Source organism: Sphaerisporangium rufum, from assembly GCF_016863395.1.
GTDB classification, from domain to species: Bacteria; Actinomycetota; Actinomycetes; order Streptosporangiales; family Streptosporangiaceae; genus Sphaerisporangium; species Sphaerisporangium rufum.
The window spans coordinates 115,115-168,259 of record NZ_BOOU01000003.1; the positions used below are offsets into that span (position 1 = coordinate 115,115).

44 protein-coding genes (1 of these 44 running past the window's edge) are annotated in these 53,145 nt (G+C 74.3%); 24 read left to right on the forward strand and 20 right to left on the reverse strand.

The annotated features are described in order from the left end of the window. The 3 genes in view from Sru01_RS01400 to Sru01_RS01410 are tightly spaced (each overlapping or abutting the next) and all read left to right on the forward strand, a layout consistent with a single transcriptional unit that may run on beyond the window. Nucleotides 1–30, forward strand: the final stretch of a protein-coding gene (locus Sru01_RS01400; protein ID WP_203981955.1) for an ATP-binding cassette domain-containing protein. Its footprint begins 663 nt before the window's first position; only the last 30 of its 693 coding nucleotides appear in the window; its start codon lies off the left edge, out of view; the stop codon is at nucleotides 28–30. After that, a complete protein-coding gene (locus Sru01_RS01405; RefSeq protein ID WP_203981956.1) occupies nucleotides 27–2,282 on the forward strand; it encodes a YhgE/Pip domain-containing protein in 2,256 nt (751 codons plus the stop codon). The genes Sru01_RS01400 and Sru01_RS01405 overlap by 4 nt, the downstream gene beginning before the upstream one ends. After that, nucleotides 2,279–2,872 carry a TetR/AcrR family transcriptional regulator gene (locus Sru01_RS01410; protein WP_239136716.1) on the forward strand — a complete coding sequence of 198 codons (594 nt, stop codon included), beginning with the start codon at nucleotides 2,279–2,281 and terminating at the stop codon, nucleotides 2,870–2,872. The genes Sru01_RS01405 and Sru01_RS01410 overlap by 4 nt, the downstream gene beginning before the upstream one ends. A gap of 143 nt (nucleotides 2,873–3,015) precedes the next feature. On the opposite strand, the gene Sru01_RS01415 is transcribed toward Sru01_RS01410, so the two are convergent. Beyond that, nucleotides 3,016–3,987: a threonine ammonia-lyase gene (locus Sru01_RS01415; RefSeq protein ID WP_239136718.1), complete on the reverse strand. Its 972-nt coding sequence runs from the start codon at nucleotides 3,985–3,987 to the stop codon at nucleotides 3,016–3,018. Between the two features lie 75 nt (nucleotides 3,988–4,062). Between Sru01_RS01415 and Sru01_RS35255 the strand changes: the two genes are divergently transcribed. Next, nucleotides 4,063–5,109, forward strand: coding sequence for a LysR family transcriptional regulator (locus tag Sru01_RS35255; RefSeq protein ID WP_239136720.1), 1,047 nt, complete (start codon nucleotides 4,063–4,065; stop codon nucleotides 5,107–5,109). A 60-nt stretch (nucleotides 5,110–5,169) separates the two neighbouring features. Continuing rightward, entirely contained in the window at nucleotides 5,170–5,808 is a 639-nt protein-coding gene (locus tag Sru01_RS01425) for a LysE family translocator (RefSeq protein WP_203981957.1), read from the forward strand. Between the two features lie 27 nt (nucleotides 5,809–5,835). On the opposite strand, the gene Sru01_RS01430 is transcribed toward Sru01_RS01425, so the two are convergent. The 6 genes from Sru01_RS01430 to Sru01_RS01455 form a co-directional block, all read right to left on the reverse strand. Beyond that, on the reverse strand, nucleotides 5,836–7,104 hold the full coding sequence (locus Sru01_RS01430; protein ID WP_203981958.1) for an ATP-binding protein: 1,269 nt from the start codon (nucleotides 7,102–7,104) through the stop codon (nucleotides 5,836–5,838). 255 nt (nucleotides 7,105–7,359) lie between these two features. Continuing rightward, nucleotides 7,360–8,946: an acyl-CoA synthetase gene (locus Sru01_RS01435; protein ID WP_203981959.1), complete on the reverse strand. Its 1,587-nt coding sequence runs from the start codon at nucleotides 8,944–8,946 to the stop codon at nucleotides 7,360–7,362. Nucleotides 8,947–8,964: 18 nt separating this feature from the next. After that, complete coding sequence (locus tag Sru01_RS01440) at nucleotides 8,965–10,113, reverse strand: thiolase family protein (protein ID WP_203981960.1); 1,149 nt, start codon at nucleotides 10,111–10,113, stop codon at nucleotides 8,965–8,967. Nucleotides 10,114–10,115: 2 nt separating this feature from the next. Then, on the reverse strand, nucleotides 10,116–11,135 hold the full coding sequence (locus tag Sru01_RS01445; RefSeq protein ID WP_203981961.1) for a thiolase family protein: 1,020 nt from the start codon (nucleotides 11,133–11,135) through the stop codon (nucleotides 10,116–10,118). 42 nt (nucleotides 11,136–11,177) lie between these two features. Beyond that, nucleotides 11,178–12,098 carry a Zn-ribbon domain-containing OB-fold protein gene (locus Sru01_RS01450; protein ID WP_203981962.1) on the reverse strand — a complete coding sequence of 307 codons (921 nt, stop codon included), beginning with the start codon at nucleotides 12,096–12,098 and terminating at the stop codon, nucleotides 11,178–11,180. Further along, a complete protein-coding gene (locus tag Sru01_RS01455; protein WP_203981963.1) occupies nucleotides 12,088–13,632 on the reverse strand; it encodes an acyl-CoA synthetase in 1,545 nt (514 codons plus the stop codon). Before Sru01_RS01455 ends, Sru01_RS01450 begins: the two co-directional genes overlap by 11 nt. 219 nt (nucleotides 13,633–13,851) lie before the next feature. On the opposite strand from Sru01_RS01455, the gene Sru01_RS01460 reads away from it, so the two are divergent. After that, nucleotides 13,852–14,667 carry a crotonase/enoyl-CoA hydratase family protein gene (locus tag Sru01_RS01460; protein WP_203981964.1) on the forward strand — a complete coding sequence of 272 codons (816 nt, stop codon included), beginning with the start codon at nucleotides 13,852–13,854 and terminating at the stop codon, nucleotides 14,665–14,667. 210 nt (nucleotides 14,668–14,877) lie between these two features. On the opposite strand, the gene Sru01_RS01465 is transcribed toward Sru01_RS01460, so the two are convergent. Beyond that, nucleotides 14,878–15,993 (reverse strand): NAD(P)H-dependent flavin oxidoreductase, encoded by a 1,116-nt coding sequence (locus Sru01_RS01465; protein ID WP_203981965.1) that lies wholly within the window; start codon nucleotides 15,991–15,993, stop codon nucleotides 14,878–14,880. Between the two features lie 246 nt (nucleotides 15,994–16,239). On the opposite strand from Sru01_RS01465, the gene Sru01_RS01470 reads away from it, so the two are divergent. From Sru01_RS01470 to Sru01_RS01495, 6 genes are all read left to right on the forward strand, one after another. Continuing rightward, a complete protein-coding gene (locus Sru01_RS01470) occupies nucleotides 16,240–17,199 on the forward strand; it encodes a LysR family transcriptional regulator (protein ID WP_203981966.1) in 960 nt (319 codons plus the stop codon). 513 nt (nucleotides 17,200–17,712) lie between these two features. Beyond that, nucleotides 17,713–18,855, forward strand: a complete 1,143-nt coding sequence (locus Sru01_RS01475; RefSeq protein ID WP_203981967.1) for a S1 family peptidase — start codon at nucleotides 17,713–17,715, stop codon at nucleotides 18,853–18,855. A 244-nt stretch (nucleotides 18,856–19,099) separates the two neighbouring features. Next, nucleotides 19,100–20,116 (forward strand): Clp protease N-terminal domain-containing protein, encoded by a 1,017-nt coding sequence (locus Sru01_RS01480; RefSeq protein WP_239136722.1) that lies wholly within the window; start codon nucleotides 19,100–19,102, stop codon nucleotides 20,114–20,116. A 342-nt stretch (nucleotides 20,117–20,458) separates the two neighbouring features. Next, nucleotides 20,459–20,773 carry a hypothetical protein gene (locus tag Sru01_RS01485; RefSeq protein ID WP_203981968.1) on the forward strand — a complete coding sequence of 105 codons (315 nt, stop codon included), beginning with the start codon at nucleotides 20,459–20,461 and terminating at the stop codon, nucleotides 20,771–20,773. Then, nucleotides 20,703–21,116: a PIN domain nuclease gene (locus Sru01_RS01490; protein ID WP_203981969.1), complete on the forward strand. Its 414-nt coding sequence runs from the start codon at nucleotides 20,703–20,705 to the stop codon at nucleotides 21,114–21,116. The genes Sru01_RS01485 and Sru01_RS01490 overlap by 71 nt, the downstream gene beginning before the upstream one ends. Before the next feature lie 89 nt (nucleotides 21,117–21,205). After that, the gene (locus Sru01_RS01495) at nucleotides 21,206–21,694 is read left to right on the forward strand and encodes a DnaJ family domain-containing protein (protein WP_203981970.1); all 489 of its coding nucleotides are present in this window, start codon (nucleotides 21,206–21,208) and stop codon (nucleotides 21,692–21,694) included. 144 nt (nucleotides 21,695–21,838) lie between these two features. Here the strand turns inward: Sru01_RS01495 and Sru01_RS01500 are convergent, their stop codons facing one another. Continuing rightward, the gene (locus tag Sru01_RS01500) at nucleotides 21,839–22,174 is read right to left on the reverse strand and encodes a hypothetical protein (RefSeq protein WP_203981971.1); all 336 of its coding nucleotides are present in this window, start codon (nucleotides 22,172–22,174) and stop codon (nucleotides 21,839–21,841) included. 132 nt (nucleotides 22,175–22,306) lie between these two features. Between Sru01_RS01500 and Sru01_RS01505 the strand changes: the two genes are divergently transcribed. The 3 genes from Sru01_RS01505 (at nucleotide 22,307) to Sru01_RS01515 (ending at nucleotide 23,470) form a co-directional block, all read left to right on the forward strand. Further along, a complete protein-coding gene (locus Sru01_RS01505; protein WP_203981972.1) occupies nucleotides 22,307–22,675 on the forward strand; it encodes a hypothetical protein in 369 nt (122 codons plus the stop codon). Nucleotides 22,676–22,811: 136 nt separating this feature from the next. Beyond that, nucleotides 22,812–23,051, forward strand: coding sequence for a FitA-like ribbon-helix-helix domain-containing protein (locus Sru01_RS01510; protein ID WP_203981973.1), 240 nt, complete (start codon nucleotides 22,812–22,814; stop codon nucleotides 23,049–23,051). Next, nucleotides 23,048–23,470 carry a type II toxin-antitoxin system VapC family toxin gene (locus Sru01_RS01515; protein WP_203981974.1) on the forward strand — a complete coding sequence of 141 codons (423 nt, stop codon included), beginning with the start codon at nucleotides 23,048–23,050 and terminating at the stop codon, nucleotides 23,468–23,470. The genes Sru01_RS01510 and Sru01_RS01515 overlap by 4 nt, the downstream gene beginning before the upstream one ends. An 80-nt stretch (nucleotides 23,471–23,550) precedes the next feature. Here the strand turns inward: Sru01_RS01515 and dprE2 are convergent, their stop codons facing one another. The 4 genes from dprE2 to pgfA (Sru01_RS01535) form a co-directional block, all read right to left on the reverse strand. Further along, complete coding sequence (gene dprE2 / locus Sru01_RS01520) at nucleotides 23,551–24,315, reverse strand: decaprenylphospho-beta-D-erythro-pentofuranosid-2-ulose 2-reductase (RefSeq protein ID WP_203981975.1); 765 nt, start codon at nucleotides 24,313–24,315, stop codon at nucleotides 23,551–23,553. Between the two features lie 31 nt (nucleotides 24,316–24,346). Then, nucleotides 24,347–25,672 carry an FAD-binding oxidoreductase gene (gene dprE1, locus Sru01_RS01525; protein WP_203981976.1) on the reverse strand — a complete coding sequence of 442 codons (1,326 nt, stop codon included), beginning with the start codon at nucleotides 25,670–25,672 and terminating at the stop codon, nucleotides 24,347–24,349. A gap of 133 nt (nucleotides 25,673–25,805) precedes the next feature. Next, complete coding sequence (locus Sru01_RS01530; protein WP_203981977.1) at nucleotides 25,806–26,696, reverse strand: decaprenyl-phosphate phosphoribosyltransferase; 891 nt, start codon at nucleotides 26,694–26,696, stop codon at nucleotides 25,806–25,808. Between the two features lie 125 nt (nucleotides 26,697–26,821). Next, nucleotides 26,822–27,763 (reverse strand): cell envelope lipid trafficking protein PgfA, encoded by a 942-nt coding sequence (gene pgfA / locus Sru01_RS01535; protein ID WP_203981978.1) that lies wholly within the window; start codon nucleotides 27,761–27,763, stop codon nucleotides 26,822–26,824. A 175-nt stretch (nucleotides 27,764–27,938) separates the two neighbouring features. Here pgfA (Sru01_RS01535) and Sru01_RS01540 point away from each other — a divergent pair, with 175 nt between their 5' ends. Further along, nucleotides 27,939–29,357 carry an acyltransferase family protein gene (locus tag Sru01_RS01540; RefSeq protein WP_239136723.1) on the forward strand — a complete coding sequence of 473 codons (1,419 nt, stop codon included), beginning with the start codon at nucleotides 27,939–27,941 and terminating at the stop codon, nucleotides 29,355–29,357. A 1,986-nt stretch (nucleotides 29,358–31,343) separates the two neighbouring features. Further along, nucleotides 31,344–32,132 carry a class I SAM-dependent methyltransferase gene (locus Sru01_RS01545; protein WP_203981980.1) on the forward strand — a complete coding sequence of 263 codons (789 nt, stop codon included), beginning with the start codon at nucleotides 31,344–31,346 and terminating at the stop codon, nucleotides 32,130–32,132. Here the strand turns inward: Sru01_RS01545 and pgfA (Sru01_RS01550) are convergent. From pgfA (Sru01_RS01550) to Sru01_RS01565, 5 genes are all read right to left on the reverse strand, one after another. Then, complete coding sequence (gene pgfA, locus Sru01_RS01550; protein WP_203981981.1) at nucleotides 32,073–33,053, reverse strand: cell envelope lipid trafficking protein PgfA; 981 nt, start codon at nucleotides 33,051–33,053, stop codon at nucleotides 32,073–32,075. The two genes, Sru01_RS01545 and pgfA (Sru01_RS01550), sit on opposite strands and share 60 nt — an antisense overlap. Further along, nucleotides 33,050–37,411, reverse strand: a complete 4,362-nt coding sequence (locus Sru01_RS01555; protein WP_203981982.1) for an alpha-(1->3)-arabinofuranosyltransferase domain-containing protein — start codon at nucleotides 37,409–37,411, stop codon at nucleotides 33,050–33,052. Before Sru01_RS01555 ends, pgfA (Sru01_RS01550) begins: the two co-directional genes overlap by 4 nt. An 18-nt stretch (nucleotides 37,412–37,429) precedes the next feature. Further along, the gene (locus Sru01_RS01560) at nucleotides 37,430–38,719 is read right to left on the reverse strand and encodes a glycosyltransferase family 4 protein (protein ID WP_203981983.1); all 1,290 of its coding nucleotides are present in this window, start codon (nucleotides 38,717–38,719) and stop codon (nucleotides 37,430–37,432) included. A gap of 143 nt (nucleotides 38,720–38,862) precedes the next feature. After that, nucleotides 38,863–38,994 carry a hypothetical protein gene (locus Sru01_RS36110; protein ID WP_275412128.1) on the reverse strand — a complete coding sequence of 44 codons (132 nt, stop codon included), beginning with the start codon at nucleotides 38,992–38,994 and terminating at the stop codon, nucleotides 38,863–38,865. Nucleotides 38,995–39,128: 134 nt separating this feature from the next. Next, entirely contained in the window at nucleotides 39,129–40,922 is a 1,794-nt protein-coding gene (locus Sru01_RS01565; protein WP_203981984.1) for a hypothetical protein, read from the reverse strand. 230 nt (nucleotides 40,923–41,152) lie between these two features. Here Sru01_RS01565 and Sru01_RS01570 point away from each other — a divergent pair, with 230 nt between their 5' ends. From Sru01_RS01570 to Sru01_RS01595, 6 genes are read left to right on the forward strand one after another with little or no spacing between them, the layout of a single operon-like run. Beyond that, complete coding sequence (locus tag Sru01_RS01570) at nucleotides 41,153–41,965, forward strand: GntR family transcriptional regulator (protein ID WP_203981985.1); 813 nt, start codon at nucleotides 41,153–41,155, stop codon at nucleotides 41,963–41,965. After that, complete coding sequence (locus Sru01_RS01575) at nucleotides 41,962–42,189, forward strand: 4Fe-4S dicluster domain-containing protein (RefSeq protein ID WP_203981986.1); 228 nt, start codon at nucleotides 41,962–41,964, stop codon at nucleotides 42,187–42,189. The genes Sru01_RS01570 and Sru01_RS01575 overlap by 4 nt, the downstream gene beginning before the upstream one ends. An 11-nt stretch (nucleotides 42,190–42,200) precedes the next feature. Continuing rightward, nucleotides 42,201–43,628 carry an ABC transporter substrate-binding protein gene (locus Sru01_RS01580; RefSeq protein WP_239136727.1) on the forward strand — a complete coding sequence of 476 codons (1,428 nt, stop codon included), beginning with the start codon at nucleotides 42,201–42,203 and terminating at the stop codon, nucleotides 43,626–43,628. A gap of 5 nt (nucleotides 43,629–43,633) precedes the next feature. After that, nucleotides 43,634–44,527 (forward strand): ABC transporter permease, encoded by an 894-nt coding sequence (locus Sru01_RS01585; protein WP_203982009.1) that lies wholly within the window; start codon nucleotides 43,634–43,636, stop codon nucleotides 44,525–44,527. Further along, nucleotides 44,524–45,321: an ABC transporter ATP-binding protein gene (locus Sru01_RS01590; RefSeq protein ID WP_239136729.1), complete on the forward strand. Its 798-nt coding sequence runs from the start codon at nucleotides 44,524–44,526 to the stop codon at nucleotides 45,319–45,321. The genes Sru01_RS01585 and Sru01_RS01590 overlap by 4 nt, the downstream gene beginning before the upstream one ends. After that, nucleotides 45,321–48,179, forward strand: coding sequence for a fumarate reductase/succinate dehydrogenase flavoprotein subunit (locus Sru01_RS01595; RefSeq protein ID WP_203981988.1), 2,859 nt, complete (start codon nucleotides 45,321–45,323; stop codon nucleotides 48,177–48,179). The genes Sru01_RS01590 and Sru01_RS01595 overlap by 1 nt, the downstream gene beginning before the upstream one ends. 148 nt (nucleotides 48,180–48,327) lie before the next feature. Here Sru01_RS01595 and Sru01_RS01600 read toward each other — a convergent pair whose 3' ends face one another. Together Sru01_RS01600 and Sru01_RS01605 are read right to left on the reverse strand one after the other, a co-directional pair. Beyond that, nucleotides 48,328–50,526, reverse strand: a complete 2,199-nt coding sequence (locus Sru01_RS01600) for an acyl-CoA dehydrogenase family protein (RefSeq protein ID WP_203981989.1) — start codon at nucleotides 50,524–50,526, stop codon at nucleotides 48,328–48,330. An 82-nt stretch (nucleotides 50,527–50,608) separates the two neighbouring features. Continuing rightward, nucleotides 50,609–52,057, reverse strand: coding sequence for a hypothetical protein (locus Sru01_RS01605; RefSeq protein ID WP_203981990.1), 1,449 nt, complete (start codon nucleotides 52,055–52,057; stop codon nucleotides 50,609–50,611). Nucleotides 52,058–52,418: 361 nt separating this feature from the next. Here Sru01_RS01605 and Sru01_RS01610 point away from each other — a divergent pair. Then, nucleotides 52,419–53,145: S1C family serine protease (locus tag Sru01_RS01610; protein WP_239136731.1), on the forward strand; the 727-nt coding region annotated here is incomplete at its 3' end.

A 53,145-nucleotide genomic window follows, 5' to 3' on the forward strand; every position in this document is an offset into this window, starting at 1 on the left:
CTCCGCCGTCCCGCGGAGGAGGAGTCATGAGCAGACCACATCCGTTGCGGCTCGGCCGGCTGGAGCTACGCCGCTTCACCCGGTCCCGGCTGACCCGCGCCGCGCTGGCCGCCGTCGTGCTGCTGCCGCTGCTGTACGCCGGCCTCTACCTATGGTCCTTCTGGGACCCGCAGAACCGGCTGGACCGCATCCCGGTCGCGCTGGTCGTGGCGGACCGCCCGGTCACCGTGGACGGGCGGCCCCTGCACGCGGGCGCCGACCTGGCCGGCGAGCTGCGTGACCGCGAGGTCTTCGCCTGGCACCAGGTGGACGCCGCCCAGGCCGACCGCGGGGTCCGCGACGGCACCTACTACCTGTCGCTCACCATCCCGGCGGACTTCAGCGCCGACCTCGCCTCCCCCGATCGGGCCGGGAAACCGGTGCCGGCCGAGCTGGGCGTGCGGGTCGACACCGGCCGCAGCTACATCATGCGGTCCATCTCCGACGCGGTCTTCGCCGAGGTCCGCGACTCGGCCGCCCGCGGCGCGGTCCGCGGTTACCTCGACAAGATCTTCCTGTCCTTCGGCGACCTGCACGACGCCACCGCCGAGGCGGCCGGCGGCGCGGACCGGCTGAGCGACGGTGCCGCCGCCGCCGGCGAGGGCGCCGCGACGCTGGACGACGGGCTCGGCACCGCCCGGCAGGGCAGCCGGCGGCTGGCCGCCGGAGCGCACACCGCGCACCAGGGCACCGCGAGCCTGGCCGGCGGCCTGGCCACCGCCCGGCAGGGCACCGAGACGCTGCGCCGCGGCCTCGCCACGCTGGACAAAGGCGCCGCCGACCTGGCCGCCGGCAACGCCAAGGCCTACCAGGAGGTGCACGCCCACTCCGGGAAGATCAACGACGCGGCGGACCGGTACGTCCCGGTGCTGAACCGCGACGGCGAGCGGATCCGGCAGGGCGCCCTGGCCGTCGCCCGCGGCGCCGACCAGGTCGCCGACGGCCTCGGCACGCTGCCCGCCCAGGTCACCGCGGACGCGGGCCGGACCCGGCGCGACCTCGGCGCCGTCGAGTCGTGGCTGGACGCCCACCCCGACGCCGATCCCGAGCTGCGGACCCTGGTGCGCCGGGCCGCCGGATCCGGCCAGGACCTCGCCACCGGCGCCGGCCGGCTGCAGGACCGGCTCCAGGCCCGCGACGCCGCGCTGGACGAGCTGCGGCGGTCGGCCCGCACCGTCGCCGACTCGGCGCGCGAGCTCGCCGCGGCCGCGCCGAAGCTCGGCGACCGGCTGGAGGCCGCCCGCGACGCCTACAACCGGCTGGACGACGGCCTGGCCCGGCTCGCCAAGGGCTCGGCCGAGCTGAGCGAGGGCACCGGCACCGCCTCCGCCGCCGCCGGGCGGCTCGGCACCGGCCTGACCACGCTGGCCGGCGGCGCGGACCGGCTGGACAGCGGGCTCGCCGCGCTCGACCAGGGAGCCGGGCGGCTGGACAGCGGCCTCGGCACGCTGCAGGATGGCGCGGGCCGGCTGGACCGCGGCCTGGTGAAGCTCGCCGACGGCTCCAAGGAGCTGGCCGACCGGCTGGACGACGGCGCCGGCCGCATCCCGGACTACTCGGCCGCCGGCCGCGACGCGCGCACCGGCATGATGAGCGACCCGGTGCGGCTGCACGACGAGGTGGACAACGAGGTGCCGAACTACGGCACCGGCTTCGCCCCCTTCTTCGTCCCGCTGGCCCTGTGGGTCGGCGCCATGGTCGTCTACATGGTGCTTCGCCCGCTCAACCCCCGGCTGCTGGCCGGTTCGGCACCCGCCTGGCGGATCGCGCTGGCCGGCTGGCTGCCCGGCGTCGCGCTCGGCCTGCTCCAGGTCGCCGTACTGCTCGGCGTCACCGGGCTCGGCCTCGGGCTGCACGCGGTGAACTGGGCGGGCATGGCCGGGCTGCTGGCACTCACCGTCACCGCGTTCCTGGCCATCGTCCAGGCCGTCAACGCGCTGGCCGGGCCACCCGGCCGGGTGCTGGTGCTGGCGCTGCTGATGCTGCAGCTCACCTCAGCCGGCGGCACCTACCCGATCGAGACCTCGCCGGGGTTCTTCCAGGCCATCTCGCCGTGGCTGCCGATGAGCTGGGTCGTCCGGGCGCTGCGCCGGCTGATCAGCGGCGGCGACGCGGCCGTGGTGTGGCAGGCTTGCGGCGTGCTCACCGCCTTCACCGCCCTCGGCCTCGCGCTCACCGTGCTCGCCGCCCGGCGCGGGCGCACCTGGACCATGCGGCGCCTGCACCCGGAGCTGTCGCTGTGAGCCGCCGGGAGGCCACCCGGCTGCGGCTGTACGCGGCGGCGATGGAGCTGATGGCCGAGCAGGGCTACACCGCGACCACGGTGGACGCCATCGCCGAGCGGGCCGGGGTGGCCAAGGGCACGGTGTTCTACAACTTCGGCAGCAAGGAAGGGCTGTTCGCCGCGCTGCTGGAGCACGGCGTCGAGCTGCTGGCCACCGCCCTGGACCGGGCGCGGGCCGAGCCCGGCACGGCGCTGTCGCGGCTGGACGCGGTCATCTGGGCCCAGTTGCGCTTCTTCCAGGAGTACGGCGCGTTCGCCCGCGTCCTGCTGGCCGAGATGTGGCGCACCACCTGGCAGGACACGGTGGCCCGGCTGCGCACCCGCGCCCTCGGGGTGTACGCGGACCTACTGCGCGAGGCGGCCGGTGCAGGGCTGCTGCGCGCCGACCTGGACGCGGACACCGCGGCCACCGCGCTGTTCGGCATGGTGCTCACCGTCTCCATCGAGCAGCGGGCGCTGCACCCCGGCCGGCCGCTCGCCGACGTGCACGCCACCCTCACCGCCCTCGTCCATGGCCGCCTCACCCCCGCCCCGCCGGCCACGGCCTGACCTGTGACCGCCCCCGCGGCGTCACAGATCGGCCGGCCGGCCGCCGAACCCGGCAGCCGGTGACCGGGCGGCCGGCGATCGCCCGGACGGGTGGTCGGTGGTCGGGTGACCAGGCCGCCGGGCCGATCGCGGTCGCCGGCGGGTCAGTCCTCCGGCAGCAGGCGGGCCAGCTCGGCGGGGGCGGCGTTGCCGCCGGTGCAGATCACGGCCACCCGGGCGCCGGCGAACTCCTCACGGCGGGCGGCCAGCGCGGCGAGCGGGGCCGCCCCGGCCATCTCGGCCAGGGTGTGCCCCTCGGCCAGCAGCAGGCGCTGCGCCCGGTAGATGTCGTCGTCGCCGACCAGCATGAAATCGTGCAGCCCGCGCATGATCCGCTGGGGCAGCGCGAACGGCGCGCCGGTGGCCAGCCCGTCGGCCGCGGTGCGCACCGGCCGGCGGACCGGCTCGCCGGTCCGCCAGGTCTCGTACGCGGCCGGCGCCAGCTCCGACTGCACGGCGATCACCCGGCAGCGCGGCGCCACCGCCGCCGCCACCAGGCACGCCGCCGCCGCGCCGGTCCCGGAGCCGACCGGCACGAAGACCGCGTCCAGCTCGGGATGGCGGGCGAACAGCTCCAGGTACAGGGTGCCCACTCCGGCGATGATCTCCGGGTCCTCGGCCGGGCTGACCAGCCGGGGGCCTTCCTCGTCCCCGTGGGCGGCGAGTTGCGCGGCGTACTCGCCGGCCTCGCCGACGGTGCCGCCCTTGATCTCCACGGTGGCGCCGAGCGCCCGCACCGCGGCGACCTTCGCCGGATTCGGGTTCTCCGGCATCACCACCGTGCACGGCGCGCCGAACATCCGGGCGGCGTAGGCGATGGACTGGGCGTGGTTGCCGGTCGAGTAGGTGACCACACCGGCCGCCCGCCGGTCCGCCGGCAGCCCGGCCAGCAGGTTGATGCCGCCGCGCACCTTGAAGGCGCCGGTGGGCTGGACGTTCTCGTGCTTGACGATCGTCTCGGCGCCGAGCCGCGCGTCCAGCACCGGGTACGACCAGGACGGGGTGGGCGGCAGGTGCGGGGCGATCTGCCGCGCGGCGCGCAGCACGTCGGTCATCGAAGGCGGGTTCGCTGTCACGCCCCCCACGTTCCGCCATCACCATCCATAGGTCCAATGCGCATTGCCATGGTGACTCATAGATATGGTCTATACATGCTCGACTTCCTGCGGCTTCGCGTGCTGGACGCCGTCGCCCGGCATGGATCGGTGACGGCCGCCGCCCGCGAGCTGCACTACTCCCAGCCCTCGGTCAGCCACCACCTGGCCCGGCTGGAGGCGGAGACCGGCGCCCGCCTGGTGCAGCGCACCGGGCGCGGCATCCGGCTGACCGAGGCGGGCCGGCTGCTCGCCGACCGGGCCGCCGAGATCCTCGGCCGGGTGGAGGCCGCGGCCGGCGAGCTGGCCGCGCACACCGGGCTGCGCGCCGGCCGGGTCCGGCTGGCGGCCTTCCCCTCGGCGCTCGGCTCGTTCGTCCCGGCGGCCGCCGCCCGGCTGGCCCGCGACCACCCCGGCGTGGAGGTGCGGCTGGTGGACGCCGAGCCGCCGGAGGCGCTGGCCATGCTCCGGGCCGGGCAGGTGGACGTCGCGGTCACCTTCCGGCACACCGTGCTGCCCGCCACCGACGAGGGCGTCCGCCTCACCCCGCTGCTCGCCGACCCCGGCCACCTGGTCGTCCCCGCCCCCGGCACTCCGGCCCAGGGATCCTCGACCGGGCGGCGAACCGGGAACGCGCGACACGTCGGCGCGGCCCCCGAGGCCCCGGCCGTCCAGAAGACCCGTACGGCGGCCCCCATCACCCAGAAGTCCCAGACCGCCGGCGGGACCCCGGGCACCCGCGCCGGTGATGGCGCGTACGACGGGCCGCCGGGCGGGCTGGCCGCCTACCGGGAGTCGCGGTGGATCGTCGGCTGCGAGCGGTGCCGGGCGCAGGCGTTCGCGCTGTGCGCGGAGGCCGGGTTCACCCCGTCGGTCGCCTTCATCACCGACGACTACGTGGCGGTGCAGGCCATGGTCGCGGCCGGCCTCGGGGTGGCGCTGCTCCCCGAACTGGCGCTGACCGCGCACCGCCGGCCGGACGTCGCGACCTACCGGATCCCCGGCGCCACCCGCGCCATCTTCGCCGCCACCTACGGCGAACCCCCCGACCCGCCCGCCACCACCGCCCTCCTCGCCGCCCTCACCACCGCCACCACCCGGTGATCGGCGAGTGGCCGCGAAATTCGCTGGCCGGACAATGCGGTCATTCCTAAAATGAGCGGCATGCCGCCCCTACCGGTGCTCGCGGTGTTCGCCGCCGCGTCGCTCGCCCTCATGATCGTCCCTGGCCCCGCCGTCTTCTACATCATCACGCGCAGCGTGGCGCAGGGAAGGGCCGCCGGGTTCCTGTCGGTGCTCGGCGTGCACGCCGGTTCGGCGGTGCACACGGTCGCCGCCGCGCTCGGGGTGAGCGCGCTGCTCGCCGCCTCGGCGACGGCGTTCACCGTGGTCAAGTACCTGGGCGCCGCCTACCTGCTCTGGCTCGGCGTGCGCAAGCTCTTCGGCGGATCCAAGGAGACCGCCGATCAGATCGCGCCGGTCTCCCGGTCCCGCCTGTTCGGGGAGGGCTTCGTGGTCAACGTGCTCAACCCCAAGACCGCGATCTTCTTCCTGGCCTTCCTGCCGCAGTTCGTCGACCCGGCCCGCGGCCCGGTCGCGCCGCAGATCCTGCTGCTCGGCCTGGTGTGGATCGTCCTCGGCATGGCCAGCGACGGAAGTTACGCCCTGCTGGCCGCCGCGCTGGCCGGCCGGCTGCGCCGCTCCCGCCGCGCGGCCCGCCGGCTGGACATCGCGAGCGGCCTCGTCTACCTCGGCCTCGGCGCCACCGCCGCCCTCACCGGCGACGCCCCACAGAAAACCTGATCAGGGTTCGGCCCGGCGCAGCGAAGATCAGCTCGACGGATCGGCCTCCCACAGCGCGGCCAACGGCAGGGCTCGCATTCGTTCCCCGAAGGGGAGGATCTGCCGCCCCGCATAGAGGACGAACCCGGCTATGAGCCGGTCGCCCAGCCGCCGGGCCAGATGTTGGAGGCCGCGGAAATCCTCGGCCCGAACGGTCTCCGCGGCTTTCACCTCGATCCCGACGATCTCCCCCGAGGCCCGTTCGAGTATGCCGTCGACCTCCATTCCGTCGCGGTCTCGATAGTGGTACAGCCGGGCCGGCTCCTCGGCCCAGGTGAGCTGCCTTTCGATCTCCCCCAGGGCGAAGTTCTCCACCAGAGGGCCGACCGGTGCGGTGACATCGGCCACTCGTCCAGGGGTGAGGCCGGCAAGATGCGCTCCCAGGCCGGAGTCCACCATGATGAGCTTCGGTGTGGCGACGGCCCGCGTGGTCGCGTTGGATGACCAGGCAGGGATCCGGTGAATTACATAAATCAGCTCAAGTAGATCGAGGTATCTTTTTATAGTGCTCCGGGCGATACCGAGATCGCTGCTGAGATTGTCGATTACCGCAAGGCCGCCCATCCGGCCGGCGAGGACGTTGAGCAGCCGGCGGATATCCGCCGGGCGCTCGATATCGGATACCTGTCGCACATCGCGGTGGACCAGGTCGGAAATGTACGATTCGAAGAATCGGGCACGCCTGCGGAACGTCGACCGGTGGACGGCTTCGGGATAGCCACCACGGATGGCCCGCTCGATGTAGTTCGCTCGGCGCAACGTAGACTGCGGGACCTTGAGGTCAGGACCATGCCGGAATACCGAGTCCACGAACCCGTCGGGCCGGCGATCGATCTCGCCTTGCGACAACGGCCACAACTCGATCGTCTCGGAGCGGCCGGGAAGAGAATCGGGAATGTCCCGCAGCCCGAGCAGCCGAGCGGAACCGGTGAGCAGATAGCGACCTGGACGCGGGTCCAGGTCGACCTCACGCTTGATGGACAGCAGCAGCTCGGGAACACGCTGGATCTCATCGATGAGCAGCAGCCCTTCGTGATGGACCACGCCGTCCGGATCCAGCCGGGCGGCCGCCCGTACCGCCGCCTCATCGAGGTACAACTCGCGAGCACCGGGCGTGGCGGTCGCGATCTCGTGCGCCAATGTGCTCTTCCCGACCTGGCGGGCGCCGTTGACGACCACGACCCGCGTGTCGGCCAGCGCTTCGCGAGTCATCTCCCGTGCCCGGCGCGGGTAGAGGGCGAGTTCGTCAACGTCCATAAGCTGGGATTCTACGGCCGCACGAACTGATCCGTGGTGGATCTGCCGGACGGGTCGTGGTGGATCTGCCGCAGGGGTCGTGGTGGATCTGCCGGACGCTTGGTGGTGGATCTGCCGGAGTGTTCATGGTGGATCTGCCGCAGCGGCTACGCGAATCCGCAGATATCACGATGACCCGCCGTGCGCTCCGATCACCCGATGAACCGGGTCCTCGACCGGCGGGCACCGGACGAGATGAAATATGGGTCCCCGCCCTCACTCGATGGTGGTGGCGGTGTGGCGGGCCCAGCGGTAGTCGGCCTTGCCGGCCGGCGTGCGGACCATCCGGTCGACGAAGGCATAGCTACGCGGCACCTTGTAGCCGGACAGGCGTTCCCGGCAGTGCGCGTCGAGTTCCTCGGCGGTGGGCCGGGTGCCGGGGCGGGGTTCGACGACGGCGGCGACCCGCTCGCCCCACCGCTCGTCGGGGACGCCGGTGACCACCGCGTCGAACACCGCCGGGTGCCCCTTGAGCACCGCCTCGACCTCCTCGGGGAAGACCTTCTCGCCGCCGGTGTTGACGCACTGCGAGCCGCGGCCGAACACCCGGATCGTCCCGTCCGCCTCCACCTGCGCGAGGTCGCCGGTGAGCAGCCACCGGGTGCCGCGCGCGTCGGTGACGAAGGTGGCGGCGGTCTTGTCCGGGTCGTTGTAGTACCCGAAGGCGATGTCGCCGCTCTTGGCGATGGTCCCCATCACCCCCGAGCCGGGGACGACCGGCTCCAGCGCGTCGTCCAGCACCGCGAGGGTCGCGGTGGCGTTGGGCTGGTACTTCAGCCCGGACTCCGGGGACGATCCGGCCACGGCGGAGGCGGTGTAGCCGGACTCGGTGGAGCCGAAGCTGTCCATGATCATCACATTGGGCAGCAGCTCCTGTAAGCGCTCGCGGACCGCGCCGCTCAGGATGGCCCCGGTCGAGCTGAGCACCATCAGCGACGACAGGTCGTAGCCGCCGGCGGCGATCTCCTCGGCGAGCGGCCGGGCCATCGCGTCACCGGTGAGGTTGACGCTGAGCACCTTCTCCCGCTCGACGGTGCGCAGCACGTCGGCGGGGTCGAACCTGCGGGTGTAGGCGACGGTGCCGCCCAGCCACCAGGTGATGAAGGTGCCCATCTGCGCGGCGCCGTGCATCAGCGGCGCGGCGGGCATCATGACGAACGGGCCGCCGGCCGCCGCCGTCTCGACGACCTGCCGCGGCTCCTTGTGCGGCTCGCCGTAGGGGTTGCCGCCGCCGAACGCCATGAACAGGTCCCGAGTGCGCCACATGACGCCCTTGGGCATGCCGGTGGTGCCGCCGGTGTAGATGATGTAGAGATCGTCGCCGGACCGCTCCGGCAGGCCGTCCCGCCCGGACGGCCGCCCGGCCACCGCCTGGTCGTACGGCACCGCGCCGGTCACCTTGGACGTGCCGCCGGTCACCACCAGGGTGGTCAGCTTCGGGCACTCCGGCGCGGTGGCGGCCACCCGCTCGTCGAACTCGGTGTCGTACAGCAGGGCCACGATGCCGGAGTCGGTGTACAGGTAGCGCAGCTCGGCGGCGACGTACCGGTAGTTCACGTTGACCGGCACCGCCCTGATCTTGAGGGTGGCGAGCAGCGCGGCCACGTACTCGACGCCGTTGTACAGCTGCATGCCGACGTGCTCGCCCGGCCGCACGCCGCGCTCGGTGAGGAAGTGCGCGAGCCGGTTGGCCTCGGCGTCCAGCTCGGCGTAGGTCAGCCGCCGGTCGCCGCACACCACCGCGGTCCGGTCGCCGATCGCGTCGGCCACGCCCTCGAACAGGTCGGCGTGGTTGAACTCCATCGGGCCCTCCTGGGGGAGCTACGGCCGGTCGCTGCCGACCATCCACATCGCGAAGAACTGCGCGCCACCGCCGTAAGCGTGGCCGAGGGCGCGCCGCGCGCCGTCCACCTGGTGCTCGCCGGCCAGCCCGCGCACCTGCTGCGCCGCCTCGGCGAACCGGATGAGCCCGGACGCGCCGATCGGGTTGGCGCTGAGCACGCCGCCGGAGGCGTTCCACGGGATGTCGCCGTCCAGCGCGGTGGCGCCGGCCTCGGTGAGCTTCCACCCCTCGCCGGCGCCGGCGAAACCCAGGTTCTCCAGCCACATCGGCTCGTACCAGGAGAACGGGACGTACACCTCGGCGACGTCGATCTCGCGGCGCGGGTCGGTGACGCCGGCCTGGCGGTAGACGTCGGCGGCGCAGTCCCGGCCGCCCCGCGGGTCCACCATGTCGCGGCCGGCCCGGAAGATCGGTTCCGAGCGCATCGCGGCGCCGTGCACCCAGGCGGGGGTGCCGGTCACCTTGTGCTCGGCGGCCAGCACCATCGCGCAGGCACCGTCGGAGGACGGGCAGGTCTCCAGGTAGCGGATCGGCTCCCACAGCATCGGCGTCGCCTCGACCAGCTCGCGGGTGATGCCGGGGATGCGCAGGTGCGCGTACGGGTTCTTCAGCGCGTTGCGCCGGTCCTTGACCGCCACCAGGGTGCCGATGTGATCAGGTGCGCCGGAGCGGCGGATGTACTCGCGGATGTGCGGGGCGAAGTAGCCGCCGGCCCCGACGACCAGCGAGGCGGTGAACGGCAGGTGGGTGGACAGCGCCCAGGTGGCGTTGGACTCCGACTGCTTCTCGAAGGCGACCACCAGCACCCGCTCGTGCACCCCGGACTGGATCAGTGAGGCGCCGACCAGCGCGGTGGAGCCGCCCACGCTGCCCGCGGTGTGCACCCGGGTCACCGGCTTGCCGGCCGCGCCGAGCGCGTCGGCCAGGTAGGCCTCGGGCATCATGACGCCCTCGAACAGGTCGGGGGCCTTGCCGAGCACCACCGCGTCGATGTCGCCGAACGTCAGCCCGGCGTCGTCCAGGGCGCGCAGCGCGGCCTCACGGACCAGGCCGGCGATCGACACGTCCCGGCGCCGGGTCTGGTACCTGGTCTGGCCGACCCCGATGACGGCGCAGCGTTCGCCCATGGTCAGGCCTCCATCACGGCGACGAGGTTCTGCTGGAGGCACGGCCCGGCGGCGGCGTGCCCGAGGACGCGGGTCGCGGTGCCGTCCATGACGCGCCGGGCGGCCTCGCCGATGCGGATCAGCCCGGTGGCCATCACGGGATTGGCGGCGAGCGGCCCGCCGGAGGGGTTGACCACCGTGTCCGGCGACAGGCCGAGGGCGTCGGCGAGGATGATCTCCTCGTGGCTGAACTGCGCGTGCAGCTCGGCCACGTCGAGGTGACCCTTGCCGGCCCCCGCCGCTCGTGCGGCGTCGGCGGCGGAGGCCGACCGGGCAAGATCTCGCATACCCAGGTAGTGCGGCTCTATGCGGTGCGCGATGCCCGAGATCCACGCGGGGCGTTCGGCCAGCTCCCGGGCCAGGTCACCGGCGGCCAGCACCACCGCCGCGGCGCCGTCGGTGATCGGCGCGATGTCGGACGGGCGCAGCGGCGCCACCTCGTACTCCTCCTCGCCCGGGTCGGGCAGGTCCAGCGCGCAGGGGTTGGCCCGGCCGGCGGCGCGGCTGCGGCGGACGATCTCGCGCAGCCGGGCCTCGTCCGCGCCGAGCGCGCTCGCCTGCAGCGCGGCGAACGACACCTGGTCCAGGCCGAGCGGCGCCAGGTAGTACGGGTCGAGCTGCAGGGTCATGATCTCCCGCAGGTCGCCCAGGCTGGACTTGCCGAAGCCGTACACCAGCGCGGTGTCCACGTCGCCGTGCTGCAGCCGCACCCACGCCTCATGCAGCGCCCACGCGGCGTCCATCTCCACGTGGCTCTCGGAGATGGGCGGCCAGGCGCCGACGGCGTCCAGCGCGGAGACGAACGAGAACGGCGCCCCGGCCAGGTAGTCGCAGCTGCCCGAGCAGGTGAACCCGAAGCGGGCCAGCCCGGTGCGCTCCTTGACCTCGCCGAGCACCGGCAGGAGCATCTCCGGCTCGCTCAGCCCTTCGTCGTGGCCGGTGTGCCGGGTCTGGGCGAAGGCGACCACCGCTACCTCACGCACGTGCGCTCCTCCCCATCACGACTCCGCGTCCACCGCTCGGCATCACAGCTCGGCGTCCGGCTCGCCGGTGGGCGCGAACCATCGGACGGCGGTCATCGACAGGGTGCGCTCCTCCGGCGGCAGCCAGACGGCCCGCACCCGCATGCCCTGGCGCACCTCGTGCGCCGGGACGTCGCCCAGCAGCGCGATCATCGGCACGTCCGCGCCGTCGAGCATGATGTAGGCCGACACGAACGGCACCTGCGGGGCGCGCGGGTCGGGCAGGTTGTTGATGGCGAACGTGGTGACGGTGCCGGTGTCCGGCAGCGTCACCTCCTCCTCGATGACCGAGCCGCACGCCGGGCAGGACGTGCGGTACGGCACGTACACCTTGTCGCACTCCGGGCAGCGCCCGCCGAGGAAGACGCCGTCGCGGACGCCTTCCAGGAAGCGGGCCAGCGACCGGCCGGGCCGCACCCGGTAGGCGGCGCGCACCGGCGCCGCCATGGTGGTGACCTCGGGGACGAAGCAGGCGATGTCGGTGACGTGCCCGGTGCGCTCGCCGTCCGGGCGCCACCGGGGCCGCACCCGCAGGCCCGGGCGCATCGCCTTCACCGTGCCGGCGTCCACGGCGTGTACCAGCGCGGTGTCGGCGCCGTCCAGCCGGACCAGCGCCCAGGCGAACGGCCGGTCCAGCGGGTGGCCGGGGCGCGGCGCGCTCACCCAGGCCCAGCTCTGCACGGTGCCGGCCGGCCCGACCTCGGGGAACTCCCCGGTGACCGGCTCGCCGGTGTCCGGGTCGTACTCCAGCGGCGGCACCAGCACCCGGCCGGACGCGGTGCGCACCCCGACGATCCGCCGGTCGCGCAGCTCGGTGAGGAAGCGCCCGATGACCGGCCCGGTGGTGCGGGTGTAGCCGCCGGGGAACTCCAGCACGTGCTCGGCGACCAGCGCGGCGGCGTCCGGCGAGGGATCAGATGGCACGGTCGTGGCCCTCCCAGTAGGGGTCGCGCAGCCGGCGTTTCAGCAGCTTGCCGTTAGGCTCGCGGGGCATCTCGTCGATGAAGTCGACCGTGCGCGGCCACTTCATCCGGGCCAGCCGCCCCTCCAGCGAGGCCAGCAGCTCGGCGGCCAGCTCCGGGCAGGGCGCGCAGCCGGCCGCGGGCTGCACGACGGCCTTTATCTGCTCGCCCCATTCCTCGTCGGGGACGCCGAAGACGGCGACGTCCGCCACCTTCGGGTGGACCATCAGCTCGTTCTCGATCTCGGCCGGGTAGATGTTCGTCCCGCCGGAGATGATCATATCGGCCTTGCGGTCGCAGAGGTAGAGAAAACCTTCCTCATCCAGGTAGCCGATGTCGCCGACGGTGAAGTGGTCGCGCAGCCGGCCGGCCGCGGTCTTGGCCGGGTCGCCCTTGTACTCGAACCGCTGGCCGGCCATCTTCATGTAGACGGTGCCCGGGGTGCCGGGCGGCACCGGTTCGCCGTCGTCGTCCACGACCAGCACCTCGCTGATCGGCCACGGGCGGCCGACCGTGCCGGGGTGCGCGCGCCAGTCCTGCGGGGTGGCGATGGTGCCGCCGCCCTCGGTGGCCGCGTAGTACTCGTAGACGCAGTCGCCCCACCAGTCGAGCATGGCCCGCTTGACCGGCACCGGGCAGGGCGCCGCCGCGTGGATCATCCAGCGCAGCGACGACAGGTCGTACTTGTGCCGCGTCTCCTCCGGCAGCGACAGCAGCCGCTTGAAGTGGGTGGGCACCAGGTGCGAGTTGGTGACGCGGTGCTCGGCGCACAGCCGCAGCATGTCCTCGGCGTCCCACCGGTCCATGTAGACCAGGGTGTGGCCCATCTGCAGGGCGGTGCCGCCGAACTGGGTGACCGCGGTGTGGTAGCTCGGCGAGGTGACCAGGTGGACGTTCGGCCGGCCGGGGGTGACGCCGAAGATGGCGAGCAGGAACGTCATGAGCTCGGCGGCGTCGTCGGGGTCCAGGCCGCTGAGCGGGCGGCGCACCCCCTTGGGCCGGCCGGTGGTGCCCGAGGTGTAGTGCATGGTGGCGCCGGCCGTCCGCCCGTCCGGCGGGCCGTCCGGCATGCCCTCGGTCAGCTCGGCCACCGGGCGGAACCCGGGCACCGCGCCGAACGCGAACCGCCGGTCGGGCGGCACCGCGTCCGCCGCCCGGGCCGCCTCGGCCGCGTATCGCTCGTGCGCGAAGAACGCCCGCGCCTCGCTGTCGGCCAGGATGTAGGCGATCTCCGGGCCGGTGAGGTGCCAGTTGACCGGGGTGTAGTACCAGCCGGCCTGCAGGGCGGCCAGGTAGAGCACCAGGCCGTCGGTGCCGTTCGGCACCAGCCCGCACAGCCCGTCGCCGGGCCGCAGGCCGAGGGCGCGCAGGCCGTGCACCACCCGGTTCGCCCGGGCGAGCAGCGCCCCGGCGGTATGCCGGGTGCCGTCCGGGTCGACGGCGGCGACCCAGCCGGGATCCGCCTGCGCGAGCCTCCAGAAACCGAGCGAGCCCATGCCGGAACTCCCTTGTCCGTCCCCGCCGTCGTGCCGACACGTCACCCCGGAACCCACCATGAAGGTAGAGCACGTTCTCGGTGCTCCGGCAAGGTCTGGCGGGATCGGGCGTGACGAACAAGAATCTGTTCTAGTTTCTTGCCGCAGACTAACCCGGCGCGCGTCCGGCGGACAAGCATGTGATCCGCGGGGCGCGCCCGCGCGAGGAAGGCCCGCCGGATGGATCTCCTGCCGATCAGCACCCCGCACTGCCGGGTGGAGCGGGACGGCCACATCGTGGTCGTCACGATGGACCGCCCGGAGGCGCGCAACGCGCTGTCCACCGACATGCTGGTCGGGCTGGCCGACGCCTGGGCGTACATATCCGCCGAGCCGGAGGTGCGGGTCGGCGTGCTGACCGGCGCCGGCGGGACGTTTTGCGCCGGCGCCGACCTGAAGGCGATGGGCGCGCCGTCGGCGGACCCGCGGGTGCGGGAGCGGGCGGCGGCGATCACCGACTACCACTGGAAGGGCCTGCTGCGCGACGTGGACGCGCTGCCCGCCAAGCCCATCGTCTGCGCGGTCGAGGGGTACGCGGTGGCCGGTGGCACCGAGCTGCTGGTCGGCACCGACCTGCGGGTGGCCGCCGAGTCGGCCACACTCGGCCTGTTCGAGGCGCGCCGCGCGCTGTTCCCCATGGGCGGCAGCGCGATCCGGCTGCCCCGGCAGATCCCGTACGCGTTCGCCATGGACGTGCTGCTCACCGGGCGGCCGATCACCGCCGCCGAGGCCCTGGCCATGGGCATGGTCAACCGGGTGGTCCCGGACGGGCAGGCGCTGGCCGCCGCGCTGGAGCTGGCCGGGCAGGTCGCGGCGTGCGGGCCGCTGGCCGTCCAGGCGATCCTGCGCGCCTACCGCGAGACCATCGGGCTGCCGGAGGCGGAGGCGCTCAAGGTCGCCGACGCGATCGGCTGGCCGGTGATCGGCTCGCAGGACGCCAAGGAGGGCGCCCGCGCCTTCCGCGACAAGCGCCCGCCCGTCTACCGCGGCGAATGACCAAGATCTGCAACCTTCCCAACAGGGTTCATGCGTTCTTCTCAAGATCTTGATGGCGGAATTGTCAACAGAAGGGCTGCGGAATTCACATCAGGACGGAACACGCTGGTGGACGAGGTACCCCGCAGGCTCCGGGCGCGCGTCGACCATGCCGTGAACACCTTCCCGGTGGTCGTGGCGACCGGGCCGCGCCAGGCGGGCTGAGCGCGGTCAGTCGCCGGTGAGGCGGTCCAGGCGCTCCACGGCTTCGACGTACTCCTGGACCAGGTCGAAGACGACGTCGCGTACCGACTTGACCTGGTTCATCGCCCCGATGATCTGGCCGGCGGGGAACGTCGCCAGCTCGCTCGCGTCCGAGCGGCCGATCCGGCGCAGCGCGTCGGAGATCAGCATGAACTGCAGCGGCATCGGCAGCGTGCCGGGCGAGTCGGCCGCCTCCCACGCCTCGGTCCACTCGTTGCGCAGCAGCCGGGCGGGCTTGCCGGTCCACGATCGGGAGCGGACGGTGTCCCGGGAGGTGGCGGCGAGGATCTTCTGCCGGGCGAGCTCGGGGGTGTCGGCCTCCTCGACGGTGAGCCACAGCGAGCCGGTCCACACGCCTTCGGCGCCCAGCGCCATGCCGGCGGCCATCTGCCGGCCCGAGCCGATGCCGCCGGCGGCCAGCACCGGCACGTCCACCGCGTCCACCACCTGCGGGATCAGCACCATGGTGGAGATGTCGCCGGTGTGCCCGCCCGCCTCGGTGCCCTGGGCCACCACCACGTCCACCCCGACCTCGACCTGCTTGACCGCGTGCCGCGGGGTGGAGGCGAGCGCCGCGACCTTGACGCCCTTGGCGTGCGCCAGCTCGACGACGTCGGCGGGCGGCGGGCCGAGCGCGTTGGCCAGCAGCGCGATGGGGTGCTTCAGCGCCGTCTCGACCTGGGGGCGGGCGGTGGCGTCGGTCCAGCCGAGCAGCACCCGGCCGGCGTCCGCGTCGCCGGACAGCGGCGGCACCCCATGCTCGGCGAGCAGGTTCTCCACGAACCGGCGGTGCCCGTCGGGGATCATGCCCTGCAGCCGGGCGACGAGGTCCTCGGGGGTGTCCACCCCGAGGTCGGCACCGGCGTAGGAGGCGGGCATGACCACGTCCACGCCGTACGGGCGGCCGTCGACGTGCTCGTCGATCCACCTCAGCTCGGTCTCGAGCTCGTCGGGGGTGAAATAGAGGGCGCCGAGGACGCCCATGCCCCCGGCGCGGCTCACCGCGGCGACGACGTCGCGGCAGTGGCTGAAGGCGAAAATGGGCAGCTCGATCCCGAACATGTCGGTGACACGTGTCCGCATGGCCTGAATCTACGATCAGCTCCGGGCTAACTGCAACGTGTTCTAGTAACGAGTTCTGGCAACCTACCAGCCGGTAACCGCAGCCGATGTCCGAAACCCGGCACGAAAGAACACGTTCCAGTCATCCGCCCAGCTCACCGGTACGGATGGCGGGGGCCCGGCGTTCAACATGATCCAACAAAGAACTGTAAACTTTCATGACATAACGGCATTGCGGGCATAACACAGGAGCCGTACCTTCCCGGTATGGATCTGGAGCTCCGTCACCTCAAGATCGTGCGCGCGGTCGCCGAGGCCGGGAGCGTCACCAAGGCGGCCACCCAGCTCGGGCTGGCCCAGCCATCGCTGACCGCGCAGCTCAAAAGGATCGAACGAACGCTCGGAGGCACCCTCTTCGAGCGGGACCGCAACGGCGCTCGCCCCACCCCCTTAGGCGAGCTCGTCCTCACCCGGGCGCTCGTGCTCCTGCCCGCCGTCCGGGAACTGCAGGAGGACGCCGTCCGGTTCGCCAACACCGATGAAGGGATCCCCGGATTCCGGATCGGCGCCACCCACGGCCCCATCCTCGGCGGGCTGGTCGCCCGGCTCACCGCCACCCGCCCCGGCACCCCGGTGAGCACCCGCACCTCCTGGTCGGCCCGTGAACTCACCACGATGGTGAGCGCCGGACGGCTGGACTTCACCCTGGTGGGCACCTGCGGGGACAGCCCGCCACCGGCCGCCGAGGCGATGACCTGGACCACCGTCGGCACCGACCCGGTGTTCGTCCTGCTGGCCCAGAGCCATCCGCTGGCCGGCGAGAAGGAACTGGACCTGGCCGCCCTGGCCACCGAGAGCTGGGCGGTCGCCCCCGGCGACGGCTGCTTCGCCGACTGCTTCGCCGGCGCCTGCGCGCGGGCGGGGTTCGTCCCCAAGTCCATCTTCGAGAGCGACGTCGGCACCGGCATGCACCTGGTGAAGGCCGGTCAGGCGGTCGCGCTCTGCCAGGCCACGTTCGAGCTGTCCGCGGACCTGGTGATGATGCCGATCGCCGGCGCGCCGCTGCGCTGGCGGCACGTACTCGGCTGGCACACCGACTCGCCCGCCGCCCGCACCGCGGGCCCGATCATCGACCTCGCCAGGCAGGCGCACGCCGACGCGGTGCGCCGCAGTTCCCGCTACGCCGACTGGCTGGCCGCCAACCCGCACTTCGGCCGGCTGCTCTGACGGTTCCGCGCGGCCTCCGTGAGCCCCGAGGCCACCCCCGACTCTCCGGCACGGCCCTTCCATAATCCGGCGATAGGGAGAAAACAGTAGCTCCGCGACCGGCGGTCGCCCGGCTACGGTGATCGCAACTCCCGGCGGACGGGAGGAAACGACCGCTCCACGGTGGCCACTCCGGGCCGCCGATCATGTCCACCACCGCTCAGGCGCGTCCGGGCCACCCTCCCCCCTTGGCCCGCGGCGAGCCGACGGACCCGAACGGGCGGCCCGCCACACACCCCCCGGCCGCCCGGCTCCGCCGCGCGGCGCCGCCGTCCCCCCGGACGGCGGCGCCGCCGTGCGTTGCCGCTCGATCACCGGCCGGCCAGGTGGCCCCATGCCGTCACGCGCCGTGCCGCCGGCGGTTCCCTTCAGGTCCGGACGACTTCCATAACGCCGCGATAGGGGCGAAACGATAGCTCCGCGCCTGACGTGAACGCGGTTACGGTGACGGCACCCCCCACACAAGGAGAGCCAATGCTCCGCAGACGCACGGTTACCGCCGGCTGCGCCCTGGTCATCACCGCCCTCACCGCCACCGCCGCCCCCGCGCTCGCCGACCGGGACGCGGCGGCGCCCGCCGCGGACCGGCCGGCCCCCGCGATGATCGACGCGATGAGCCGCGACCTCGGGATCACCAAGGAGCAGGCCGAGAGCCGGCTGCTCAACGAGGCCCGGCTGTCCGGTGTCGAGACCAAGGTGCGCGACAGCCTGGGCGACGCCTACGCGGGCTCCTGGCTCAGCGGGCCCACCTCCGCCACGCTGACCGTCGCGACCACCGACGCGGCCGCCGCCTCCTCGGTCAGCTCCCCCGGCGTGCAGACCAAGGTCGTCGGGCACAGCCTGGCCGCGCTGGAGTCCGCGAAGGCCGCGCTGGACGGGGCCAAGGCGCCCGCCTCCACCCCGGTCTGGTTCGTCGACGTGCGCACCAACAGCGTCGTCCTGCAGAGCTCGCAGCCGGCCGAGGCCGAGGCCTTCGCCGCCGCCGCCGGGGTGGACAAGTCCATGGTCCGGGTCGAGCAGACCAGCGAGCGGCCGCAGACGTTCTACGACCTGCGCGGCGGCGACGCCTACTACATCAACAACTCGGCCCGCTGCTCCATCGGCTTCTCGGTACGGCGCGGCTCCACCCCGGGCTTCGTCAGCGCCGGCCACTGCGGCCGGGCCGGCAGCACCACCACCGGCTACAACCGGGTGGCGCAGGGCACCTTCCAGGGCTCGTCGTTCCCGACCAACGACTACTCGTGGGTCGCGGTCAACAGCAGCTGGACCCCCCAGCCGTGGGTGCGCTCCGGCAGTAGCAACGTGATCGTGCGCGGCTCGTCGGTGGCCGGCGTCGGCTCCTCCATCTGCCGCTCCGGCTCCACCACCGGCTGGCACTGCGGTACCGTCCAGCAGCTGAACACCAGCGTCACCTACTCGCAGGGCACGGTCTACCAGGTGACCCGCACCAACGTCTGCGCCGAGCCCGGCGACTCCGGCGGCTCCTACATCTCCGGCAACCAGGCGCAGGGCGTCACCTCCGGCGGCTCCGGCAACTGCACCTACGGCGGCACCACCTTCTTCCAGCCGGTCAACGAGATCCTCTCGACCTACGGCCTGACCCTGGTCACCGGCTGACCCTCCCGGGCCGGCCCTGACCGGCTTCCATCGGCCGACCTCTCTCGGCCCGGCGCCGCCGTCCCACACTGGGACGGCGGCGCCTTTCGTCGTGCCCGCCTCCGGCACCACCGCCCTGGCCGCCCCGCGCCATCTCGAAGGTGTCCGTGTAACCCCGATTCACGGTGGACAGCTAACCCCGATGGGGTCATACTTCTGATGTAACCCGTAGCTAACCCCATCCACTCGAACGAGGTGCGGCGTGATGCCGAAGATCAACGTCTACCTGCCGGACGAGCTGGCCGAGGCGGTCAAGGAGGCCGGCGTGCCGGTGTCGGCCGTCTGCCAGCGAGCGCTGGAACTCGCCGTCCGCCGGGTCACCGCCATCCGGGAGACCACCCTCGGCGACCTGGCGGCCGACGACCCCACGGCCCGCCTCACCCACTTCACCGCCCGGGCGCGCGACGTCATCAAGCTGGCCGTCGACCAGGCCCGGACGGCCGGCGCCGGCCACGTCGGCACCGAGCACCTGCTGGGCGGCATGCTCGCCGAGGGCGGCAACCTGGCTCTCCAGGTGCTGCAGGCCCTGGAGATCGACCCCGCCCAGGTGACCCGCGGCCTGACCCGCACCCCGGCCCCCCAGCCCGCCGGCACCGTACCCCACGCCGGACCTGCCGGCCCTGCCGGCGCCTCTTCCCCGGAACCTGCCACCAAGCCCGCCACCGGACCCGGCGCCCCGGAATCCGCCACCCCCGGCGCCTCCGGAGCCCCCGGCCCTGGCGATGACACCGCGGGCGGCCGCCCTGGCGACTCTCCGGCCGCCGAGGAGACATCAGGCGCGACCGCGGGTGCGGAATCCGGGACGGCCCGGCACTTCGACGGCCCGGCCGCCGCCGCGCTGGAGCTGGCCGTCACCGAGGCCACCGCGCTCGGACACAACTACGTGGGCTGCGAGCACCTGCTGCTCGGCCTGGTCGCCGAGCCGGACGGCCGGGCCGGCCACGTGCTGCGCGCGCTCGGCGCCGAGCCGCGCCTCACCCGGCGGGCGGTGGCCGCCGCGCTGGCCGGCTACGTCCACCTCCGCGCCCAGACCGCGGCCGCCACGCCGCCCGTCCCGCCCCCGGCCGACCCCGGCACGCCCATGGGCGACGTCACCGGCGCCGCCCGGCCCGGCGGCGACCCCATGCGACTGCTCACCGCCGCGATCGACCGGCAGCTCAGGCCGCTGGTCGAGCGGATCGACCGGCTGGAGGCCCGCCTCACCCCGCCGTCCGAGAACTGACCGTGCGCACCACCCGGGGCGGCCGGCAGGCCGGCCGCCCCCTCCCCCTTCTCGTCGCCACCGCCTTCCTCACCACCTGGCTCTGGACCGCCGCCCCCACCACCACCGCCGCCCCCGCGTGCCCACCCCCGTCGAGCACCGGGATCCCTTGAGCATCGATCGAAGCGGCGGCGGCTGGAGTCATCAGGACCATCATCTCGCCGATCGCCCTGACCGTTTGCCGAAATGTGACTGCTACATTACGCTGCGCGACCATGACGATAGTCGCTTCGAAGCGTGACTACTCAGGCACGCTTCGGATGGATACACTTGCGAACAGGTCGCCCATCCTGGAGGCATGGAGTGACGGAGATCAACGTGAACATCGATCGCGAGGCACTTGCGGCGGCCGCAGACGTGCTGGGCACCGCCTCGGCACGAGAGACTGTGGACGCGGCACTGCTCGCCGTCGCCGAGCGGCAGCCGGGGGCCTCACCATCGCCATCGGACGCGGCTTTCGAGCACGCTTGGAATCGCCTGGCCGAGATCGCCGAGTCGGGAATCTGGGACTGGATGTCCGACAAGAGCGCGTACCGCGGCGGCCGCCGTGTTCCTGATCGACACGAGTGCGCTGTGGCGAATGATGCGCACACCGGCGGTTCGGAAGAGCTGGCATGATCAGGCGAAAGCCAAGATCATCCATCTCTGCCCGATCGTCGAGCTTGAGATGATTTTCGGTGTGAGATCCAGCCGCGAGTACCAGGAACTATCCCGGCTCTTCGACGAGATGTTCTGTTGGACCTTCATCCCCGATCGCGTCTACGATCGCGCAGCGCAGATACAGCAGTTATTGCTCGGTTCGGGCCGGCACCGCTGCGCGAGTCCGGTCGACCTGCTGGTCGCCGCGACCGCGGAGCTGAGAAACCTGACCGTCTCGCACTATGACCGCGACGTCGCCACCATCGCCGCAGTGACCGGGCAACCCGCCCAGTGGCTTGCGGCACCAGGTTCGTTGAACTGATCCCTGGCCCGGTCCTCGGCACCTTGATCGCCGCCATGTGTGGTTATCCTCGAAGACGAGCTTGGCTTCGATCTCGGGGGTGAGGCAGGGTGACGGAGCGCAAGCCGGCCGGGGTCGGCTTCGAGACGTGGATCGACCGGCAGATCCGCGAGGCCACCGAACGCGGCGAGTTCGACGACCTGCCCGGCGCCGGCAAGCCCCTTCCCGACCAGGGCAAGCCGCATGACGAGATGTGGTGGATCAAGCAGAAGCTCGACGCGGAGAACCTCTCGTTCCCGCTGCCGGGAACGCTCGCGCTGCGCAAGGCCGCCGAGGAGTCGCGGGCGGCGGCGCTCGACGCGCGGACGGAGTCCGAGGCGCGCCGGATCATCGAGAGCCTCAACGAGGAGATCCGGCAGAGCCACCGCAGGCCGCTGTCCGGCCCTCCGCTGTTCCAGCCGATCATCGACGTGGACGAGATCATCAGCGCGTGGCGGGCCCGGCATCCGCCGCTGGACGCCGCCGCGCGAGAGTCCGCCCCCGAACCGCCGCGCGGCGGTCGTTCCCTGTTCCAGCGGCTCCGGCGCAAGGACCGTTGACGGGCGCGGTCCACTCCTGATCGGCCGTCGCCGGATCGGGCCGGCCCTCGACTCCGGCAGGGCCGCCGGTCTCCATCGCCACCGGCGACCCGATGCGGGGGCCGGGAGACCACCCACTATCGGGGCCGACGACCGGAATGCGCATTATGTCGGATTCTCCGGGCGGCCGGCGGCTTCATAGGGGTGGCCGATTTCGGAGACGAAATAGAGGTTCAGGGTGACGGGCGGCTCTTCGCGCCGGTAGACGGGCCAGGGCACGCCGGCGACGGTCGCACCGAAGGCCTCCGCGCCGGTCCACCCAGAGAAGATCGACTTGGCCGCCGGAAGACCCTGGACGGCGGCACCGCGATCGTCGTGATCGGTGAGACGCGCAGGCAGCGGCCGGATCCAGCGGGCCGCACCGCGCCCTGCGCACCGATCTCCCGCCGAGGGCGCCAGCCGCCATCGCGCACGTGCCGCCAATTCCTCACTTTCGGTCATCTTTTACAGCGAATATTGACAAGAGTCACCCTTCCGGCACCCAATCGAGGAAGGCCCGGCGGACATCGCCGGGCTTCGCCACGACCGGCGAACATCCGTTTCGAGCCGGTCGCCGACAAGGAGGAACTGGGCATGAGAGCTGCTCGTCGATGCCTGCTCATCGTGATGGCGCTGGCCGCGCTGCTGGTGGCACCACTCGGCATGGGCGCGGCCCACGCCTCACCTGCCGTGGGCGCGGCCGGCGGCTTCGGGCTGAAGGCGTGGACGGACCTCCCGCAGGGGACGGCCGCGCCTTCGGCCCTGGCCGCGGACGAGAGTTACTGCATCCCGGTGGCCGGCCCCGGAATCAAGATGACCTTCTACTGCGACATCAAGCAGCCGAGCACGCTCTGGGTGTACTGCACGGGCGTGACCGTAGAGATCCGGCTCGAAGTGGGCCGGTGGGCCCCGTCCGGCAGCTGCCCGGGCTATCGCGGCTACCAGCTGGTCCCGCGGCTCTAGTCCGCGGGAGGCGCGGCCGGTCCGGCCGGCCGCGCCTGCCAGGGTCTCGGGAACCGGAGGACGGTGGCCGGCGGGACCCCCACATCCCCGGTCGACCAGCGCTGCAGATCGCTGCGAACGCTGCTAAAATGCATACATGACTGCGATAACGATACGCGACGTGCCGGACGGCGTGGTCGACTCGCTGAAAGTTCGGGCCGCCCAGGCAGGGAAGTCGCTCCAGGCGTATGCCCTGGAGCTTCTGTCCCGGGAGGCCGCCAAGCCGACGCTGGCGGAGATGGCCGCCCGCCTTGAGCGGGAGACCCGTACCGAGCTCAGCACGACGGACATTCTCGATGCCATCGAAGATGGACGGGACCGGCAGGTTCCGGATTGATCGTCATCGACTGCTCCAGCGTCCTGCACTTCCTGCTGGACCAGGGCGAGACCGGAACCGCGATCCGCGAGCGGGTGGGCCGGGCCGATGCGCTTGCCGCGCCCGGCCTGCTGGATTATGAGATCACTTCGGCGACCTTCGGGCTGGCACGAGGCCGCCGGGGCGGCAAGCCGAAGATCACTGAGCGGGAGGCGACAAAGGCGATCACCGACTACCAGGCCCTCGCGCTCGACCTGCATCCGACGCTGGCCCTGTGGCAGCGCGTACGCGACCTGTCGAACAATCTCTCCGTCTATGACGCGCATTACGTGGCTCTCGCAGAGAGTCTCGGCGTCCCGCTGATCACCAGCGATGCCAGGATCAAGCGCAGCGGAGCGGCACGCTGCGCGGTCGAAGTCTTCCGGACATTCGACGACTGACCGAGCGGCGCCTGCGAGCATGGCTCCGTACCTGGTCTCAGGTCACCAATGACGAACCGTCGGCCTGTGCCCGACCGTCCTCAGCGGGGGAGGCGGCGCCAGAGGGGGCGGGGGAGGTGGCGGAGGGCGGTGAAGAGATAGCGCAGGTTGCCGGGGACCCAGACGGTGTCGCGGTCGTCGCGCAGCGCCCGGACGACGGCGCGGGCCACCTCGCCGGGCGTGGTGGACATCGGAGCCTTGGCCATGCCGGCGGTCATCCGGCCGGCCACGAACCCGGGACGGACCACCATAACCCGGGCGCCGGAGCCGTGCAGCGCGTCGCCAAGGGCCCGGGCGAAGCCGTCCAGCCCGGCCTTGGCGGCACCGTAGACCATGTTGGCCTGGCGCACCCGCACCCCGGCGACCGAGGACAGCACCACCAGGGTGCCGTGGCCCTGCTCGCGCAGCCGGCGGGCGGCGAGCAGGCCGCAGGACACGTGCCCGCCCAGGTTGACGGCGACGGCGGCGGCGGCCGACACCGGGTCGGCGTCGTAGGCGGCCTGGTCGCCGAGCACGCCGAAGGCCGCCACGACGACGTCCAGGTCGCCGGCGAGCGCGACCGCGTCGCCGATCACCTTCTCGTGCGTCTCGGGGCGGGCCGCGTCGAAGTCCAGCACGTGCACCTCGGCGCCCAGCCCGGCGAGCCGGCGGACCGCCGGCTCGGTGCCGGGCGTCGCGCCGCCGCGCGCGGCCAGCACGACGCGCCGGGCGCCGTCGCGGGTCAGGGCCTCGGCGACGGCCAGGCCGATCTCGCTGCGGCCGCCGAGCAGCAGCACCGAGTCCACCGCGCCCAGCGCGTTCTTCATCGGAACTCCTTGAGCGTGGGTGCCGCGGGCTTCACAGCGACAGCCTCCTGGCGAGGTCGGAGCGGAAGACGCCGCCGGGGTCGGCGTCCTGGCGGAGCTTGCGCCATTCTTCCAGCCGGGGGTACATGACCGGCAGCAGCTCGGCGCGCAGCCGGGAGTCCTTGGCCAGGTAGACCCGGCCGCCGGCCGCGGCGACCTGCTCGTCGAAGGTGCGCAGCAGCGCGGCGAGCCCGGGCCGGCCGGCCGGGATGTCCAGGGCGAGGGTCCAGCCGGGCATCGGGAAGGACAGGTGGCCGGGGGTGCCGGCGCCGAACCGCTTGAGCACGGTGAGGAACGACACGACGCCGTCGGCCGACAGCCGGGACACCACCCGCCGCAGGGTGTCCTCGGCGCCGAACGGGACGGCGAACTGGTACTGCACGAACCCGCGCGGGCCGTAGATCCGGTTCCAGCCGGCGACCGAGTCCAGCGGGTGGAAGAACGGCGCCAGGTCCTGGACGATCCGCCGGTCGCGGGCGCGCCCGTACCAGGCCTGGTTGAATGCGCGGACGGTGAGCGAGTTGAGCAGGCCGCCGGGCGCCCAGGGCGGCGCGGCCAGCCGGGTGGCGGGGGCGAATGCCAGCGGGTCGGTGCCCGGCGGCAGCTCGTCGCGGCGCGCGTGGTCGCCGCGGGTGAGGACGCTGCGGCCGGTGCGGGCGCCGCGGGCCAGCAGGTCGATCCAGGCGACGGTGTACCGGTAGCGGTCGTCGGTGGCGGCCATGACCTCAAGGGTGTGGTCCAGGTCGCGGGTTCGTGCCACGTCGACCCGCATCCGGGAGGTCTCGACGGGCACGCAGCCGAAGACGGCCTGGGTGATCACGCCGGTCAGGCCCATGCCGCCGGCCGTGGCCCAGAACAGCTCGTCGGCCGGGGTGAGCGTGCGGGCGACGCCGTCCGCGGTGACCAGGGTGAGGGAGCGGACGTGGGCGGCGAAGGAGGAGTCGACGTGGTGGTTCTTGCCGTGCACGTCGGCGGCGATGGCCCCGCCGACGGTGACGTGCCGGGTGCCGGGGCTGACCGGGACGAACCAGCCGCGCGGCACCAGAGCGGCCATCAGGTCGTGCAGGCTGGTCCCGGCGCCGGCGGTGACCACGCCGGTGCCCGCGTCCAGGGTGAATCCGGTCAGGCCGGTGGTGTCCAGCACGCCGCCGCCGGCGTTCTGCGCGGCGTCGCCGTAGGACCGGCCGAGGCCCCGGGCGATCAGGCCGCGGGGCGGGGCGGCGGCCACCGCGGCGGCGAGCTCCCCGGCGGTGCGCGGGGCGCGGACGGTGGCCGGGGTCGGCGCGGTGCGCCCCCACCCGGTGAGGAACGTCGTCACCGCCGCACCTGCCGGGATACCCGGAGCAGCGGGGACCGGGCGGGCACGGTCGCGTCCGCTCCCCGGTCGAAGGCCGGCCGGAGCACGGCGGTCGGGGGCCCGCCGGAGGCGCGCCGGAGCGCGGCGGCCATGATCACTTGACGTAGATCCCGACGGCGAGCAGGGCGACGAGCAGCGCGGTGTAGAGCTGCAGCGGGCGGTCGCGCAGCGCCAGCTCCTCGGGCTCCTCGCCCACCCCGCGGTCGACCAGCAGGTTGTGCCGCAGGATGATCAGCACGAACGGCACGATGCTCACCCCGTACAGGGTGTCGGCGTGGATCTGCAGCGCCCACAGGCAGTAGGTGACGATCATGGCGCCGGAGGCCATCGAGCGGACGTGCGCGAGGTAGCTCGGCGTGTAGGTGACCAGCGTGGCCCGGGTGCCGTCGGCGCCGCGGTTGCGCATCTCGGCCTCGCGCTTGCCCACCACGACCTGCAGCGACCCCAGCGAGACGACGACCAGGAACCAGCTGGTCACCGGCACGTCCACCGCGACCGCGCCGGCGAACGCCCGGATCAGGTGGCAGCCGGCGACCGCGACCAGGTCCACGACGACCTGCTGCTTGAGCCAGTAGGTGTAGGCCAGGGTGAGCGCGACGTAGCCGGCGACGACGGCGGGCAGCCGCCAGCCGCCGGCGAGGGCGGCGACGGCGGGCGCGGCGGCGATGAACGTCAGGCCGGCGACCCGGGCGGCCGCCACCGGCACCAGCCCGGCCGCGATGGGCCGCAGCCGCTTGCGCGGGTGGCGCCGGTCGCCCTCGACGTCGCGGGCGTCGTTGAGCAGGTAGGTTCCGCTCGCGGCCAGGCAGAACGCGGCGAAGGCCACCAGGGTGCGCAGCAGGCCGCCGGGGGTCGTGAGCACCCCGGCGGCGGCCGGCGCCGCGAAGACGAGCAGGTTCTTCAGCCACTGGCGGGGCCGGCAGGCGCGGGCGAATCCCCGCAGCCGGGCGCCGGCCCGGGCGGAGGCGACCTCCGGCGGACGCACGTCCGTCCCCCCGGCCGAGTCCGGCCGCGCGGCCGCGTCCGTCCCTCCGGTGCGGTTCGTCCGCGCGGCCGCGTCCGTTCCCCCGGCGGGGTCCGTCTGGCGGGTGGTGCCCGGCTGACCGGTGGTCACGAGGCCGTGGCGCTCCCCCGGCGCCCGCGCGGCGGGTTCCGGAAGATCAGCACGATGCCGACGATCATGGCGAGCAGCCCGACGACCAGCAGGACGACCGGGATCACGGTCTGGACCAGGCCGATCTGCCGCCTGGTGTCGTCGGCCTGCTTGACCAGGTCGGCGACGGTCTCAGGGGTGTAGACCGCGGTGGCGATGAGGGCGGGCTTGCGCTCCACCCCGTCGGCGGTCTTGAGCACCTCGTGCCGGCGGTGCTCCTGCTTGACCGGGATGCCGCTGACCGGCTCGACCCAGTAGGTGCTGGTGCCGTCGTACCAGCGCTCGACCTGCACGTCGCCGGTCTCGTCCATGCCCATGGCGGACGCGGGCGCGGTGAGCGTCTGGGTCTTGGTGGGCGGGACCTGCTGGACGTAGCGGTAGACGGCCAGGCCGTCGATGGTGTCCTCACCGTCGAAGGACGCGTCGAACGCCTTGCCGGCGCTGGAGTTGAACACCTGGTAGGTCTTCTTCTCCGCGCCGAACGGGAAGAGGTAGATCTGCCCGGCCAGGCTGACCGGCTCCTTGTCGATGCTGGCGCCGCAGCAGTTGACCGCGGTGCCGGTGTACTTGTTGAAGGCGCTGCGGAACTCGCTCATGTCGAAGCGGGGCCGGTCGTTGGTCACGTCGGTGACCGAGGTGAACTGGTCCCACACGACGTCGTCGGCCTTGGAGCCGGCCACGTCGCCGCGGGTGGTGACGGTGATGTCGAGGTCGCCGTTCATCACCTTGAGGTCCTGCTTGCTGAAGTACCGGGCGTCCTGCGCGCTCAGCTTGGTGATGCTGTACTGGTCGACGGGGGCGGCGATGAGCCGGTCGGCGACCTGGAAGCGCACCAGCCCGGCGAGCGCGACGAGGAAGGCACCCGCTCCGAGAAGAATCATTCCGATGACGCGGCCCATCGCTCCTCCTGGGGGTGCCCCGCGGGCGGCGCGTGCCTGCCCGGGGGTGTTGCCTGCTGCTGACGTGGGGGGACGGTACCCCGGTGGCCGGCGCGGCGATATGTCCTGAAACAAAGTTCTATTTCACGGTATGTTAGTTCGGCGAGTGACCCCACGTCACCAGGGATGCGGAAAAGTGACAGAAACACGTTCTACCTCGCTCGCGCGCGACGCCGGAGCTCCGCCCCCGGCCACCGCCCACCTGGACGCGCTGGACGGCATGCGGGCGATCGCCGCGTTCGCGGTGCTGGTCTTCCACGTCGCCATCGAGTCGGCGCAGGCGCTGCAGGAGAACTTCACCGGCGCGCTGCTGTCCCGCGGGGACGTGGCGGTGCCGATCTTCTTCACCCTGTCCGGGCTGCTGCTCTACCGCCCCTACGCCCGCGCCGCGCTGACCGGCTCCCCGCGCCCGGACACCGCGACGTACCTGGTCAAGCGGGCACTGCGCATCCTGCCCGCGTACTGGCTGGCGGTCGCCGCCGCCATGCTGCTGTGGTCGCGCGACCACCTGGGCGACGTGAAGACCTGGCTGCAGATGCTGCTGCTGGCGCAGAACTACGAGACCGACCCGTGGTGGTTCGGCCTCGGCCCCAAGGGCCTGGCGCAGATGTGGAGCCTCAGCGTCGAGGTGGCCTTCTACCTGGTGCTGCCGCTGGTGGCCGTACTGCTCGCGGCCATCGCCCGGCGCGGCGGCGCCGACCCCGGCCGCCGGGCCCGGCGGCTGCTGGTCTGCCTGGCCGTGCTGTGCGCGGTGTCCTACCTGTGGACCATCGCGAGCTACTACCCGGTCTACCGGCCGTACATGAACACCTGGCTGCCGCGCGCCTGGACCTTCTTCGCGCCCGGGATGGCGCTGGCGGTGGTCACCGTGTGGGCGCGGGCCGACCGCACCGGCCCGGCCGCGCGGCTGGTGCGCGCGGTGAACGCCTCCCCCGGCACGCTGTGGCTGGTCGCGGGGCTCGCCTACGCCGTGGCCGCCTCGCCGGTCACCGGGTCACGGTTCGCCGGGGTGGACGGCATCTGGACCGGGTTCTTCGAGCTGGCCCTGTACACCGTGGTCGCCACCTGCCTGGTCGCGCCGTGCGCCACCCTGTCCGACCCGGGGGCGCCGCTCGGCCGGCTGCTCGGCAACCGGGTGATGCGCTACCTGGGCCGGATCTCCTACGGGGTGTTCCTGTGGCAGTTCGTCGCGCTGTACGTCTGGTACGACCTGACCCGGCAGCAGCCGTTCTCCGGCGGCTTCTGGCCGAACCTGGTGATCGTGTCCGCGCTGACGGTGGGGCTGGCCGCGCTCACCCACCGGTACGTCGAGGAGCCCGCCCGCCGGCTGGTCGGCGTGCTACGGCCCGCGGCCGCCCGCCAGGTCAGCGCGACGGGGACGGCCGTGGGGACCGCGACGGCCGCGGGGACGGCTTCGCCGGACGGGCCGTCGCCCGGGACGGGGTCACCGACGGGGACAGGGCAGACGACGGGGACAGGGCAGACGACGGGGACAGGTCAACAGACGGGGCCGGGGACGCGGCCGGAGTCCCCCGCGGAGCAGGCGCCGGCGTGACCGCCGGGGCGGCGCCCGGGGCGGCGACCGCCGTGCCGGCGGCGAACCCCTTCAGGCAGGTGCCGGCGGACGGCTCGTCCACCTTGAGCAGCATGCCGCGGCCCGGCCAGGGCAGCGGGAAGTGGATCAGCCGTACTCCGGCGGAGGGCGGCAGCTCGATCTGCGCGCTCTGCCCGGCCATCTCGACGGTCACCGAGGCGGGCCGGCCGGCGGTGTAGGCGAGCCCGGCCACCGCGTCCGGGCCGCCGAAGCTCACCACCTCCGGCCAGTACACCGCGCCGTCCACCATGGCCAGGCACTTCTTGCCCGGCGGCGGCACCTGGGCGAATCCGGCGGTGACGCTCACCGGCACCAGCCGCCCGGCGTCGTCGAACACCAGACCGCGCGAGGTCGGCTCGGGCACCCGCATCCGGGCCCGCAGCTGCGGGGAGGCCAGCGGGGCCAGCAGGTGGTGGCTGAGCCGCCGCTCGCCGTTCCAGGGCAGCACGATGCCCTCCGGCAGCGGCCGGGAGAAGATCACCGCGTCCGCCGGGACGGCGGCCAGCGCGGCACGCGCGTTGCCCAGGTAGGCGCGCACCCGGTCGCCGGACAGGGTGTCCCGGAAACCCTGGACCGAGACCACCGACAGGGTGAGGTACGCCCCGGCGGCGAGCCCGGCGGCCAGCGGCGGCGCGATGCCCGCCGGGACGGGCCGGCGGTAGGCGTCCGGCTCGCCGCGCAGCGGCAGCAGGCTGAGCGCCAGGCAGACGGCGAACACCATGACGGCGTCGGCGACGTACCGGGTCTCCGCGCCGACCAGGCCGGTCACCGTACCGCGGGCGATCACGGTGGGCAGCGCGTCGGCGAGCAGCAGGTAGCCGGCCAGGATCACCCAGGCCCGGCCGGCCCGGCGCCGGTAGATCAGGCCGGCCAGCAGCAGCGCGGCCAGCACCGCCCAGGCGGCGGCGATCAGCGGGGTGGGCGGGTCGGCCATGCCGCCGGTGGACGGCAGCGGCCGCGGCCCCCATGACAGCGGGCCGCCGACCGCACCGGCCGGGGCGGTCCCGCCGAGCAGCCGGGCGACAAGGTCGGCGGCGACCCCCGGGTCCGGCGTCGCGGCGCCCTCGCCGGGCGCGGTGTCCTGCCGGGACAGGTAGAGCGCGGCGTAGCCGGCCATCAGCAGCAGGTGGGCCAGCCATGGCGACCAGTGCTCGCGCAGCTCGCGGGCCAGCGAGGTGAACCACCCGTCGTCCCGGCCGCTCTCCCGGCGCAGGTAGGCGGTGGTGAGCGCGAACAGCAGCAACGGCAGGAAGACCGCCTTGGTGCTGAACGCCATCCCGAAGATCACCCAGCCGAGCGCCCGCCAGGCGTGCCGGTCGCCGGCGCCGCGCGCGTGGCGCAGCTGGGCCGACAGCGCGAGCACCATGGCCAGCTGCAGCGGGACCGCGTTGATCGCGGCCGACCACCAGCTGAACGCCGGGATGGTCAGCGGGCAGATCAGGTAGATCGCCAGCGGCAGCAGGATGGCCGGCCGGCGGCCGAACATCGACCACAGCAGGCGCAGCACCAGCAGCGACACCAGCGCCTGCAGCAGGAAGGTCACCGCGGCCACCAGCAGCCAGTCGTAGGCGGCCAGCCGGGACTCCACCCAGGTGAGCGCCATCGCGCCGGGCATCAGGTGGCCCTTGTGGATGCGGAACAGGAAGTCGAAGGTGAGCTCGTGCTCGTAGGCGTCGCCGACGAACAGCAGGTCGTCCTCGATGAAGTAGGCGTCGCGCAGGACCGGCACCCGCAGGGCCAGCGCGGCGGCGACCAGCAGCAGCCCGGCGGCGAGCACCGGGTCGCCCAGCCGGCGGATCCATCCGGGGTAGGGGACGCGGACGGCCGGCCGCGCCGGCCCGCCGCCGGTGACGGTGTCCGGCACCGATCCCTCCGATCACGGCCGATGGGCTACTCCTGGGTAACGGACACCCTACGAGCCCCCCAGACCATCCGCAACGCGGTGTTATGCTCCCTGGCACCCCATTCATCCGGACATCCCGGAGCAGCCCCGTGGAGACCTCCCAGCCGCCGTTCCGCGCCACCCTCGGCCGGTCGATCCGGCTGTTCGGCGCGTTCCGCAAGGAACAGACCGACCCCGACCACTTCTACGGGACGCTGGCCCGCGACACCGCCGCGCAGCTCGCCACCTATACCGACCTGTCCGGCGCGCTGGTGGCGGACGTGGGCGGCGGGCCGGGCTACTTCACCGACGTGCTGCGGGCGCACGGCGCGCGCACGCTGTGCGTGGACTGCGACGCCGGCGAGATGACCGCCCGGGACGGCGCGGTGCCGGAGGGGGCGGTGCTCGGCAGCGCGCTGGCCATCCCGCTGCGCGACGGCGCGGTGGACGTGTGCTTCTCCTCCAACGTGCTGGAGCACGTGCCCGACCCGTGGCGGATGGCGGAGGAGATGGTGCGGGTGACCCGCCCCGGCGGCATCGTGTACCTGTCGTTCACCAACTGGCTGTCGCCGTGGGGCGGCCACGAGACCTCGCCCTGGCACTACCTCGGCGGGCACCGCGCCGCCCGCCGGTACCAGCGCCGGCACGGGCGGCGGCCGAAGAACCTGTACCAGCGGAGCCTCTACCCGGTGTCGGCCGGCGCGGCGCTGCGCTGGGCGCGCGGCCGGCGCGACGCCGAGCTGCTGGACGCCCGGCCGCGCTACCACCCCTCGTGGGCGGCCGGGGTGGTCCGGCTACCCGGCGTCCGCGAGATCGTGACGTGGAACCTGCTGCTGGTCCTGCGCCGCCGCTGATCCCGCGCCGGGCCGGCGCCGGCCGGCCCGCCAGGCCACCAGGGCCGGCACGACCAGCAGGACCAGGCAGCCGGCGGGCAGCACGTCCCGCACCAGGACCGCCCAGCGGCGGAACCCCTGCGCCACCGCCGCCCGCGCCTCGACGTCGCCGGGCTCGGTCACCAGGTCGGCCTGGAAGCTCACCGCCCGGTCCACCTGGTCGGCGGTGCGCAGCGTGTCCAGCCGCCGCTCCGCGATCTTCACCGGCAGGCCGCTCTCCGGCTCCACCCACAGCGTGCGGGTGATCCGTACGTACCGGGCGGCGGCCGCCGCCGCCGGCAGGCCGAGGGCGCGGCCGGGCACCTCGCCGGGCAGGTCCTCCACCTTCACCGGGCCGGCGGTGTAGGCGTAGCGGTACACCGGCAGCCCGGCGACGGTCTCGGCGCCCTGGTACCGCAGCGTCGCCTGGCGGCGGAGCACCGGGTCGAAGATCGGGTAGCCGCGCGGCTCGGCGCCCCGGGGCAGCTGGAAGGCCAGCCCGGCCTGCCGGACCGCGGTGTCGTCGTCGACGTAGGCGTCGCAGCAGGCCACCCCGAGCCCGGTACGGCGGTCGAACGCCGTCCGGCGTTCGTGGTAGTCGATCCGCCCGCCGTAGGCGGTCTCCACCGAGGAGAACTCCACCCACACCGCCGTCCGCGCGGTGCCGGCCACCGGGTCGCCGTACAGGGCCACGGTCGCGGTGACCGGCACGCCGGTGCGCACCCGGAAGCTCGCCGGGTCCAGGTAGGTGGCCGCCGGGGCGGCCATCCGGTAGGTGACGCGCTGCTCCAGCGGCAGCACCGTGCCGCCCGGATAGACGTAGGCGCGCAGCAGCACCGCCATGGTGACCAGGAACGTCGCGGCGACCAGCGCCGCGGTGCGCGCGGCCCGGGCCGGCGTCATGTCCGCGCCTCGGCCGGTTCGGACGGCCCGCCCGGCTCGGACGGTCCGCCCGGCTCGGACGGCCCGCCCGGCTGGGACGGCTCGGCCGGCTCGGACCGCTTGGACGGCTCGGACGGCTCGGACGGCCCGTCCGGATCGGCGGGCTCGGCCGGCTCTGACGGCCCTGCGGGCGTGGACGGGACGGTCGGGCCGGCGGGCCCGGGCGGCTCGGCCGGTCGGGGCGCGCCTCGGGCGGCGGGCGGGGACGGTGCCGGCGGTGCGGCCGGCGGCCCGGCGGACGGCAGCGCGGCGAGCAGCCGGGCCACGACCAGCAGGCAGCACGCCTGGGGCACCGGCCCGGCCAGCGCGTCCACCTGCCAGGCGATACCGATCGCGGCGCTCACCCCGGCCGCCACCAGGGCGGCCGCCGGCGGCCACGGGGACATCGCGGCCCGGGCCAGCCGGCGCGCCCGGCCCCGGCCGGCGTGCTGGGCGGCCAGCACCCGGGGCAGCCACAGGCCGGCCGCCGCGATCACGGTCACCGCCGCCAGGCCGGCCGCTCCGCCGGTCCACAGGCCGACCAGCGGAGCGGCCGGCAGCACAAGGCGGGCGCGCGGCCGGGCCGGACCGACCGGGGCGGGCGGCGGGCGGCGGCGCCGGGCGGGCACCGCGGCGACCGCGGCCACCAGGGCGACCAGGCCGAGCCCGGCGGCGAGGGCGGTCCGGTAGGCGGGGTCGGGCTCGTAGCGCAGCACCACGGTGCCGCGGCCGGGCGGCAGCAGCCACGCCTGCCGCCAGCCGTCCAGCCGCACCGGGGCGAGCCGGGCCCCGTCCCGGTAAGCCTGCCAGCCGGGGTTGTGGTTCTCGTTGACCGTCAGGTAGGACGGCCCGGCGGCGTCGACCGCCAGGCGCCGCTCGGCCGGTCCCCAGCTCTGCACGCGGGCGGCCGCCGCCCGCACGGCCGGCCGGGCCGCCGTGCCCTCCCGGCGCAGCACCACCGAGCGGATCCGGAAGGCGTCGCCGGTGGACGCGCCGACGTAGGTCATGCCGGGGACGAGCCGGACCGGGGCGCAGCCGGCGTAGCTGACCGGCCGGCCGTTCAGCACGTCGTCCAGGGTGCCGCCGACGACCCGGGTGGGCACGGTGGTGCCGTCCACCGACAGGGTCGGGCCGTACCCGCAGGGCAGCCGGAGCGGCAGGCCGCCGAGCCCGCCGAGCGGCGACACCCCCGGGATGGTCACCTCGGCGACCTCGATGGCCCGGGACGCCGGCGCGGTGAACTCGATGGACAGCCGGCGGGTGGTGATCTCCGGGAAGGTGATCCGGCCGTCGCCGCCGACCCAGGCCCGCACCGCGCGCGTGCCGGCGCGCAGGGTGACCCGTACCGGCGGCTTGCCGAGGAAGGAGTCGGGGAACAGGACCTTGATCTGGTCGAACGAGCGCCGCCTGCCGAGGTCCAGGGTGAGGGTGGGCCGGCGATCGAACGGCTGGGCGTACCACAAGGTGCGCACGTCGCCGTCCAGCGCGGCCCGGCCGAGCACCGCCGGATGGTCGGTGAGCGTGGAGGACGCGGTGACGTGCGGGAACACCGTGGGCAGCGTGGTCAGCAGGTCCGCCGACCGCGGGTCGGTGAGCACCGCGGTGCCGCCCAGCGTGCGCGTCTCGGCGGTCTCGACGGCGAACAGCCGCTGCAGCCCGTAGCCGTCCTCGCCGAGGATCTGCAGCCGGTCGGCGCAGGTCCAGGCGGAGGTGCCGCGCATGCAGGCCGGCGCCGCCCCCGGCGAGGTGAGCAGCACGGTGCCCGCACCGCCACCGGCCGGGCCGGGCACCGCGATGGCGCGGCCCGGCTCGACGCCGGGCACGGCCACCTCGGTGATCCCCACCCGGCCGCCGAAGGTGTCGGCCGCGCCGGGAGCCAGCCGGGTGATCTTGATCCGTAGCCAGGTGGTCCGGCCGGGCGGCGCGGCGACCAGTTGCGGGCCGCCCGCCTGCGCGACCGGGACGCGCCGGGCGCCGGCCGCGGTGGACACCTCGACCTCGGCGACCGGCGGCCCGATCGGGCCCTGTTCGAAGGCGATGGTGATGTCCTTGACCGGCACCGCCTCGACGAAGCGGACCTCCAGCCACTGACCGACCACGCCGTCCCAGCCGTCGGAGCGCCAGCCGGTGCGCGCGTCCCCGTCGAAGGCGGCGTACGGCAGCCGTCCGGGGTCGCGCTGCCCGGCGCCCGCGGTGACGTCGGCGTCGGAGGTCGAGGCCCGCACGTCGGTCACGCCCAGGTAGCGCGCGGCCGAGGTGCCGGACGACCAGGCCGGGTCCAGCAGGTCGGGCCCGGGGTCGGCCCGGCTCCCCTCCGGCAGGGTGGGCCCCATGCTGCGCCGGACGTCGCCGAACACCATCCGGCGGCGGCGCAGCGTGTCGGTGACCACGGTGTCCCCGGCCGGCACCCGGGCGGCGCCCGGCTCGTCGCCGACCAGCACCGGGGTGTCGTCGGCCAGCAGCCCTTGCTCGGCCATGGCGAGCACGCCCTCCGGCGCGCCGGTCATCCGCAGCGTGCGGCCGGCGGGCACCACCCCGGCGAGCGGCGCGGGGTCGGGCACCTCGAACACCTCCAGCGCCGGGTAGGCCTGGTCGAACCAGCCGGCCGCGGTGGGGTTGCGCAGTTGCCCGACCAGCGGGCCGAACTCGGCCACCTTGGCCAGGCCGGTGGCGTCCTGGACGGCCTGGTGCACCCGGGCCGGCCAGGCGGTGCCGAGGGTCTCCCGGGCCAGGTCGTTGCGCACCAGCAGGTACTTCACCCCGATCCGGCGCAGGGCCAGGGTGAGCCCCGGCGAGCCCTGGCCGTCGGAGAAGCGCTGGTCCACGCTCTGCATCAGCCGGGCCAGGCCGGGCGATCCCCAGGGCACGTTGGTGTGGGTGGCCCAGCGCACGGTGAGCAGCGACTGCATGGGCTCGTCCAGCGGCCGCCCCCACATGTACTCGCCGCGCTTGGAGCCGGGCACGGCGAGCACCATGCCGTCGCCGGTGGCGCGGTTCAGCCAGCCGGCCGCGTCCCGCCAGTAGGAGGGGATGTCGGCGAACGACCCGGGCGGGGTGATGCCGGCCGTGGCGACCGGCACCGCGGCCAGCGCGACCAGCCCGGCGCCGGCCCCGGCCAGCCGCAGCCGGACGGCCTCCGGGCGGCGCATCGGCAGCGCGGCCAGCCCGAGGGCCAGCGGCAGGCGCAGCAGGGCGTCGAACTTGTGCAGATTGCGGAACGGCGCGAGCGGGCCGTCCAGCAGGTCCTGCACCTGGCCGGCCCAGGGGAAGGCGATCGGCCCGGCGTGCCCGGCGGTGACGATGACCAGGCCGGCGAGCAGCGACAGCACCAGGAAGGCGCGCTCTGGGGTGCCGCGGCGGACCAGCCCGGCCAGGCCGGCCGCGGCCACCGCGGCGGTCGCCACCACCAGCCAGGGCCGGGTGGCCTGGTCGTAGGCGGCCGGCAGCCAGGCCTGGCCGTCCACCGGCAGGAAGGAGATCCAGCTGGAGGTGCCGCGCAGCGTGTTGAGCAGCGACGTCACCCCGGTGGTGGCGCTCGCCGTCTCGATGAACGGCAGGAACGAGAAGATGTAGCGGCCGAGCAGCAGCAGCGGGACCAGCCACCACATCGACACCGCCGCCACGCAGGCCAGCCACCAGCCGAGCAGCCGGCGGCGGCGCGGCCCGCCGGTCCGGGTCAGCAGGTACAGGCCCGGGACGACCAGGACGGCCAGCTCCGCGGCGGCGTTGACCCCGCCGGCGAACAGGAAGGCGAGCGCCGACAGCGCGGCGGCCCGCCGCGGGCTCGCCTCCGGGCGGCCGGCCGCGCGCACCAGCGGGAGCATGATCCACGGCAGCACCGCGCTCGGCTGGAACTCCGAGGAGTTCACGCCGGCCAGCGCCAGCGCGTGCGGCGCGAGCGCGTACGCCAGCCCGGCGAGCACGCGCAGGCCGGGACTGCCGATGCCGAGCGCGCGGGCCAGCCGCTCGACGCCGAGGAAGGCCGCGCACAGCACCAGCGTGATCCACAGCCGCTGGATGTTCCAGGCCGGCATGTCGAGCCAGCGGAAGAACGCGTAGAACGGCCCCATCGGGAAGAGGTAGCCGTAGGCCTGGTTCTGCAGGTGGCCGAAGTAGGCGCCGTCCCACAGGTGGGCGGCCCGGCGCAGGAAGCCGACCGGGTCGACGGCCATGTCGAGCTTGGTCTCCGGGACCAGCCGGCCGGGCGAGGTGTTGAAGGCGACCGCGGCGAGCAGCAGGCAGCCCGCCAGCAGGCGCAGCCACCGCCGCAGCCGAGCCCCGGGTGCCGCGGCGCCGGCCGTACCGGCCCTGCGGCGGCGCAGCCAGTCGTCGACCGTCAATTCGGTCCCTTGCCGGTGTCAGGGAATACGGGTCTCACCCGCGGCGAGCCGGAGAGCGAGCGCCGAGCGCTGTCCCTTTCGTCGCAGTTCATCCTGGATGAGCCCGGTCATCTTACTGCCCGTCCTGCCCCAGGAGAATTCGGCGGCCCAGGCCCGGCACGCCTGCTGGACCTCGGCCCGGCGCGCCGGGTCGGCCAGCTCGTCCAGCGCCCGGCCGACCACGTCCGCCAGCGACTCGCCGTCGCGGACCAGCCATCCGGTGACCCCGTCGCGCACCGAGTCGCGCAGGCCCGCCACGTCGTAGGCGACGGTCGGCACGCCGAGCGCGGCGGCCTCGATCACCGTGAGCCCCCAGCCCTCGAACTCCGAGGCGGTGACGTTCAGCCGGGCGGCGCCGAGCAGGGCGTTCTTCCGCGGTTCTGCCAGGTATCCGTGCACGGTGACCCGGCCGGCGGCGCCGGGGGCGGCGGCCCGGCGGGCCAGCGCGTCCTGCTCGGGCCCGCGCCCGACGACGTGCACGTGCAGGCCGGGCCAGGTGCCGGCCAGCGCGGGCACCAGATCCACCACGCGCTCGACCCGCTTGTGGCCGACCAGGCGGCCCAGGTAGACGATGGCCGGGTCGCCGGCGTCCTCGCCGTCCCTGGCCACCGCGACCGGGCGGGCGGCGGGGCTGCCGTTCGGCACGATCTCGATCGGCGCGAGCCAGCCGAGCCGGTCGCGCAGCTCGGCGCGCGAGGACGCCGAGACGGTGACGGTGGTGCGGCGGCGGTAGACCAGCCGGGCGACCGGGCCCTCGACGAAGCAGCCGAACCGGGCGATCCATCCGGGGAAGAAGGCGCGGAACTGCCGGTCGTGCACGTGGTGGACCAGCGAGATGACGCGGGTGCGCCGGCTCACCACCAGGGGCGCGAAGAACGGGATGCCGTTCATGCAGTCGATGACGACGTCGAACCGGCGGCGGCGCAGCAACAGCCAGAGCGGGACCAGCAGGTAGACCAGATACCGGTTGCCCATCCGGCGCAGCTCGATGCCGTCGCGCGTCTCGCGGGCGGCCTGGCCGGGCTCGCGGCTGGTGGCGAAGTGCACCCGCGCGCCCTCGCCGGCCAGGTGGCGGCCGACCTGCCAGGCGTACTCCTCGGCGCCACCGGCCACCGACTGGCGCGGCTCGCGGAAGTTCAGCAGCGCGACCCGCACCCCGGGCAGCAGGCGCTCGCCCGCGCCGGCGTCCGGACCGGCCACCGGACCGGCCACTGGGGCCGGGCGCGGCCCGGGCGACCGGGGGGCCCGCCCCGCCTGCTGTGCGACCACGACGGCTCCTCCTGGTCCTTGTCCGGTCCTGATGGCACTCCACGGCCGGCCCCCGCGGGCATGCCGAAGTCGGCGCCTGGCGCGCGGGGATCATGCGGGACCGGCCGGCACCGGGCTCGCGATGCGGACCGGGCCGGAGAGATCTACCTGTTGCCGTAGTTGTAGAGCGGCTTGTTCGGCGGCTCCGGGCTGGGGGCGACCACGTTCACCACGCCCACCGACGCGCCGATCGCCAGCGCGACCCCGACGACGAGAGCGGCCAGCACTCGCACCATTGGGCTCTCCTTCCACTGTCCGACGCGTGGACCTGACACTAGAACGTGATACTGCTGCCAAGCCAGCTCTTTGGTCAAAACGTGATAAATGGACTTACCGTCCAGTATGCACGCACGGGTGCCGTCCGGCTAGCTCACAGCCGTAGCAGCAGCACCTCACCGCCCGCGAGAACCGCGGTGGCGCCAGGCAATCGGGAAGAGAACGTGTTCCTGTCCGGTCCGGCGACCAGGACGTAGCGCACCCCGGCCGCCCGCAGCGCCGGGGTGAGCGGGCCGGTCCCGGCGGCCAGGACCGCGCCGAGCCGGCGGGCCTCCCGGTCCTCGCCGCCGACCCGGATCACCCGGCCGTCGCGGTCCGCCACGGTGAGGGAGTCGTTCCACAGCACCCGGCGGGCGAACGCCTTGGTGGCCGGATCGAGGATCACCCGGCCGCCGTTCCAGCCGAACGCCCGGTGCGCGCCCCACGGCAGCGACAGCAGCGCGCCCGGCCGCGGATCACCGTTGACGATGCGCTGCGCCTGCCGCCACTCGGCCGGGTAGCGCACCGCGGCCAGCCGGCCGGCCGCGCCCCAGGCGAACCCGGGCAGCAGCAGCACCGGCACCAGCACGGCCACCACCGCCGGCACCGCCACCGCGGCCCGGCCGCCGCCCGGCCGCGGCCGGGTGACCCGGCCGGCCAGCAGGCCGAAGCCGACCGCCTGCACCACGGCGAGCGGCGCGATGTACAGCTGCCCGTCGCGCAGCGGGCCGAAGCCGGGCCAGCCGGCGATCAGCGCCCCGACCAGGCCGGGGGCGTACGCGCCGGCCAGCGCGACCGCCAGCCCGCCCGCCGCCGCCACCAGCAGCCCCGCCCGGCAGTCCGGCCATGCCCCCGGCGCGGGCCCCGACCTGCCCGGCAGTGCGACCGGCGTTCCCGGCGGAGCCGCCGGCCCCGGCACCCCCCGGAAGTACGGCGGATCCGGAGTACCCGGCGCACTCGGCAGGTCCGGCGGACCCGGTGGCGGGCCCGCCGGCCCGTCCGGGTTGCGGAATCCGGTGCCGCCGCCGCCAGGAACCGGCGCGCCGGGCTCCGGCCGGGTGGACCGGAACCCGGAGAGCCCCGGGAGACCCGCGAACGCCGCGACGGCGGCGGCCGCGACGGCCAGCCGGCCGGCGGCCAGCCACCAGGCGGCCTGGCCGGGCACCTCCGCCTGGGCGTTCCAGATGCCGCCCAGGCCGAGCAGGCCGCCCAGGGCGCCGAACGGCCCGTCGGCGCGCGGCGCGAACGCCGCCACCCCCGCGGGGTCGGTGACCGCGTCGGCGCGCAGCGCCGGCACCGCCCAGGGAAGGCTGAGCAGCGCGATCACCGCCAGCGCGCCGAGCGTCCCGCGCAGCCGGGCCGGTCGCGGCGCCGGGCGGGTGGCCGCCACCGGCAGCACGGCCAGCGCGGACACCAGCATCGCCTGGAACCCGCCGGCCGCCGCGGGCAGCAGCGCCACCGCGACCCGCCACGGCGGCCCGCCCCGCGCGGCGGCCCGCACCGCCCAGGGCAGCCCGGCGACACCGAGCAGCAGCGCCCACTGGCCGAGCAGCAGCCGCTGGGCGAGGTAGACGTTCCAGGCGTAGAACACCGCGGCCGCCACCTTGGGCAGCGTCCGCCGTCCCGGCACCAGGGCGGCGGCGCCGGAGCCGGCCAGCACGAACAGCCCGACCAGCACGATCTTCTGCAGCGCGGCGGCCGGGACGAGGTGGGCGAGCAGCGCCACCAGCAGGTCGCTCGGCACCGCGCGCGGGAAGCCGCCCGCGGCCAGGGTGAGCGGCGGGTCGGGCACGAAGACCATGTCATAGCGCAGCACGTAGCCCGGCCGCAGCGCCGGGCCGAGCGCGAGCAGCCCGGCGACCAGCGCCGCGACCGCGGGCGCGGCCCGCGCCAACCGGCGATCTCGCATGCCCTGGCCGTCTCCACTCGGCACCACCGACCCGGTCAAACTACCCCAGGCCCGGCGAAGCCTCGGGCCGGCCGCCGGAGGGTGGCGGTTCACCGGCACTCCGCGGCGGAGGCGCAGGTCAGCGCATCCCTTTCCCTGTCCCGGGTGGCGCAATACGACCGTTATTCCTATTTTCCTACTGGATATATAGGATTATCGCAGATCACGAACCCCAGATTCAGGGAGCGGCCATGGACGGCGGCCAGCGGCACCGCGTGCCCCTGCTGACCGACGCCGCCCGGCGGCGGGCCGACCGGGCGCGGCAGATCGCCGACCTGCTGCGCCGCCAAGTCATGGAGCGGCACTTCGACAGCGGCCACCTGCCGCTGGAGACCGCGCTGGCCCGGGAGTTCGGCACCTCCCGCAACACCATCCGCGACGCGCTCGACCTGATCCGCGAGGAAGGTCTCATCGACCGCTGCCCCGGCGTCGGCACCACCGTCGCGGGCGAGAAGTACCCGCACGGCCTGCACCGGCTGCTCGGGCTGGCCGAGACGCTGCGCGAGCACGGCGAGGTCGCCAACGAGGTCCGCACCATGGGCCTCATCCGCCCGCCCGCCGCGGTCAGCGCCCGGCTGCGCCTGCCCGCGGGCGAGCCGGTGGTCTACGTCGAGCGGCTGCGCCGGCTGAACGGCCTGCCGCTGTCCCTCGACCTCACCTACCTGGTACGCGAGCTCGGCGAACCGCTGTTCCAGGCCGACCTCACCCGCAACGACATCTTCGTGCTGCTGGAGCGGATCGCCGGGCAGCCGCTCGGCACCGCCGAACTCACCGTGGAGGCCGTCAACGCCGACGCGCACACCGCCGCGGTGCTGGACGCGGCGCGCGGCGCGGCGCTGCTCATGGTCGAGCGGCTCGCCCACCTGTCCGACGGCCGCCCGGTCGACCTGGAGTTCATCCGGTTCCGCGGCGACCGGATCACCATGAGCGGCCACCTGCGCCGGACCGGGGACGCGCCCGCGTCGCCCGGTCCGGCGGGGCCGGCCGGCGAGGAGGACCGATGACACTGGCCGGAAACCGCCTGGACGTCCCCGTCACGATCGACCAGGCGCTCTGCATCGAAGGCTGCACGCTCTGCGTGGACGTCTGCCCGCTCGACTCGCTCGCCATCCACGAGGAGTCCGGCAAGGCCTACATGTACGTGGACGAGTGCTGGTACTGCGGGCCGTGCGCGGAGCGCTGCCCGGTCGACGCCGTCACCATCAACATCCCCTACCTGCTGCGATGAAAGGACGCCCCGTGCGCCACCCCCACCACCGCGCCGGCCGCGGCGCCGCCGTGCTCGCCGCCGCGCTGGCCACCGCCGCGCTGGCGGGCTGCTCGGTCGCCGGGAACGCCTCCAGCGGCACCGGCACCACCCGCCTCGTCGTCGGGTACCAGTCCAAGACGATCAACACCGTGACGGCCGGCACGCTGCTGCGCTCGCTCGGCTACCTGGAGCGGCGGCTCGGCGGCAAGTACACCGTCGAGTGGCAGGACTACGACACCGGCGCGCCGATCACCGCCAAGATGGTCGCCGGGAAGATCGACATCGGCTCGATGGGCGACTACCCGCTGCTGATCAACGCCTCCCGCACCCAGGACGTCGCCGCCGCCCGCACCCGGCTGGTCTCGGTGACCGGCTACAACCTGCGCGGCGGGCTGAACAGCGTCGTCGTCCCGCCCGGTTCCAAGGCCCGGACGCTCGCCGACCTCAAGGGGACGAAGGTCTCGGCCAGCGTCGGCTCGGCCGGGCACGGCACCCTCGTCCAGGCGCTGCGCAAGGCCGGCGTCGACCCGGTGACCGGCGTGGAGACGGTGAACCAGCAGCCGCCGGTGGGCGCCTCGGCGCTGCAGTCCGGCGCCGTCCAGGGGTACGCGCAGTTCGTCGCCTGGCCGGGCCTGCTGGTCTTCCAGGACCAGGCGAAGTTGCTGTACGACGGGTCGGCGCTCGGCGTCCCCACCTTCCACGGCGTGGTGCTGCGCGAGGCGTATGCCAAGGAGCATCCCGAGGTGGTCCAGGCGTTCCTGCAGGCCCAGATCGACGCGACCCGCTATCTGCACCAGAATCCGCTGGCCGCCGCCGAGTCGGTCGCCAAGGCCACCGGGCTGCCGCCCGAGGTCGTCTACCTCTACAACGGCCCGAACGGCATCTCCACCTTCGACGTCACCCTCAAGCCGCAACTGCTGGCGGCGCTGGGCAAGGACGTGCCCTACCTGGCCTCCATCGGCAACGACTTCAAGCCCGTCGACGTGCCGCGCTTCGCCGACGACGCCTACATCCGCAAGGCCTACGGCGGAGGCTACGACGCGGCCACCGCCGCCACCGCCAACCCGGCGAAGATCACCGGCACCGACCCGGCCTGCGGGTTCCCGGTGGACGACCCCGCCACCGCCGGGGAGCTGTGGCTCCAGGGCGCCGCCCGTACACAGCCGGCCTCCACCCCGACCTGCCTGCTGCGCCAGATCCGCACGGCCGGCGGCCGGTTCCGCGCCGCGTACGTGCCGGACACCACCCTTGGCACCCGGTGGTTCGCCGACCGGTCGGTCTGGGTCCGCGACCCGGCGGTCGAGCGGGCGGAGCGGCGCTTCCTGCCGTTCACCACCCGGGAGGGCGCCGAGTCCTACCTGTCCGAGCACGGTCGCGCCAAGATCGTGGACTTCGACCACGCCGTGGAGCAGGCGTGACCGGGATGGACGCCGCGACGGCCGCGGCCACCCGCCCGGCCGCCGCCCGGCCCACCGAGCCGGCCGCGGGGCCGGCCGCTGAGATCCCCGCGCCGGTGCCCGCTGCCGGACGGCGGCGGCGGCCGGACGCCGCCGGCTGGCTGATCAGGGCGGCCGCGCTCGCCGCCGCCGCGGCGGCCTGGCAGCTGCTGACCACCGCCGACGTCACCTTCGGCCTGCGGTTCGACCGGCTCCCCTCCCCCGCCGAGGTCGCCGGCGCGTTCGCCGGCCGGCTGGGCTCCGCCCCGTACTACCTGGACCTGGCGCAGAGCGTGCTGCGCATCCTCACCGGCTTCGTGCTGGCCGCGCTGGCCGGGGTGGCGGCCGGGGTGCTGGTCGCCCGATCCCGCCGGGCCGGCGACCTGCTGCTGCCCGTCCTGGAGATCGTCCGGCCCATCCCGGCGATCGCGCTGGTGCCGATCGCCATCCTGGTCTTCCCGCGCGACGAGCAGGGCATCGTCTTCATCACCTTCGCCGCCGCGTTCTTCCCGATCATGGTGAGCACTCGGCACGCCGTCCGGGCGCTGCCCACCTCCTGGGAGGACGCGGTGCGCACCATGGGCGGCGGGCGGGCCCGGGTGCTGGCGAACGTCATCCTGCCCGGCGCGCTGCCCGGCGTCTTCGGCGGGCTGTCGGTCGGCATGGGGGTCGCCTGGATCTGCGTCATCTCCGCCGAGATGATCTCCGGCGAGTTCGGCGTCGGCTACCGCACCTGGCACGCCTACACGGTGGTCGACTACCCCGGCGTCATCGTCGGCATGGCCACCATCGGCGCGATCGGCTGGCTCGCCTCCGCCGCGATCGAGCTGCTCGGCCGCCGCCTCACCCGGTGGCTGCCGCGCGGCGGGGGCCGGCCGTGACCGCCCGGACCGCGGCCGTGGCGCCGGCGCGGACCGGCATGGCGGTCACCCTGTCCGGGGTGACCCTCGGCTACGGCCGGGCCGCCGTGCTGCGCGACATCGACCTCGACGTGCGACCCGGCGAGCTGCTGGTCCTGGTCGGACCGTCCGGCTCGGGCAAGTCCACGATCCTGCGCGCGATCGCCGGGCTGCTCGCCCCCGAGGCGGGCACGATCCGCGCCGACGGCGTCCCGGTGACCGGCCCCGGCCCGGACCGCGCGATGGTCTTCCAGGACGACGGACTGCTGCCCTGGCGCACCGTACGCGGCAACGTCGAGCTGCCGCTGAGCATCCGCAAGGTGGCGAGCGCCGAGCGGCGGCGGCTGGCGGACGGCTGGATCGAGCGGGTCGGCCTGGCCGGCTGCGCGGACCGGCTGCCGCGCGAGCTGTCCGGCGGGATGCGGCAGCGCGTCCAGCTCGCCCGCTCGCTGGCCGGCTCGCCGCGCGCCGTGCTGATGGACGAGCCGTTCGGCGCGCTCGACGCGCAGACCCGGGCCGGCATGCAGCGGCTGCTCACCGGGGTGCTGGCGCTCACCCCGGCCACCGTGGTGTTCGTCACCCACGACGTGGACGAGGCGCTGCTGCTCGCCGACCGGATCGTCGTGCTCGGCCGCGGCGGCGTCCGCGCCGTCCTCGACGTCCCGCCCGGCGCCCGCGCCGCCTCCCCCGCCGACCCCCCGCCCGCCGGTGCGCCGGGCGGCGTCCGGCGGGCGCTGCGCGACCAGATTCTGACCGAGCTGGAGGACACCGCGTGATGGAGATCCCGTCCCTGGACGACCGGCTGCACCTGTCGTGCGAGGTGCTCGTGGTCGGCGGCGGCACCGCCGGCACCATGGCCGCGATCACCGCCGCCGAGCACGGCGCCGACGTCGTGCTGCTGGAGAAGGCGCACGTCCGGCACAGCGGCGCGCTCGCGATGGGCATGGACGGGGTGAACAACGCCGTCATCCCCGGCAAGGCCACCCCCGAGGACTACGTCGCCGAGATCACCCGGGCCAACGACGGCGTGGTGAACCAGCGCACCGTCCACCAGACCGCCAGCCGCGGCTACGACATGGTGCGCCGCCTGGAGAGCTACGGGGTGAAGTTCGAGAAGGACGAGTACGGCGAGTACCACGTGCGCCGGGTGCACCGCTCCGGCAGCTACGTGCTGCCGATGCCCGAGGGCAAGGACGTCAAGAAGGTCCTATACCGGGTGCTGCGCCGCCGGGAGATCCGCGAGCGGGTGCGCATCGAGAACCGCGTCATGCCGGTGCGCGTGCTGGTCGAGGGCGGCCGGGCGGTCGGCGTGGCCGGGTTCGACACGCGCAGCGGGCGGTTCGTCACCGTCGCCGCCGGCGCGGTGATCCTGGCCACCGGCGCCTGCGGGCGGCTCGGCCTGCCGGCCAGCGGCTACCTCTACGGGACCTACGAGAACCCGGCCAACGCCGGCGACGGGTACGCCATGGCCTACCACGCCGGCGCCGAGCTGAGCGGCATCGAGTGCTTCCAGATCAACCCGCTGATCAAGGACTACAACGGGCCCGCCTGCGCCTACGTGGCCAACCCCTTCGGCGGGTACCAGGTCAACAACGCCGGCGAGCGGTTCGTGGACTGCGACTACTGGTCCGGCCAGATGATGGCGGAGGTCGCCCGGGAGATCTCCTCGGCGCGGGGCCCCATCTACCTCAAGCTCAGCCACCTGCCCGGCGAGACGCTCACCGCGCTGGAGAACATCCTGCACACCACCGAGCGGCCCACCCGGGGCACCTTCCACGCCGGCCGCGGGCACGACTACCGCACCCACGACGTAGAGATGCACATCTCCGAGGTCGGGCTGTGCGGCGGCCACTCCGCCTCGGGCGTCTGGGTGGACGAGAACGGCGCCACGACCGTCCCCGGCCTGTACGCGGCGGGCGACCTGGCCTGCGTCCCGCACAACTACATGATCGGCGCCTTCGTGTTCGGCGACCTGGCCGGCGCGCACGCCGCCCGGCACCGCACCACCGCCGAGACGCTGCCGGCCGATCAGATCGCGCAGGCCCACGAGCTGGTCTACCGGCCGCTGCGCAACCCCGACGGCCCGCCGCAGCCGCAGGTGGAGTACAAGCTGCGCCGCTTCGTCAACGACTACGTCGCCCCGCCGAAGACCGGCGCCAAGCTGGAGATCGCGCTGGAGACGTTCGACCGGATGCGCGACGAGATCGCCGCCATGGGCGCGCGCACCCCGCACGAGCTGATGCGCTGCGTGGAGGTGGACTTCATCCGCGACTGCGCGGAGATGGCGGCCCGCGCCTCGCTGGTACGCACCGAGAGCCGCTGGGGCCTCTACCACGACCGGGCCGACCTGCCCGAACGCGACGACAACGAGTGGCTGTACCACCTGAACCTGCGCAAGGACGCCGGCGGCGCGATGGCGTTCGTCAAGCGCCCGGTCGAGCCCTACCTGGTCCCGGTGGACGACTTCCGGCCACGGGGCGGCGCGCCGGTCGAGCTCGGCGCCTACGTCGCGCCGGCCCGGCCGCGGCCCCGGGCGGCCACCCGGCTGGCCGTCGAGGCCATCGGCCGCTCGCCGCGCATCCTGGACCTGATCCGGCTGGCCGACCGGCAGCCGCCGATCTCCGAGTTCGCCCCCTACCTGGCCGACCCCGACCCCAAGGTGCGCAAGGCGGCGATCGCCACCCTGACCGAGACCGCGCCGGACGGGGTGGGCGAGGCGCTGGCCGGCGCGCTCGGCGACCCGCACGGCCCGGTACGCCGTGCCGCCGCCACCGGGCTGCGCGAGCTGGTGGAGGTGCTGCCGGCGAGCCGGAGCCTCGGCGACCGCCTCCGGGACCGGGTGGCCGGCGACGACCCGGCGGTGCGCGCCGCCGTGCTGGACGTGCTGCGCGCGCTGCGCCTGGGCGACCCGGAGGTGTTCGCCGGCGCGCTCGCCGACCCCGACCCCGGAGTGCGGGTCGAGGCGGTGCGCGGCCTGGTCTCGCTGGACGACGCCGCCCAGGTGGAGATCGCCGCCGCGGACGCCGCCCGGGAGGTACGGGTGCAGGCGGCCCGCGGCCTCGGCACGATCGGCAAGCCACAGGCCGCGCCGGCGCTGGCGCAACTGGCCGGCGACCCCGACCCGCTGGTCCGCGCCGCCGCCCTGGAGGCGGCGGCCCCGCTCGGCTGCCCGGCCCCGCTGGCGGAGCTCGCGGAGGCGGCACTGGCCGGCGAGACGAGCTGGGAGGTGCGGGTGGGCGCCGCCCGCGCCCTGGCCGCCGCCCCGCCGGAACAAGCGGTCCCGCCGCTGGTCGCGGCGACGGCCGACGCCAACCTCGACGTGCGCAAGGCCGCCGTGCTCGCCCTGTCCGCCCACCTCGCCACCGCGCCCCCCGCCCCTTGGACCGCCGACACCCGGCCCGAAGCCCTCTCACCCGTCGATGCCCCTTCCGAGGCCACCTGGCACACCGTGGCCTCGCCTGGCACCGCGCTGTCCGCCACCGCCTGGCACGCCGAAGCGCTGCGCGCCCTGCGCGACGCCCGCACCGACTCCGACGCCGATGTCCGCGCCCACGCCCGCCGCGCCCTTACCCTCCCCACGCACCCGCCCACGGGCAGCGTGCACGACCGATCCGGCACGAAGACCATGGCGTAGACCGGCGTCGATTCACCTGTAGCGCGGAGACCCGGCGTCCACCACGCTGAGCACCCTGATGTCGTACGTGGAGGCGCTCGGCTGGACGTGGTGGCGACGGTGGACGACACCTCCTACAAGATCGCGTGACTCCGGGCGGGCGAAAGAGCTATTTGCCGGGTTCGGGGTCGCGGGGGAGGCCGAGCATGCGCTCGGCGATGATGTTGAGCTGCACCTCGGTGGTGCCGCCGTAGATGGTCATCGCCCGGGTGGCGAGCACGGCGCGGTTCCAGTAGCCCGGGTCGCCGAGCTTCATGTCGGCCGCCACCGTCGCCGCCGCGCCGAGCAGGCCCACCGCGCTCTCGGCCACGTGCTGGGCGTGCGAGGTGGACAGCAGCTTGCGCACCGAGGCGTCCGCGCCCGGCTCGGCGCCGGCGAGCTGGCGCAGCGTCACCCGCAGGCTGAGGGCGTTGATCGAGTGGCCCTCGCAGATCACCTCGGCCAGCTCCAGCCGTTCGGCCGGGGTGAGCTCGCGGCCGAGGCGGCCGGCCAGCCCGAGCAGGTCGGGCACCGACGAGCCGGTGCCGCCCGAGCCGGACGACAGCGACACCCGCTCGTTGGACAGGGTGTTGCGCGCGACCCGCCAGCCCTCGTTCACCTCGCCGACGACCAGCTCGTCCGGGACGAACACGTCGTCGAAGAAGACCTCGTTGAACAGGTTCTCCCCGGTCATCTCGACCAGCGGGCGGACGGTCACCCCGGTGGCCTTCATGTCCACGATGAAGTACGTGATGCCGTCGTGCTTGGGGCGGGAGGGGTCGGTGCGGGCGATGCAGATGCCCCACTCGGCGACGTGCGCGACCGACGTCCAGATCTTCTGGCCGTTGAGCCGCCAGCCGCCCTCGACCCGCTCGGCCTTCATCTGCAGCGAGGCCAGGTCGGAGCCGGCGCCCGGCTCGCTGAACAGCTGGCACCACACCAGCTCGCCGGACAGCGTGCGCGGCAGGAACCGCTCCTGCTGCTCGGGAGTGCCGTAGCCGACGATCGACGGCACCACCCAGGCACCGATGATCATCTGGGGCAGGCGCACCTTGGCCGCGCGCAGCTCCTGGTGGATGAGCACCTGCTCCAGCGGCGAGGCGCCGCGGCCCCAGGGCTCGGGTAGGTGCGGCATCACGAACCCGCGGCCGGCCAGCGCGCGCTTCTGCTCGCGGCCCTCCAGCGTGGCGACCTCGGCGATCTCGGCGCGGATGGCCGAGCGCAGCGACTCCGACTCCGCGGGCAGGTCGACCTCCATCTCGCGGGCGACCCCGGCCAGCGCGGCGCCGGCGACGGTGTCGGCCCACTCGGCGGACGGGCCGAGCAGCGCGCGCAGGGTGAGCGCGCGGCGCAGGTACAGGTGGGCGTCGTGCTCGAAGGTGTAGCCGATGCCGCCGAAGATCTGGACGGCGTCCTTGGCGCACTGGACGGCCGCGTCCGGGGCCATCACCCCGGCGATGGCGGCGGCGTACTCCAGCTCGTCGCCCGCCGCCCGGGTGGCGTCCCAGACGGTGGCCCGGGCCTGCTCCAGCGCGACCAGCATGCGGGCGGCCTTGTGCTTGACCCCCTGGAACTGGCCGATGGGCCGGCCGAACTGCACCCGGACCTTGGCGTAGTCGGCGGCGGCCCGCACGCACCAGGCGGCCAGGCCGGCCGCCTCGGCGCCGAGCAGGACCGCGGCCAGGGCCCGCACGTCCGCCCGCCGCAGGCCGGTCAGCACCCGCTCGGCAGGCACCGCCACCTCGGCGGCCTCGACCCTGGCCACGCCGCGGGTGAGGTCCAGGCTGCTGATCGGGGTGACGGCCAGGTCGGCGGCGGGCAGCGCGACCCACTCCTCGCCCTGGCCGGTGCGCACCGGGAGCACCAGCACGTCGGCCAGGGCGCCGCCGAGCACCGGCTCGGCGATGCCGCTGACGGTCAGCCCGCCACCGGCGTCCCGCTCGCCGGTGAGGGTGCCGGTGAAGGCGACGGCACCGGTCAGCGAGCCGTCGGCCAGGCCGGGCAGCAGTTCGTCCCGGGCCTTGCCCTCGGCGGCCAGGACGGCGGCCGAGGCGAGCACCGTCGGGACGAAGGGGCCGGGGGTTACGCGCTCGCCGAGCGCCTCGACGGCCACCGCGGTCTCCAACAGGCCGAAGCCGCCACCGCCGTACTCCTCGGGCACGTGCAGGCCGAGCAGCCCCTGGCCGGCCAGGCCGTCCCAGAACGGCGGGCGCTCCTCGCCCTCGGCACCCACCGCCGCGCGCACGACGCCGGCGGAGACATGGCGCTCCGCCCAGCCGGCCACGGACTCCCGGAGCGCCTCGTGCTCCTCGCTCAACCCGATCCCCATTGACACCCTCCGTCCGGTCCACCCACCGACAGGCAGAACCATATTCTAGAAGATGCTTCCAAGGCCATCCGTCGCGCGGCGATCAGCCGGCCCGGGCGGTCCAGTAGAGCATGTTGAGATCGTGGTCGAGCGCCTTGCGGGTGTCCGGCACGTTCGCGAAGATCATCGCAGGCTTCTTCTTGGCGGTGCCGATCACCATGACGTACGCCTGGGAGGTGCGCTTCTTGCCGTCCACCGGGTAGGTGACCTTGTAGCCGAGCATCCAGCCGGGGCCGTACCGGGCACGCTGCGACACCGTCCAGGAGAATTTGGCCCCCGGGGGCTGGTAGCGGAGCGTCCACTTCACCACCCGGCCGGCCAGCGCCCGGTACTGGGCGTCGGTGACCGGCGCGGTCCCGACCGTCACCGGCACCGGAGCCGAACCGATCATCGCGCGCGGCGGCGTGGCGGCGCCCGCCTTCTGCCCGGCCGTGAACGGCGCGCCCAGCGACGCCTTCTTCCACGGCGCGCCGAATCCGGCGTAGCTGACGCCGGCCTTGCGGTCGACCACGTAGGACAGCACCGGAGTGCCGGTGCCGGTGAAGACCGTCATCGCCCGGGCGGCCGGGACCTTGGGCACCGCGATGGGCGGCGGCGCGGTGGTGCTCGGCGCGGCGCCCCCGCCGGCCTGGGACGGCGCGGCATCCGGCTCGACCGCGGGCCGGTCCCCGGAGAACAGCGTGAAGATGAGCACCACGATGACCACCGTGGCCAGCGCCGCGCCGGTCGCGTAGACCGTCCGGATCGGGATGTCGCCGATCCGCAGCAGGGCGGCCTCCAGCGGGCGCGGCAACCGGGAGCGCCGGGCGCGGACCGGTGGCGGCGCCGAGGGCACCGGCCGCTCCTCCAGCGGTTCCCACTCCTCCGCCGCCGCCGCGGCGGGCCTACCGGCCGGGGAACCGGCCCGTTCCCCGGCGTCCGGTGCTCCCGGCGCCTCGGCGGCAGCGGCGGCGGCCGGCCCGGCGGGCGGCCGCTCCGGCCCGAGATCAGGCTCGGCGGCCGGCCCTCGGCGGCCGGGCCGGAGGAACGGTCCAGCGGGCATGCGCAGATGCGCGGTGGTGGCGTCGTCCCGCGGCTCGCCCGCGAACTCGTCGTCCACCGGCTCGTCGTCCACCGGCTCGGCGTCCACCGGCTCGGCGTCCACGGGCTCGGCGCTCTCGGCCTCCGCATCCGCGGCCCCCGCGTCCTCGACGTACGCGGCACCGGCGGACCGGTCGTCGCCGGGCCGGTCATCCGCGCTCTGGTCAGCGGCGGGCCGGCCGTCCGTGGGCCGGCCGGCCGCGGCCTGGTCATCGGCGGGCTCGGCCTTCGCCGGCTCGGCGGGGATGGACGGTATCCGCCAGTTCGTCGTCGCCGCCTGGTCCGGCGGGTCCGCCTCCGCGGCGCCGGCCGGCTGATCGTCCCTGGCACCGGCAGGGCCGGCCGGGGCACGCGCGGCGGCGGTGGCGGCCTCGATGACGGCCCGTGCCTGGCCGGCGCTCAGCTGCGGCATCGGCGTGGTCGGCGCTTCGTAGGAGGGAACGTGAGCCGGAACCCGCCCTTTTCCAGGGCGGCCAGAGGAGTTCTCCGCACCGTCCGCCATGTGCGCAGACTACGTCACGCGCCGGTGCTCTCGCGGCCCTCGATCCCGGCCCTCGTCCGGCGCCGGGTGCGTTTCCGCAGGTAGATCGGCCGTTGCCTGGGTGAAGAAAATCACGCTCCGCGTCCGCCGCCTGGTAGCGACCGGCAAAGATCCCGACATTGGTGATGAACAGCGAGTAGCTTCACTAGCCTCGGGAATCACCCATTGCATGAAAAGGAGTCCAGGAACCCGTCGGATCCGACATGTCGGTCGACAGGCCATCTCGGTGGGGATGGCCGGACTCCTGGTCGCCGCCGGCGGATGCGGCCCGGTCGCACCCCCCACCGCCACCGGCACCGCGACGGAGACCGCGAGCGCGACCGATCGCGCCACCGGCGACGGGCCCGGGCGGACCGAGACCCCGCGATCGCTGGTCGCCGAGGAGCAGGCCTACGAGCAGGTCATCTCCCAGGTACTGCCGTCCATCGTGCAGATCACCACCAAGAACGGCCTCGGCTCGGGCATCGTCTACGACACCGCCGGCCACATCGTGACGAACGCCCACGTGGTCGGCCGGTCCCGCAGCTTCGAGGTCACCCTGTCCACCGGCGGCCGGTCACGGCGGGCCGACCTGGTCGCCTCCTACCCGCTCGGCGACCTCGCCGTCATCAAGGTCGGCGACCGCACCGGGCTCAGCCCGGCGACGTTCGGCGACTCGACCAGGCTCAAGGTGGGCCAGATCGTGCTGGCCATGGGCAATCCGCTGGGCCTGTCCGGCAGCGTGACCAACGGCATCGTGTCCGCCCTGGGGCGCACGGTCACCGAACCGCAGGGCGAGGGTTCGCCGGGGGCCACCATCACCAACGCCATCCAGACGTCGGCGTCGATCAACCCGGGCAACAGCGGCGGCGCGCTCACCAACCTGTCCGGCGAGGTGATCGGCGTGCCCACGCTGGCGGCGGTCAATCCGGACATGGGCGGCGGGGCGGCGCCCGGCATCGGATTCGCCATCCCGAGCA

Excerpts from the sequence above, each read along its gene's own strand:
- Sru01_RS01565 (WP_203981984.1), bottom strand. The coding sequence starts at position 40,922 with ATGCGAGATCGCCGGTTGGCGCGGGCCGCGCCCGCGGTCGCGGCGCTG.
- Sru01_RS01435 (WP_203981959.1), bottom strand. The coding sequence starts at position 8,946 with ATGGAGTTCAACCACGCCGACCTGTTCGAGGGCGTGGCCGACGCGATC.
- Sru01_RS01480 (WP_239136722.1), top strand. The coding sequence starts at position 19,100 with ATGCCGAAGATCAACGTCTACCTGCCGGACGAGCTGGCCGAGGCGGTC.
- Sru01_RS01595 (WP_203981988.1), top strand. The coding sequence starts at position 45,321 with ATGGAGATCCCGTCCCTGGACGACCGGCTGCACCTGTCGTGCGAGGTG.
- Sru01_RS01460 (WP_203981964.1), top strand. The coding sequence starts at position 13,852 with ATGGATCTCCTGCCGATCAGCACCCCGCACTGCCGGGTGGAGCGGGAC.
- Sru01_RS01505 (WP_203981972.1), top strand. The coding sequence starts at position 22,307 with ATGAGAGCTGCTCGTCGATGCCTGCTCATCGTGATGGCGCTGGCCGCG.
- Sru01_RS01510 (WP_203981973.1), top strand. The coding sequence starts at position 22,812 with ATGACTGCGATAACGATACGCGACGTGCCGGACGGCGTGGTCGACTCG.
- Sru01_RS01570 (WP_203981985.1), top strand. The coding sequence starts at position 41,153 with ATGGACGGCGGCCAGCGGCACCGCGTGCCCCTGCTGACCGACGCCGCC.
- Sru01_RS01465 (WP_203981965.1), bottom strand. The coding sequence starts at position 15,993 with ATGCGGACACGTGTCACCGACATGTTCGGGATCGAGCTGCCCATTTTC.
- Sru01_RS01425 (WP_203981957.1), top strand. The coding sequence starts at position 5,170 with ATGCCGCCCCTACCGGTGCTCGCGGTGTTCGCCGCCGCGTCGCTCGCC.
- dprE2 (WP_203981975.1), bottom strand. The coding sequence starts at position 24,315 with ATGAAGAACGCGCTGGGCGCGGTGGACTCGGTGCTGCTGCTCGGCGGC.
- Sru01_RS01585 (WP_203982009.1), top strand. The coding sequence starts at position 43,634 with ATGGACGCCGCGACGGCCGCGGCCACCCGCCCGGCCGCCGCCCGGCCC.
- Sru01_RS01470 (WP_203981966.1), top strand. The coding sequence starts at position 16,240 with ATGGATCTGGAGCTCCGTCACCTCAAGATCGTGCGCGCGGTCGCCGAG.
- Sru01_RS01405 (WP_203981956.1), top strand. The coding sequence starts at position 27 with ATGAGCAGACCACATCCGTTGCGGCTCGGCCGGCTGGAGCTACGCCGC.
- Sru01_RS01600 (WP_203981989.1), bottom strand. The coding sequence starts at position 50,526 with ATGGGGATCGGGTTGAGCGAGGAGCACGAGGCGCTCCGGGAGTCCGTG.
- Sru01_RS01475 (WP_203981967.1), top strand. The coding sequence starts at position 17,713 with ATGCTCCGCAGACGCACGGTTACCGCCGGCTGCGCCCTGGTCATCACC.
- pgfA (WP_203981978.1), bottom strand. The coding sequence starts at position 27,763 with ATGGGCCGCGTCATCGGAATGATTCTTCTCGGAGCGGGTGCCTTCCTC.
- Sru01_RS01575 (WP_203981986.1), top strand. The coding sequence starts at position 41,962 with ATGACACTGGCCGGAAACCGCCTGGACGTCCCCGTCACGATCGACCAG.
- Sru01_RS01455 (WP_203981963.1), bottom strand. The coding sequence starts at position 13,632 with ATGGGCTCGCTCGGTTTCTGGAGGCTCGCGCAGGCGGATCCCGGCTGG.
- Sru01_RS35255 (WP_239136720.1), top strand. The coding sequence starts at position 4,063 with ATGCTCGACTTCCTGCGGCTTCGCGTGCTGGACGCCGTCGCCCGGCAT.
- Sru01_RS01545 (WP_203981980.1), top strand. The coding sequence starts at position 31,344 with ATGCTCCCTGGCACCCCATTCATCCGGACATCCCGGAGCAGCCCCGTG.
- Sru01_RS01605 (WP_203981990.1), bottom strand. The coding sequence starts at position 52,057 with ATGCCGCAGCTGAGCGCCGGCCAGGCACGGGCCGTCATCGAGGCCGCC.
- Sru01_RS01430 (WP_203981958.1), bottom strand. The coding sequence starts at position 7,104 with ATGGACGTTGACGAACTCGCCCTCTACCCGCGCCGGGCACGGGAGATG.
- Sru01_RS36110 (WP_275412128.1), bottom strand. The coding sequence starts at position 38,994 with ATGGTGCGAGTGCTGGCCGCTCTCGTCGTCGGGGTCGCGCTGGCGATC.
- Sru01_RS01500 (WP_203981971.1), bottom strand. The coding sequence starts at position 22,174 with ATGACCGAAAGTGAGGAATTGGCGGCACGTGCGCGATGGCGGCTGGCG.
- Sru01_RS01440 (WP_203981960.1), bottom strand. The coding sequence starts at position 10,113 with ATGGGCGAACGCTGCGCCGTCATCGGGGTCGGCCAGACCAGGTACCAG.
- pgfA (WP_203981981.1), bottom strand. The coding sequence starts at position 33,053 with ATGACGCCGGCCCGGGCCGCGCGCACCGCGGCGCTGGTCGCCGCGACG.